Source organism: Candidatus Pelagibacter sp. (assembly GCF_052049835.1).
Taxonomy (GTDB): domain Bacteria; phylum Pseudomonadota; class Alphaproteobacteria; order Pelagibacterales; family Pelagibacteraceae; genus Pelagibacter.
In genome coordinates this window covers 111,147-167,317 of sequence record NZ_JBNGZF010000017.1, presented here as the reverse complement: position 1 = coordinate 167,317, position 56,171 = coordinate 111,147, and the positions used below count along the sequence as shown (strand labels likewise).

Below are 56,171 nucleotides of genomic sequence, written 5' to 3'. Positions count from 1 at the left end.
CAACTGGAATATGTTTTGAGGTTGCTTGACCTGCAAACCATTGATTTTTCTGTTGTGCTACATTTAACATCATCACTACAAATAAAAACAAAACCGCTACAGCTCCAACATAAACAATTAGCATTATCATTCCCAAGAATTCAGCACCAATCATTATGAAAAGACAAGAGATACTTATGAAATCAAGAATTAAGAAAAATACTGAATGAACAGTATTTTTAGAGGCTGTTACCATTATAGCTGAAACAACAGCAATTATTGAAAATGTATAAAAGAAAATAGCGTGTGCAATCATTTATCTATGGATATTATCAGCTTTAATATTAGCCTCCAAAACATTCTCCCATCTGTCGCCATTATCTAATAACTTTTCTTTAGTGTAATAAAGTTCTTCTCTTGTTTCTGTTGAAAATTCAAAATTTGGACCTTGTACGATTGCATCTACAGGGCACGATTCTTCACATAGACCACAGTAAATACATTTCATCATGTCAATATCGTAACGTGTAGTCTTTCTACTTCCATCTTCTCTCGCAGCTGACTCGATAGTTATTGCTTGAGCAGGACATACTGCTTCACATAATTTGCAAGCAATACATCTTTCTTCTCCGTTTGGATATCTTCTCAAAGCATGCTCACCTCTAAAACGAGGACTTATTTTACCTTTTTCAAAAGGGTAATTAATTGTTTTTTTTGGTTTAAATAATTCTTTAATAGCAATTAACAAACCGCCAATGAAATCTGTCATTAATATTGTTTTAAAAAATCTTGTAATCTTCATTATTAATTCACAGGTAAAAGGTTAAAATAAAATAAATAGCTAGCTGTTAATACCACCCAAGTTAAAGAAAGAGGAAGAAAAACTTTCCAACCAAGTCTCATTAATTGGTCATATCTATATCTTGGTACTATCGCCTTAACTAAAGCAAAAAGGATGAATAGAAGAAGAATTTTTAATATTAACCATATTGCACCTGGAACTAATGTAAATGGATAAACATCAATTGGGGACATCCAACCACCTAAAAATAATATTGCTCCCATTGCACACATCAATAAAATATTCGCATATTCACCTAACCAAAACATTGCATACATCATTCCTGAATATTCTGTTTGATAACCAGCAACCAACTCTGCTTCTGCCTCCGGTAAATCAAAAGGTGGTCTGTTAGTTTCAGCTAAAGCGGAAATAAAGAATATTACAAACATTGGAAATAATGGAATTACAAACCACATATTTTGTTGAGCAATAACGATGTCGTTTAAGTTTAATGAACCAACACAAAGTAAAACATTTATAATTATTACCCCAATTGAAACTTCATAAGATACCATTTGAGCAGCAGAACGAATTGCTCCTAGAAAAGGATATTTGGAGTTTGATGCCCACCCGCCCATGATTATTCCATAGACACCTAGTGAAGAAACGGCAAATAAATAAAGTATTCCAACATTAATATCAGCCAAAACCTGAGTTGCACTAAATGGGATTACAGCCCAAGCGATTAAAGCTAGAGTCATCGTGACTATTGGAGCCAATATAAAAATTACTTTGTTTGAGCTAGATGGAATAATGATTTCTTTAAATATATATTTTAAAGCATCTGCTAAAGATTGTAATAAGCCAAACGGACCAACAACGTTAGGTCCTTGTCTTTTTTGAACAAAAGCCCAAACTCTTCTATCTAGCCAAACAATCATTGCTACAGAAACAAGAACAGGAACTAATAAGAATAAAATCTTATAAACCTCTTGAAAAACTATGCTCAAGTATTCCATATTAACCTTCTGTACCTGTTGATTTTAGATTTAATTTAGAGTTATTACATTCAACCATTGTTTTTGATGATCTTGCAATAACATTCGAAAAATAATAATCTTTAACTTTGATTATTAAAGTTTCATTTTGAAACTCATTAGTAGAATTATTAATGTCATTTACCTGTTTTTCCTTTTGTAAATTTAAATAATTAAACATGCTGCTTTCTAATTCATCTTTATCATTAAATAATTTTCTATTATTCATAACTTCAACAAGTTCGTTTATTATTTGCCAATCTTCTTTTGCTTCGCCTGGTGGATATGATGCTTTGTAGGCTTTTTGAATTTTTCCCTCTAGATTGGTAAAGTATCCATCTTGTTCAGTATATGCAGAGCCTGGTAAAATAATATCAGCGGACTCAGCACCTTTGTCACCATGGCTACCTTGATAAATTATAAATTCATCTTTTTTATCAAATTCTAAATTGTCCTGACCTACAAGATAAACAATATCAAATTTATGTTCTTTTAAATCATTTATTAAGTTATTTTCATTATTAATTATTCCAAGATCAATATTTCCTACGGTTGCTGCATCAGTTGATAAAATATTTAAAGAATTCCATTCATCTGAAATTTTATTATTTTTTGATAAAAATTCTTTTGTTTTATTAAACAAAAATTCTGAAGACTTTAATCTAAGTAGAGACTCACCAATAATAATTATTGGTTTTTTTGAATTAATAATTTCTTTAGATACGTCATGATTTCCTTCAAGAATATTATTTAAAGTTTGTGTTTGACCATCTAAACTTTGATAGGGATAAGTTAAATCACCAACATCATTAAGTGAAATAATTTTTGTATTGTTGTTTAAGTAGGCTTTTCTAATTCTAGCATTTAAAATAGTTGCTTCATATCTCGGGTTTGCACCTACTATCAAAATTAAATCTGCTTCTTCAATGCCATTAATAGAGGAATTAAATAAATAATTTTCTCTTTTTGAAGTATTTATAAATCTGTTATCAGATCTTGTGTCGTAATTTTTATTATCAATTGTCCGATCAAAAAATTCTTTAAAAATATAACTGGTCTCCATATTAGTTAAATCACCAACAAAACCACATATTTTTTCTTTTGATGTGTTTTCAAATTTAGATTTAATTATTTTATACACTTCATCCCACGAGGCTTTTTCGAATTTGCTGTTGTATTTGATAAATGGAGTATCTAATCTTTGATGTAGAAGACCATCACAAGCATATCTTGTTTTGTCTGAGATCCATTCCTCATTGATATCTTCATTAATAATTGGAAGTACTCTTTTGACTTCCCAATCATATGTATCTACTCTTACATTTGATCCAATTGCATCCATTACATCAATTGTTTCGGTTTTCTTTAGTTCCCATGGTCTAGCTTCAAATACATAAGGTTTTGATGTTAGGGCTCCTACTGGACATAAATCTACAACGTTTGCAGACAATTCGGATTGCATTGATTGCTCTAGGTAAGTTGTAATTTGCATATCTTCACCTCTTCCAATAGCACCAAGCTCTGGAACTCCGGCAACTTCCGTTGCAAATCTTACACATCTCGTACAGTGGATACATCTTGTCATTTGAGTTTTAATCAATGGTCCCATATTTTTTTCAGGAACTGCTCTTTTGTTTTCTTTAAATCTTGATTTGTCTATGCCGTAGTACATTGATTGATCTTGAAGATCACATTCACCTCCTTGATCACATACTGGACAATCTAAGGGATGGTTAGCTAACAAAAATTCCATTACTCCCTTACGAGCTTTTTCAACAAGAGCAGTGTTTGTTTTAATATTCATACCCTCAGCAGCTGGCATAGCACATGAAGCAATTGGTTTAGGAGATTTTTCCATTTCAACTAAACACATTCTGCAATTACCTGCTATCGATAATTTTTCATGGTAACAAAATCTTGGAATTTCTACTCCAGCTTTTTCGCAAGCTTGAAGAACAGTTAAACCCTCTTCAACTTCAACTTCGATTTCATTTACTTTTAATTTAAGCATTTTTTTTATCCAATAAATGTTGATCAACTAAATATGGAATATTATTTTTCTTTTGAACAATAGGATCCAAATTGTTTCTTTTCTCAATTTCTTTTTTAAAGTGTCGAAGCAATCCTTGAACTGGCCATGATGAGCCTTCTCCAAAAGCACAAATAGTATGTCCTGCAATTTGATTTGTAACATCACCTAACATATCTACTTCATCCTTCGTTGCATCACCTTTTGCCATTCTCTCAAGCATTCTCCACATCCAACCAGAACCTTCTCTACAAGGTGTACATTGACCACAACTCTCATGTTTGTAAAATCTTGCAATCCTTGCCATACATTTAATAATGTCCTGATCTTTGTTAATAACTACAATACCAGCTGTACCAAGTCCGCTTTTTTCTTCAACACATGCATCAAAGTCCATTTTTAAAGTTTCACATCTTTCTTTCGGTATTAGTGGCATTGAAGAACCTCCAGGTATTACAGCCTGTAAATTTTCCCATCCACCAATTACACCTCCAGCATGAACTTCTATTAATTCTTTTAAAGGAATACTCATTTCTTCTTCAACATTGCAAGGATTGTTTACATTTCCAGAAATACAGAAAATCTTTGTCCCAGTATTTTTTTCTCTTCCTAAAGAGGCAAACCATTTGGCTCCTCTTCTTAAAATGGTTGGAACCACTGCAATTGTTTCAACGTTATTTATTATTGTAGGGCATCCATATAGGCCTATCAAAGCTGGGAAAGGTGGTTTTAATCTAGGTTGACCTTTTTTACCTTCTAAACTTTCAAGTAGTGCAGTCTCTTCACCACAAATATATGCACCAGCTCCGTAATGAATATAAATATCTAAATCCCATCCTGTACCAGCTGCATTTTTACCTAACAATTTTTTTTCATAAGCTTCATCTATTGCTGTTTGAAGTTTTTGCCCATCAACAAAATATTCTCCTCTTATGTAAATATAACAAACATGTGCTTGCACTGCATAAGATGCTATTAAACAACCTTCTATTAATTTGTGAGGTTCAAATCTTAAAATGTCTCTGTCTTTACAAGTTCCTGGTTCAGACTCATCGCCGTTAATAACTAAGTAATGTGGTCTAGATCCAACTTCTTTTGGCGCAAATGACCATTTTAAACCAGTAGGAAATCCTGCACCACCTCGACCTCTTAGTTGAGATTCTTTAATTTCATTAATTATCCAGTCTCTTCCTTTGTCAGTAATTTCTTTTGTATTTACCCAATCACCTCTCTCTTGTGATGAAGATACATCTGAGCCTTTGTCATTATATAAATTCTGAAAAATTCTATCTTGATCTTTAAGCATTTTTTAAATCCATTAAGGTTTTCCTATTATTTTCTGGTTCATTATTTACTCTTCCTCTATACGAACCAGGTTTTGGGGTTTCTCCATTTAAAATTTTATCTAAAATATCTAAAGTTTTTTGTTTATCTAAATCTTCATAATAGTCATCATTAATTTGCATCATTGGAGCATTGACACATGCCCCTAAACATTCAACTTCCATCCAAGAACAGATTTTATCATTTGATAATTCACATTCATTTTCAGAAATTTTTTCTTTACAAGCCTCAACTAATTGATTTGCACCTCTTATCATACATGGTGTTGTGGTGCATACTTGAACAAAGTATTTGCCTACAGGAGCTAAATTATACATTGTATAAAAAGTAGCTACCTCATAAACTTTAATGTAAGGCATGTCTAAAAACTTAGCGATGTACTTCATTGCAGCTAAAGGTATCCAATTATTATTTTGTTTTTGAGCTATATAAAGTAAGGCCATTACAGCACTTTGCTGTTTACCTCTAGGATATTTTGCAAGAATAACATTTGCTGCTTCTAATGATGAAGCATTAAATTCAAAACTTTCTGGCTGATCTTTAGCAGGTCTTCTTAAACTCATCTGTCTACCTCACCGAAAACAATATCTAAAGAACCTAATACCGCAGGAACATCAGCTAACATGTGGCCTTTAATTAGATAATCCATTGATTGCAAATGTGAAAATCCTGGTGCTCTTATTTTACATTTATATGGTTTACTTGAACCATCAGATATTAAGTAAACACCAAATTCTCCTTTTGGTGCCTCAACAGCTGTATAAATTTCATCTTTTGGAACTCTGTATCCCTCTGTAAAAAGTTTAAAATGATGTATTAAAGCCTCCATTGATTGTTTGATTTCTGCCTTAGGTGGTGGGCTAATCTTACCATCTAATGATTTAATTGGACCTTTTTCCATTTTTGCCAGACATTGTTTGATAATTGAAACACTTTCTTTCATTTCCTCAATTCTGCATAAATATCTGTCATAACAATCTCCATTTTTTCCAACTGGTATTTTAAAGTCTAAACTTTCATAGCAGTCATAAGGTTGGGATTTTCTTAAATCCCATGCAACACCTGAGCCTCTTATCATAACACCTGAAAAAGAATAATCTAAAGCATCTTCTTTTGTGACGACTCCTATATCGACATTTCTTTGTTTAAAAATTCTATTATCAGTTAACAAACTTTCTAAATCGTTAATTATTTTCGGAAACGTTTCACAAAATTTTGCAATATCTTCCTCTAAACCTTTTGGCAAATCTTGATGAACACCTCCTGCTCTAAAATAATTTGCATGAAGTCTTGATCCTGAGGCTCTTTCATAAAATGTCATTAGGGTTTCCCTTTCCTCAAAACCCCAAAGAGAAGGTGTTAACGCCCCAACATCAAGCGCTTGGGTTGTAACATTTAAAATATGACTTAAGATTCTGCCTATTTCACAAAAGATAACTCTTATGTATTGCCCTCTAATTGGTACATCTATTTTAAGCATTTTTTCGACAGCAAGTGCGAATGCATGCTCCTGATTCATTGGAGCGACATAATCTAAACGATCAAAATAGGGAACTGCCTGCATATAAGTTTTATTTTCGATAAGTTTTTCTGTTCCTCTATGAAGTAAACCGATGTGAGGATCTGCTTTTTCAACTACTTCACCATCTAACTCTAAAATTAATCTGAGAACACCATGAGCCGCAGGATGCTGAGGACCAAAATTTAAATTTAAATTTTTAATTTTTTTTGTCATTATTCTCAATTTCTTCTTTAATGTATTTTGTTCCTTCCCATGGACTTTCATAATCAAAATTTCTATAATTTTGCTCAAGTTTTACTGGTTCACTAATTACCTTCTTCTGATCTTCGCTATATCTGACCTCCGAGTGACCAGTTAATGGAAAATCTTTTCTTAATGGATGACCTTCAAATCCATAATCCGTTAGTATTCTTCTCAAATCTGGGTGATCCTTGAAAGATACTCCGTACATATCAAATACTTCTCTCTCCATCCAGTTTGCTGATGGAAAAATGCTAGTTAATGATGGAATAACTTCATTTTCGGCAATTGAATATTTTACAATCAATCTTTGATTAAATTCATGACTTAAAAACAAGTATACCACTTCAAACCTTTGATTTTGTTCTGGGTAATCAACAACCGTTATATCTATTAATTGCCTAAATTTAGTATCTTGATTTGTTTTTAAGAATATAGCAACATCAACAATATCTTCTTTATCTGTTTCAATATAAATTTGGTTATGTTTAATTTCTGTATTGTTAATTTTGGTAGTTAACTCAGAATTAATTTTTTTTTCTAGATCTTCTAAACTTTTCATAACTACCTAATAAAAGATCCTTTTTTTCTAATTTTTTTTTGTAATTGTAGTATGCCATATAGCAGTGCCTCTGCTGATGGAGGACATCCTGGTACATAAACATCTACAGGAACAATTCGATCACAACCTCTAACAACTGAATATGAATAATGATAATATCCTCCTCCATTTGCGCAACTACCCATTGAAATCACATATCTTGGTTCAGGCATTTGGTCATAAACCTTTCTTAAAGCCGGTGCCATTTTATTTGTTAAAGTGCCTGCAACTATCATAACATCGGATTGTCTTGGCGAACCTCTTGGAGCGGCACCAAATCTTTCTAAATCATATCTCGGCATAGCTGTTTGCATCATTTCAACAGCACAACAAGCTAAACCAAAGGTCATCCAATGTAGTGATCCTGATCTTGACCAGTTAATTAAATTATCAAGGGAGGTTGTTATAAAACCATTCTTGCTAAAATCTTCTGCAAGTTGTTTAAATTCCTCAGGAACTTGATCTATTTTATTATTCATTGTGGTTTATAATTTTTATTCCCAGTCTAAAGCACCTTTTTTCCATTCATAAATAAAACCTATTGTAAGTATGAACAAAAAAATCATCATTGATGAAAAACCCAATAATCCAATATTTCCAAGAGATATTGCCCATGGAAATAAAAATGCAATCTCTAAATCAAAAATAATAAATAGAATTGCAACTAAATAAAATCTCACATCAAATTCCATTCTTGAATCCTCGAAAGGTTCAAAACCACACTCATAAGCTGAAAGTTTTTCAGGATCAGGTTTTTTTGGTGATAGAATAAAGTTTACAACCACAAAAGCACAACTTAACCCCAGGGCTAATATTAAAAATATTATTATCGGTAAGTAATCTTTTAAAAAATCAGATAACATGGAAATCTATATATCAGTTTTTATCTGTTGTTGAAGGGCTGATACGTCACATTTTTATTAATATTAACATTAAAAATGCGAAAAAGTGGCGGGAGTGAAGGGACTCGAACCCTCGACCTATCGCGTGACAGGCGATCGCTCTAACCAACTGAGCTACACCCCCACTTTGAAGTTTTGGTGGGCAGTAAAGGACTCGAACCTTTGACCCCCTCGGTGTAAACGAGATGCTCTACCAACTGAGCTAACCGCCCAAAACAAGGCTACTTATTACATCAACACTTAAATAATGTAAATTAATTATTATTGAATACTAGCTTGAGATTTATCGTCTTTTTTAGATATATCAACCTCTACCCACTCAGTTGGTTTAAGTTCTTTTGTAAGGGCTATCTTTATAACCTGATCAGCATATTCAACTGGAGTGATCTTAATATCATCTATAATTTTCTTAGGCATATCTACCAGATCTTTTTCGTTTTCTTTGGGAATTAATACTTCTTTTATTCCAGCTCTATGAGCGGCTAATAATTTTTCTTTCAAACCACCAATTGGCAATACTTGACCTGTTAAAGTAACTTCACCAGTCATAGCAACATCTCTTCTTACAGGAATTTTGGTAATTGAAGAGATTATCGATGTTACCATTCCAATACCAGCAGATGGACCATCTTTTGGTGTAGCTCCTTCAGGAACATGAATATGAAAATCTTTTTTCTCAAAAATAGGAGGAATAATTCCATACTCTAAACATTTTGACCTCACAAAAGATTTTGCAGCTTTAACTGACTCTTGCATTACGTCACCTAATTTACCAGTAATTTGCATTCTTCCTTTTCCTGGCATTGTAACAGTCTCAATTTTTAAAATTTCTCCACCATACTCAGTCCAAGCAAGTCCTGTTACTATACCTACTCTATTCTCGGCCTCTAATTCTCCAAACTTAAACTTGGGAACACCTAAAAAATCAGATAAATTTTTATTATTTATTCCTACCTCTTTTTCTTCACCAGCTACAATTTTTTTTACAACTTTTCTTGCAAGTTTAGAAATTTCTCTTTCAAGATTTCTTACACCAGACTCTTTTGTATAGCCTCTAATAACTTCTTTTATAATATCATCATCCAGCTTCATTTCTTTTTCTTTAACGCCGTTATCTTTAATTTGTTTTGGTAACAAATACTTATTTGCGATGCTGATTTTTTCATCCTCAGTATAACCTGCTAATCTGATTACTTCCATTCTGTCTAATAAAGGAGGTAGAATATTCAAAGTGTTAGCAGTTGTCACAAACATCACATCAGATAAATCATAATCAACCTCTAAATAATGATCATTAAATGTTGTGTTCTGCTCAGGATCTAAAGCTTCTAATAATGCTGAAGAAGGGTCTCCTCGATAATCATTTCCAATTTTATCTATTTCGTCTAATAAAATTAATGGATTTTTTGTGCCAGCTTTTTTCATCATCTGAATAATTTTTCCTGGTAAAGAACCAATATAAGTTCTTCTATGACCACGTATTTCAGCTTCATCTCTCATTCCACCAACTGACATTCTAACAAATTCCCTATTTGTAGCTTTTGCAATTGATTTTCCTAATGAGGTTTTTCCAACGCCTGGGGGTCCAACTAAACATAAAATTGGGCCTTTAATTTTTTCCATTCTTTTTTGAACAGCTAAAAATTCTATTATTCTTTCTTTAACTTTTTCTAATCCAAAATGATCTTTATCAAGAATATCTAAAGCTTTCTTTAAATCTATATCTACCTCACTTTTTTTATGCCAAGGAAGTTCTGTCATCCAATCTAAATAATTTCTCACAACTGTTGCCTCAGCTGACATTGGACTCATATTTTTTAATTTTTTTAACTCTTGTAAGCATTTCTTCTCTACCTCTTTTGGCATCTTTGCTTTTGTTATCGCTTTATTCAAGCTGGTTGTTTCATCTTTACCGTCTTCGATTTCGCCAAGTTCTTTTTGAATAGCTTTTAATTGTTCATTTAGATAATACTCTCTTTGAGTTTTTTCCATCTGGGTTTTAACTCTGCCCCTAATTCTTTTTTCAACACCAATAATACTTGTTTCATTTTCCATTATTTTAATTATGGCGTTTAATCTTTTCTTTACATCTACAGTTTCAAAAATTTGTTGTTTTTCAGAAATCGTAGCAGTTATATGAGATGCAATGTTGTCAGCAATCTGAGAAGGGTCTTTTAATTGCTTGATTGTATTAATTGTTTCACTAGATATTTTTTTATTTATTGAGGTTAATTTTTCTAATCTTCTTAAAGCTGTAGCAGCTAAAGGAAATAAGTCCTCATCTTTGGGTGAAACATCGTTATAGTGTGTGTAATCACATGTTATAAACTTTTCATTATCCTTAAAGTCTAAAATTTTTACTCTTCTAGTTCCTTCAACTAAAACTTTAACTGTGCCATCTGGTAATTTTAATAACTGTAAAATACTTCCTTCACAACCATACATAAATACATCTGTTTTCTTAGGATCATCAATTTCTGAATTTTTTTGAGTTACTAAAATAATTTTCTTATCTTTCTTCATCACTTCATTAAGTGCTGAAATAGACTTATCTCTTCCTACAAATAAAGGTATTACCATACTTGGAAAGACTACAATGTCTCTCAAAGGAAGTAAGGGCAGTGAAATTTTGACGTCCATATGTACAATATGGATATTATATTTTATAATGCAATAGGTATTTATTACTTATTAAGGATATTAAGCCGCTGTAGTCTTATTAGACTTAGATTTATTGTCACCTTTAGCATGAACTAAAATTGGTTGTGACTGTCCTTTTGCTGCACCAGCATCAACAATAACTTCTTCAATGTTATCTTGGCTTGGAAGATCGTACATTGTTTTCAACAAAATATTTTCTAGAATTGATCTCAAGCCTCTTGCTCCAGTTTTTTTGTTAATTGCTTTTTGCGCTATTTCTTTTAATGCATTTTCTTTAAAAGTTAGTTTGGCACCATCTAATTTAAACAGTTCTTGATATTGTTTTGTTAATGAATTTTTTGGTTCTTGTAATATTTTTATTAATGATTTTTCATCTAAATCTTCAAGTGTTGCTATCATTGGAAGTCTTCCAATAAATTCTGGGATTAATCCAAATTTTAATAAATCCTCTGGCTCTAAACCTTTCATCCATTCACCAGTTTTCTTATCTTGAGTATTTTTAACATCTGCACCAAAACCAATCGAAGTTCCCTTATCTCTTTGAGAAATTATTTTATCAAGTCCTGCAAACGCACCACCACAAATAAACAATATATTTGTAGTGTCTACTTGTAAAAATTCTTGCTGAGGATGTTTTCTTCCACCTTGAGGCGGAACACTTGCAACTGTACCTTCCATTATTTTAAGAAGAGCTTGCTGAACACCTTCACCAGATACATCTCTTGTAATTGATGGATTTTCAGATTTTCTACTAATTTTATCAACTTCATCAATATAAACTATTCCTCTTTGAGCTTTTTCAACATTGTAATCTGAAGCTTGTAACAATTTTAAAATAATATTTTCAACATCCTCTCCAACATAACCTGCTTCTGTTAATGTAGTTGCATCAGCCATTGTAAATGGAACGTCTAGAATTCTAGCAAGAGTTTGTGCAAGCAATGTTTTTCCACAACCTGTAGGACCTACTAAAAGTATATTAGATTTTGATAACTCAACATTTTTACTTGTTTTGCTTTCGTAGTTTAATCTTTTGTAATGATTGTGTACTGCAACAGACAATACTTTCTTCGCATGAGCTTGACCGATTACATAATCATCTAATACTGAACAGATTTCCTTTGGAGATGGAAGACCATCTTGATGTTTTACAAAAGTATCTTTGCTCTCTTCTTTAATAATGTCCATACATAGTTCAACACATTCATCACATATGAAAACAGTTGGACCAGCAATCAACTTTCTTACTTCATGCTGGCTCTTGCCACAGAAAGAACAGTAAAGAATATTTTTATTATTTGTTGTCATTTTAATTTTTATAACGAATCAATATAATCACTTTATTATACAAAACTCACACTAATCAAGTTTCGATTAATAATGTCTCAATATATTGTGTATTAAGATCTGTTTTCTACAACTTCGTCAATTAGACCAAAAGATTGTGCGACATCTGCGGTCATAAAATTATCTCTTTCAAGAGCAGATTTTATTTCTTCAACACTTTTTCCAGTATGCTTTGAATAAATTTCATTAAGTCTTTTCTTTAAAGACAAAACTTCATTAGCATGAATTTCAATATCAGTTGCCTGACCTTGAAAACCTGCAGATGGTTGATGAACCATTATTCTAGAATTTGGTAATGAAAATCTCTTTCCTTTAGTGCCAGCTGCGAGCAAAAAAGAGCCCATAGAGGCAGCTTGACCAATACATAAAGTTGAAATATCTGGTTTCACATATTGCATTGTATCATAAATACCAAGTCCTGCTGTAACCAAACCTCCTGGGCTATTAATGTATAAATAAATTTCTTTTTTTGGATCTTCAGCTTCTAAAAATAATAATTGAGCTGTAACTAATGATGCAACGTTGTCATTGATTTGACCTGTTAAAAAAATAATTCTTTCTTTTAATAATCTTGAATAAATATCGTAAGCTCTTTCACCTTTGCTAGATTGTTCAACAACCATTGGTACAAGATTGCTCATATGCTTTGATAATTTTGTTGTCATAAGTTGATTCGTTCTACTTATACAACTTGAGATTACTTTTTGCTAACTTTTTTTGACTTTTTATCTGCTGGCATTGATTTTGCCTTTTTAGTTGCAGGTTTTTTTTCTTTCGCAGATGTTGTGGATGATTTTTTCTTAGTTTCTTTTTTTTCTTTACCATGGCTATGGTCATGATCATGGTCGTGCTTATGAGCTTCTTTTAAAATCTTTTCAGCTTCTTCTTTTGAAATTTCTTTTTTATTTGCTTTACCTTTTTCTTTGATTAAATTTAAAATTTTTTCTTCATATACGGTTCCTCTTAAACTCGCTAATGCAGATGGGTTTTTTTGATAAAAATCCATAACCATTTTTTCTTGTCCAGGCATCATTCTTAATTGTTTTTGAACTTCAGCTTGAATTTCTTGTTCTGAAACTTTGATTTGATTTTTTTCACCAAACTCATTTAAAATTAATCCAGTTTTAATTCTTGTTTTTGCTTTTTCTTCAAAATTTTTTTTATTTTTCTTTGCTTCTTCTCCAGAAATACCTTGTGAAAGAACTTTAACCTCTTCCTCAACTAAATTTTCTGGAATTTCATCTACCTTAATTTTTTCTATTTCCTTTAGAATTTGGTTTTTAGATAATTGATCTAGAGAATTTTTATATTCATCATTTATTTGTTTTGAAATTAATATTTTTAAATCTTTTAAATCTTTTGCTCCTAAATTTTTTGCAAAATCATCATCAATTTTTACCTCTTCTGGTTGTTTGACACTTAAAATTTTACAATTAAATATAGCTTTTTTATTTACTAATTCTTTTTCAGGGAAATTTTCTGGCAAAGTTGCTTCTACAATTTTTTCATCATCTTTCTTAACTCCAATCAATTGATCGTCGAAACCTTTTAAGAATAAATCTTTACCTAAAGTTAGCTGGGTATTTTTTCCTTCACTTCCTTTAAAATCCTTACCGTCAACAGTTGCTTTGTAATCTAAGGATACTAAATCACCTTTTTTAGCTTTTGTATCAGCGCTAACCTCTTTAAAATTTGGTTGATTTTTTGCTATTTCTTTTATTCTTTTGTCTGTTTCACTATCTTCAATTTTTACTGTGTATTCATCAAATTTAATATTTTCTAAAGATTTGATTTCCACTTTTGGTAACTCAGTGACTGATAGAACATACTCAAGATCTTTATCTTCACCGTATGTTTTTAAGTCAAGCTTTGGTTGACCAGCTGGTTTAATTTTATTTTCCTCTAATGCTTTTGTAGATGTTTCTTTTAAAACTTTATCTAAAACTTCTCCGAAAACTGCTTTACCAAATTGTCTTTTTAAAATTTCTTTTGGAACTTTGCCTGGTCTAAATCCTTTAAGATTTACACTACCTTTTATCTCTTCATATTTTTCATCCATATAAGAGTTCATTGTCTCTTTATCGACAAAAACTTTAAGGTTTTTATTTAAACCTTTTTTATTTTCTACTGTAACTTTCATAATATTTTAATGGTAGGGCGAAAAGGACTCGAACCTTCACATGTTGCCATATTGGTTCCTAAGACCAACGCGTCTACCAATTCCGCCATCGCCCCACAAATTACGAGGTTTTATATATTATTGAAACTATTTGTCCAATGACAATTGTTAAAAAATTATCTATTTATCTAATAAAATTTATACTAATTTATTAAAAATGATTATTTCACCTTGTATAAGTATTTGTAAAACTGATCCATCAACAGGCTATTGTTATGGTTGTGGAAGAAGTAATGAGGAAAAACGACTTTGGAAGCTTGAAGAAACAACTGATGATTGGAAAAAAGAAAATATAATTCAAATTGAAAAAAGGCTGACTGGTTGGCAGCTTGAGAGTTTTAAAGAATCTTACTCTTATAAAATCAAGAATGGTATGTCTCTTTTCAAGAAAAACTTAATCAAAGAATAATATAAAATATGAGTAAAGTTAAAATTGTAAGTATTATCTACGCTATAGGTATAATTATTGGTGCTTTATTCTTTGATGTTTGGGGAGCAGATACCACCCCTTTTAAAACATTGTCTGTATTTGCATGGACTGTAATATTTATTATAGCTTTATTTTTTGTAGATAAGAATGAGAGAAAATAAGTTTTTAATATTTTTTTTATCAATTTTTTTTATATCCTTTAATTCTCACTCAGAAATAATTGTGTTAAGCAAATGTGATCATAAAGAGGACGGTTTTTTAAAAAATGAATACATTTTAAATCTTAATGAATTAATTATGACACGCAATTACGTTTATAATGAAAAAACTTATCAAAAATATAAGGTCACTGATTTAAGCGTTAAAAAGAAAAACTCCTATGTGAGAAATATTTATGAGGAAAATGGAAAAATACTTACACTTAAGCATGGATATCCACAATTTTATACACAAATATTATTTGAAAAAGATAAACCAAATATTTATATCAAAGCTGTTTTAAACGACGTTGAAAGTTTATCAAAAATGTCAACTTGTAAAAAAATAGAAAAATTTGATCAACAAAGTTAATCTTTATTTTTTTTTACTTCTTTATTTTTTGTTAAAAACTTTTTTTTGAGTTCAAATCTACTATTTGTAATGTTTGAACGATGCTTTGCGTATGCCTGTTTTTGTGCTTGTCTCATTGCTCTTTTAGATGACATGATGATTTAGTTTAATATTCAATTTCTAAAGTATCAATAACTTTTAAACTTTTATCTGAAACAACAATCTCTCCAGATGATGGTGCGTAATTTAAAATTTCAGAAATCACCACATAATGAGTGACGAAAACTAAGTTTTGATCTTTATCCCAAGTACTAAGAAATTTATTAAAATCAATTATTTGCTTTTCTCTATTATTTGCAAATTTTGTACTAAAAAAAGAGTTTAGAAAATTTTTAGTTTCATATTCTTTAAATGCAATAAATGCCGTTTCTTTACATCGACACCATTCACTAGAATAAACTTTTCCAATTGATATTTTATTTTTCTTAAAAAAATTACCAATTTTTTTTGATTGAACTCTACCACTATCACTTAAATTTCTTTGAGTTGTACAATCGTTAATATCGAAATTATCTGGATCGCCGCCACCAGGGGCATAAGCATGTCTTATGAAAATTAATTTTCCACCCTTTTGGAATTCATCTATTAAAATTTTTTTTGAATCTGCTTTAACTGAAGGATTAATGCATATAAATATTATGACTAAATAATTTAAAATTTTCATTTATGAATAATAAAATTAATAGTTTAAATAAAATAATTCTTAAATGTAAAAAATGTCCAAGGCTTGTTAATTTTGTAAAAAAAATTTCAACAGAAAAAAGAAAACAAAATATGAATGAAACCTACTGGGGAAAACCAGTTACAGGTTTTGGAGAGGTAGATGCAAAAATTTTAATAATTGGATTAGCTCCAGCAGCCCATGGTGGTACACGAACAGGAAGAGCGTTCACAGGAGATAAATCTGGAGATTTTTTATTTAAATGTTTATTTAAAGCTAAAATTTCAAATCAACCAAATTCAGAAAATCTAAATGATGGTCTTAAATTAAAATCAACATATATAACTAATATTTTAAAATGTGTTCCTCCAGGTGATAAACCCAAAATAAACGAGCTTAATAATTGTTCAAAATACTTTGATATTGAGATTTATAATTTGAAAAAATTAAAAACTATTATTGCATTAGGAAAAGTGGCATTTGATAATTGTGTTAAATTTTATAAAAAAAAATATAATTTAAAAGAAAAGATAAAATTTATTCATGGAAAATCCTATCTACTACCAGGAAATATTAAACTAATTGCCTGTTATCACCCTAGCCCTAGAAATGTAAATACTAAACTTTTATCTGAAAAAATGGTTGTAGATTTATTTAAAAAAGTTAAAAAAATATCTATGAGCTAGAAGTGTAGGGTTTAAAGTCCGATAAGATTTTTTCTGGAATTTTAACTGGCTTAAATTTTTCATTTATAAATACTAGATGAATTTTAGCTTCTACGATCAATTCTTCATCTTTAAATATTGATTGATTCATTATAAAAGAAGTTTTTGAAGTAGAGTCTACAAAAGATTTAACATGTAAATCATCTTCTAAATATGCAGATTTTTTATATTCAATATTACACGATTTAACAATTATAAGAGCACCAAAATCTTTTTTTATTTTTGTATTGCTTAATCCAATAGTTGATAAAGCTTCAGTTCTGGCTCTTTCTAAATATTTTAAATAGTTAGCATAGTACACGACTCCACCAGCGTCTGTGTCCTCATAATACACTTTTACATTATGAGTAAAGTTTTTATGCATAAATTAATAATATCAAATAAATAAAAATTTAATAGAAACTAAGATATAATATCTAAGATGAAAATTTATATAATTTGGTTAATCGGAGTAATTTTATGGAACTTTGGATTTCCAAATGCAATTCCAATCGCTGATGTTATCGCAGCTATTTTATTATCGTTTTTAAGTATTGGATTAAAAAAGTATCTAAAATATTAATTAATCTGATGAAAAATAAATATTTTGAAAATAAGCAATTGATTTCATTTTAGAATTATCAGTATCAGCCATTATAGCTAGGCCATCTAATTCATTCACATCTAAATCATGAAATTTTTTAAAATCTTCTTTAACATTGGCTTTAACTGTTACCCATTCATTTAAGTTGTCTTTAGTAGTTGCTAATACATTGTCTATTGATTTTTTTGTATATGGACTGGGTCTATTTTCACCAACTTCACTATTACTTGAAAAAACATAATTAATTGCTCTATTTGACAAAGGTGTGGCTCCAGTTTTTTTAATAGCAAAAACACGGGCGGCATAATCATGTCCTTTTTTCGTATTCTCTTTAATTCCATGAAGGTTTTTCTCAATTTTCCATGTAATATTGATAAAAGGCGTTTTATTTAGGTCAATTTTGATCTCTTTTCCTAGGCCAGAAGCAGCATTATCAGCTACTGCTTTTAAAAAATTACCATTCTCATTTGATCCAATAGAATAAACTGTTTTGTTATCTGCTCCTCTTACTTTACGTATTTCGAGTGCTGACAATTCTTTTTCAGTAAATTCAAAAACTTTTACAATTTCTGCATTTGCAGAGTTAAGAAAGAATAAAGATGTAATTAAAATATAAAAAATTTTTAACATGTTCTTCTTATAGATAGATTATTTATAAATTCAATATTCAGTCACAATTTCAACATTCTAAGTTCAAAATTGATTGTTAGATAGAAAATGTGAAAATAATTTCTGTATTTATACTTCTGATATATTGGTCAATAATGATTACAGCACCAGTTATGGGTAAAAATTCAGTTAAAAATCAAAATAAAAATCATAAAATAGTTTCAAATTTTTGAGACTAATATGTAGATCTACCACCACTTATATCAAATACCGCAGCTGTAGAAAAAGTGTTCTCTTGAGAAGAAAGCCAGCAAACTAATGAAGTAAACTCATGTATTTCAAGAAATCTTCCTCTCGGGACCTTAGATAACATTCTTTGTACGTGTTCCTTACTCATCTGATCTAAAATTCTAGTTTTGGCACCAGCTGGGGTAACAGCGTTTACTGCTATGTCTTTGTCAGCTAATTCTTTACCCAAAGCTTTAGTCAACCCAATTGTACCAGCTTTTCCAGAGCTATATGCGCTTGCATTTGCATTACCATCTTTACCTGCAACAGAAGCTACATTAACAATTCTTCCATAGTTGTTTTTAATCATATTTGGGACAATTGCTCGACAGCAGTTAAAAGTACCCATTAAATTTATCTGTACTATTTTATTCCACATTTCGACATCATACTCCCACAAAGGACCTGTAGGACCTGTTATCCCAGCATTATTGATTAAAATATCTATATTTGATTTTGAGGTTATGTCTGCAACATTTTTCTCTACATCGTGATAATTTGATATATCAACGACACTATAAAATAAGTTAGGGTTTTTTACTTCATCAACTGCTGATTTAAGAAGCTTTTCATCGATATCCCATATAAATACTTTAGCACCGGACTCTAAAAATCTTTTTGCAACATCTAAACCAAACCCTTGGGCTCCACCAGTAACTACAGCTGTTCTATTTTTAAAATCAAATGTGTGCATTAAAAACTATTTTTTTGCTAACAAGTAGTATGTTATCCAGGCAACAAATGCACCTATTATCCAAGCGTAAGACTGTAAAAACATTAAATTAGTGTTCCAAATTGTAGACGCTGAAAATATAAATCCAATGATTAAAGAATAAATACCTTTTATATGCCAACCACCTGAATAATAATAAGCGCTCTCTTTATCTATAGAATATAAATCTTTATTGCTTAATTCTTTATTTTTAATTAAATAATAATCAGCTGCCATAACTCCAAATAAAGGACCAAAGAAAGCACCAAAAGTATCAACAAATGATAAAATTCCTATTTGGCTCAATATAGTCAGCCAGAATATTGCGATCATCAAACCAAAAAAAGCAATTAAATAACTTGCGCTTTTTAAACTTAATATTGAAGGAGCAAAGTTTATTAGAGAGTATTGAGATGGGATGAAATTCGCAACTAAATTTGTAGAAGCTGAAGCAATTATAATAAAAAATAGAACGACTATTGTTATTTGTATATTATCAAACTTTCCCACTATATCTGTTGGATTGGTAAAAATTCTGTCTATATCTGAAAATTTTTGATTAAGAAAAACATCGGACCCTATAACAATGAAAACAGATAAAAATGAAAAAATAATTAAATTCAAAATTAAACTTAAGTTTCCTTTTTTTAATTCTTGCTCATTTTTTACATATCTAGAAAAATCACCAAAACTAATTATTAAAATTGAAAAATAGGCAAATATTGTTCCAGCAACAGTCATTAAAGGCGCTAAATTATTAACATCTAAAAAATTATTTAAATTAAAAATATTTGAAAAAGCTTCGGTAGTTATTTTTACATCACTTAATAAAACAACAAAGAAAAAAATAAGCATACCTGAGTAGACTGTCATTGCAGAGAAATTAATTATTTTCTTATTGTACTGCATCCCAACAGTAAAAAACAAAGTCTGTAAAATAATTGTTATTACTATTGCAAACCAGTCAATAATATTTAAACCAAAATAAAAAATAATGAAAATTTCTTGCTCCAATAAAGAATTATCAATTGAAAAAATTATTATCCTTATCAGGTAAACTAATATTTTAGATAAAAAATAAGTTTGGATACCAAATAAAAAAATCCCAACCAAACTTCTGATTAATCCAAATAATTTAGCACCATTAAATCCTAACGAAGATCTTAATAATACTGCAAAAGGTAAACCAAATTTTTGGGAAGGTTTTCCGATAATATTTGAAAATAAATATACAAAAAAAGATCCTAATATGATGCCAAAAAAAACTACAAAAATATTTAAACTATATATTAAGTATAAAGAGGATATTAAAGAGAAACCGATTACGCTTTGTACATTGGCGCCCCAAAAACAAAATAAATCTTTCCAATTCCAAGTTTTATAATTTGGATTTACTGTGACTAAATCCCAATTAGAAAGAGAGTATTTTACTTTTGGCTGATTCACTAAATTTATTTTAAACTAATAAATTCTACTGTCCATATAAGAGAGTTGGTAACCATAGAGCAATCTGAGGAAATATAATTATTAAAATTAAACCTATTACTTGTAGAACCATAAATTGCATCATTCCGTAATAAATATCTTTTAAATCCCACTCTGGAACTACACCTTTTAAAAAATATGCTGAGAGTGCAACAGGTGGAGATAGCCAGGCAGTCTGGAGATTAACAGCTACTAGTATTGCAAACCAAGTTAAATTAAATCCTAACGCTTCTACTAATGGCAAAATGATTGGAACAATAATCATAACTATCGGTACCCATTCTAATGGCCAACCTAGCAAAAATATCATGACCATAATCATTCCTAAGATCAGATATTTATTCATTTCTAAACCTAATAAAAATTCTGTTAATAAAGTTGGTGTTCCCAATCTGGCAAATACTGCTCCAAAAAAATTTGAGGCAGCAACTAAAACCATAATCAAAGCTGTGATTTCTAAAGTTTTAACTAAAGCTTCTTGAAGTTTTGATAATGTTAATTTTTTATATGCTAATGAAAGTAGCAATGCACCCATTGCACCACACCCAGCAGCCTCTGTCGGTGTAGCAAAACCAAATAAAATACTTCCTAATGCTGCAAAAACTAATGCTGCGGGTGGAACTAAACCTAAAAAAAACTCAATCCAAACTTCTTTCATGCTACTAGCTCGCATTTCTTCTGGGAGAACGGGCCCAAGTTTTGGGTTTATCATACATCTAATTGTGGTGTAGCCTGCATATAAACTTGCAAGAAGAATTCCTGGAATAATTGCAGCAGCAAATAAATCTATTACTGGAATTTCCATTATTGGCCCCATAACTACAAGCATGATACTTGGTGGAATTAATATTCCCAAAGTTCCGCCAGCTGTAATTGTACCTGCAGCAAGTTTTACATCGTAATTTGATCTGTTCATTGATTTTGCAGCCATAATTCCCAAGATAGTAACTGAGGCACCAACTATTCCGGTTGCAGCTGCAAAAATAACCGAAACAAATAATACTGCGTAGTATAGTGAGCCCTTAACTCTAGCTAACATCATTTGAAAAGCTGAAAATAACCTTTCCATTAAACCTGCTTGTTCCATCATTATTCCCATAAATACAAAGAGTGGAACGGCAGCGAGAGTTTGTTCAGTCATCACCATCGAAAATTGGAGCGTCATTAAATAAAAAACTAATTTTCCAAATCCTAAATAACCAAATACAAAACCTAAAAAAATTAATGTGAAAGAAATTGGAAATCCAACAAAAATTGCAAAAAGCATTACTCCAACTAAAATAAAACCTAAAATAGCTGGATCAATTAATTCTGCTATCATTTATCTTCTCCTGGCCACTCACCCTTTTTGGCTGCCCAGTAACTCTTAAGTAATTCTGAAAATCCCTGGATAAGTAAAAATATAATTCCAATTAACAAGCACGTTTTAATTGGCCACATATATGGCATCCAGGTAGTATCCATTCCTCTTTCACCTCTTTGGATAGACTCCACAACAAATCCAAAAGTCATATATAAAAAGACAATAAGACCTGGGAAATAAAATAGTAGATACAGCCAAAAATCAATTAATCCTTGATTTTTAATTTTAAAATTTCTGTACAAAAAATCTGCTCTAATATGAACTCCTCTTGAAAGTGCATAACCTGCACCCAGCATAAAAAGAGCTCCATATAAAAATCTGCTTATATCATAAGCCCATATTGTTGGTGCTAAAAATAATTTTCTTGCTAGTACCTCATAGGTCATAGCAAAAATAAGTGGCATTAATATCCAACAAACCACATTACCAATCCACTTACTAAATTTATCTATGCTAATTATGGACTTTGCCATCCAAGTAGGCATATCCTCTGGCATTTTTCCTGAACCACCTCGCCTTTCGGCAATCATTTCATCTGATATATCTAATTTACCTGGTTCGTCTGCCATAAAATTTCATATAAAAAATTAGAGCGGACTATTAAGTCCGCTCTAACGTAAAGATTATTTAATGATTACTTTAATGTTGCTGCGTGAGCCATTCCTAGCTTCGCATTAGACATTTGAGCACCACTCCAGAAAGGAACTGCTTTATCAGCAAATACTTTCATGGAGTCATAAACTTCTTTGAAAAATGCATTTTTTTCAGCATTTTTATTCAAAGTTGCTTTAGCAGCTGCCATATACTCAGTGAAGTAGTCAGATGGAGTATCTTCTAAAATCACTCCATGTTTTGTTGTAAGTTCTTGCAAAGCTTCACCATTTGATAAAATTCTATAACTTAAAGATTTTATCAAAGACGCATCCGCAGCAACTTCAAGAGACTTCTTCTCATGTGCAGTCATAGCATCATATGTTTTTCCAGTAATATAAAAGTCAGCATTTACGACTACTTGGTGTAAACCTTGTAAGTAGTAGTGCTTTAATACTTTTTGGAAACCAAACGTTAAGTCTGGTTTTGGACAACACCATTCAGCAGCATCAATAGTTCCTGCTTCTAAAGCTGGTAGAATATCTCCACCACCCATAGCGACAGATGCTATACCGATGTCTTTATAAGTTTGTCCCGGAATACCTGGAGGCGTTCTAAATTTATACTTTCTAAAGTCAGCCATATCTTTAATTGGTTTTGGAAACCAACCTAAAGCTTCCGGTCCAACAGGTTGAAGCATAAATCCTTTAATGTCTCTGTTCATCTCTTTCCATAATTGATCATAAAGTGCTTTTCCACCACCATATTGGAACCAAGATAGAAACGCTAAGTTGTCTATACCTATTCCGCCACCAGCTACTGGAGAACCAAATAGCATTGCAGCAGGGTGTTCACCTGACCAATAGTGAGTCCATGCAAATCCACAGTCAATCAAACCTTTGTCAACAGCATCTAGAGTTTCCTTAACTCCAACAACTGCTCCAGCAGGCAAGATTTCAAATTTAAGAGATCCACCAGTTAATTCAGTTACTGTATCAGTAAAGTCCTTTAACATTTTAACTTCATCAGCTTTAGTGTTTAGAACTGTCTGACATTTTAGTGTTTTTGCAGCATTTGCATTTGAAATAAATCCAAATACCATAGCAACTGCAAATAACATTGAAATGATTTTTTTCATATCGTTTTTCCCTCTCTATATTTTTAAAAATAAAAGCTTGTCAAAGAATGAAATCTAAAACAAGTGCTAATATTGGATTATTTGGATATTATTGTGTACAGAAATATAATAAATAAAAAAAATTTAATTTATAAGAGTTCTAATATGGATAATTTCGATTTTATAATTCTTGGAGCAGGATCTGCAGGGTGTGTGCTTGCTAACAGGTTGTCTGAAAATCCCACAAATAAAGTGTTATTAATTGAAGCTGGTGGCAAGGATAATTACCCTTGGATACATATTCCTGTTGGTTACTTCAAAACAATGCACAACCCAAAGACTGATTGGTGCTACAAAACAGAGCCTGATGAGAGCATGAACAATATTTCTATTAGGTATCCTAGAGGAAAAACATTAGGAGGCAGTTCTTCTATCAATGGTCTGCTTTATATTAGAGGTCAACACAGAGATTATGATATTTGGAGACAATTAGGTAATACTGGCTGGGGATGGGATGATGTTTTGCCTTATTTTATCAAAGCAGAAAACCAAGAAAGAGGAAAAAATGAGTTCCATGGTATTGGAGGTCCTTTATCTGTTTCAGATCAAAGAATACATCTACCTCTTTTAGATGAATTTCAAAATGCTGCCGAAGAATTTGGTATTCCAAAAACAAAAGATTTTAATACTGGTGATAATCATGGCTGTGGTTATTTCCAAGTAACTGAAAAGAATGGCTTTAGATGTAGCACAGCAGTTGGATATTTAAACCCAGTCAAGAGCAGGAAAAATTTAAAAATTTTAACTCATTCACATGTCAAAAAAATAAATTTTGAAAATAAAACTGCTAAAGAAATTGAGTATTGGGAAGGAAATGAATTAAAAAAAGTACAAGCAAATAAAGAAATTATAATTTCATCAGGGGCTATTGGATCTCCTCAAATTTTACAAGTTTCTGGAATAGGAAATTCTGAAAAATTAAAAAATCTTGGGATTGATATGGTGCAAAATTTAAATGGGGTTGGAGAAAACTTACATGATCATTTAATGCTTAGACCAATTTATAAAATTAATGGATTAAAATCCTTAAATAAAAAAGTAAATAGTTTATTTGGAAATTTAATGATTGGCCTAGAATACATTTTTAAAAGAAGCGGCCCGATGACTATGGGTGCTAGTCAACTATGTATGTTTGCTAAAAGCGATCCATCTTTAGAGCTACCAGATTTACAATGGCATGTTCAACCCATGAGTATGGATACGTTGGGAGCAACAAAAAATCATGATTTTCATGCATTCACCCCTACTGTTTCAAATATCAGACCAACAAGTAGAGGGCATGTTAGCATTGTTGATAAAGACTCAAGAACTTATGCAAAAATAAAGCAAAACTATCTATCAACTGATCACGATAGAATGATTGCAGCTAAAGGGCTTAAATTAACCAGAAAAATTATAATGGAGTCTGAAACTTTCAAAAAATATACCCCAGAAGAATACAGACCTGGTATTCATTTAAATGACGATGAGGAGTTAGTTAAAGAAGCCTCTAATTATGCACAAACTATTTTTCACCCAGTGGGAACCTGTAAAATGGGTCAAGATGAAATGTCTGTAGTAGATGAAAAACTTAAGGTTAGAGGTGTTAATAATTTAAGAGTTATAGATGCATCAATAATGCCAAACATCACTTCAGGTAATACAAATGCCCCAACAATAATGATTGCAGAAAAAGGTGCAGACATGATACTAGAACAATAATGTTTGCAGAATTTTTTACACCTGAGCAAATTGCAATATTAACTCAAATTATTCTCATTGATTTAGTTTTAGCTGGAGACAATGCAATTATAATTGGAATGGTTGCATCTAAATTTCCACCAGAACAAAGAAAAAAAGTTATTTTCTGGGGAATTGGTGGTGCAGTTATTTTAAGAATTATTTTAACATTGCTTACCGCATATCTTTTACAAATTACAGGTTTGAGATTAATAGGAGGATTGCTGCTCCTTTATATTGTTTACAAACTTTATGTGGATGTAATAAAAGGCTCGGAGACCGAAGAAGACATTAAAGTAGATAGCTCTAGTTTTTTAAAGGCTATTTGGACCGTTCTATTAGCTGATTTTACAATGAGTTTGGATAATGTCCTGGGTGTAGCAGGTGCAGCTGGTGAACATTATGGACTTCTTGTTTTTGGGTTAGTTTTATCAATTGTTTTAATGGCAACTGCAGCAACTTTAATTTCTGGATGGATTAAAAAATATAGATGGATAGCTTGGCTTGGATTATTAGCCATTTTAATCGTAGCAGTTGAGTTGATTTACACAGATATTAAAATATTATTCTTTTAATGTATCTTCAAAAAATAAATCTTAAAAATAAATATGCTTTAGTTACTGGTGCAGGAAAGGGATTGGGAAGAGCGTGTTCAATAGCGTTAGCTGAGGCGGGTGCAACGGTTATAGCTTTAAGTAGAACATCTTCGGATCTTAATAAATTAGAAAAGGATATCAAAAAAGTTAAAGGGAAGATTATTAAGGTTTCATGCGATGTAATGAACTATGAAGATTTAAAACAAAAATTAGATAAAATTAAAATTATTGATGTGTTGATAAATAATGCTGGAACTAACATTCCTGAACCCTTTGAAAAAATAAAACAACAAAGTATGAATTATCTTGTAGATTTAAATCTTAAGGCAGCATTTAACGTAGCTCAAATTGTGGTAAAAAAGATGCTTAAAAATAACAAAAGACCTGGTTCAATTATAAATATGTCATCACAGCTTGGTCATGTTGGTATGGGTGGAAGAAATGTATATAATATGACTAAATTTGGAATTGAGGGATTGACTAAAGGTATGGGTGTTGAATTAGCTAAAAAAAATATCAGAGTTAATACAGTGGCACCTACTTTTGTTGAAACACCGATGGTTAAAAAATTTTTTAAAAACAAAAAGTTTAAAAAATTAGCTCTTGGAAATATTCCTATGGGTAAAGCAGCTACTGAAAGTGATGTTGCCACTACTGTTTGTTTTTTGGCATCATCAGCATCTTCAATGATTACAGGAACATCAATAATTATAGATGGTGGATGGACAGCTCAATAATTTATAGATTTTTTTTTGTTTTTTTAATTTTTATATCGCCTGCAAAAGCTATTGAATTTCAAGGTAAATTTCTCCAAGGTCATTTTATATTAGGTAAAACTGATCCCAGCGCTAAAATTTTGGTTGGAAAAAAAGAAGTAAAAGTTTCAAAAGATGGTTTTTTTGTTTTTGGTATAGATCGAGATCAAAAATACGACTTAACATTTACAAAAATTATTGATGGAAAAAAATCAATAACTATAAAAAAAGTTTTAAAGAGGAAATATAATATACAAAGAATAGATGGTTTGGCAGAAAGTAAAGTAACCCCTCCTGAGTCTGTTTATAAAAGAATTAAAAAAGAAAATAATGCAATTGGGGAAGCAAGAGCAATAAATTCTAATCTGCAATTTTTTAAAGAAAAATTTATTATGCCAGTTGAAGGTATAATTAGCGGTGTTTATGGTAGTCAAAGAATTTTAAATGGTAAGCCAAGATGGCCTCACTACGGAATAGATATTGCAGCTAAACAAGGAACGATGATTAAATCTTCTGGTTCGGGTGTAGTTACTATGGCTGAAGATGATTTATACTATACTGGTGGCACAGTTATAATGGATCATGGTCATGGGATATCCACAATATATTCTCATTTAGAAAATGTTTTGGTCTCAGTTGGTGATCAAATTAATCAAGGTGATGTAATAGGAACTGTAGGATCAACAGGAAGATCAACAGGACCACATTTGGATTTTAGAGTGAATTGGTTTCAAACACGACTTGATCCCATGTCTGTCTTAAACTAGATCTCAGATTTTGCTCTGAAACGTTCGTAAATCAACCTAGCTCTAACTCCATAACTTAAAATTGGATCAGGAGGAAGCCAAGTGGGTTTATTTCTTGCCTCAATAATTTCTATCTCTTTTGTATTTTCATTACTTGCTTTAATCGCAATTTGCTCTCCAAATAAAGTGCCAACTCCAATACCAGAGCCATTATAACAACCTGCAACAAATATATTATCATCTATTTTTTCAAAAATTTGAGAACTATTTCTCGTTCTTGAAACAACACCTGACCAAGAAAATTGGATAATATCATCTGGTAATTCTGGAAATCTTTTTTTAATTCCAATCTTTTGTTTTAATGACCTTTTAGTTAATTCAGATTTAGACATCTGATAAGGATTATAAACTTCTGCAGTATTTCTAATTAAAATTCTTCTATCCTTAGTCATTCTTATAGTGGCCCCCATTGGTCTTACAGGTAAAACTCCCCACTCTTTAGGCTCACCAAGAGATATAAACTCTTCATCTGATAAAGATCTTGTCATACTAGCTGTCAAAGTAATTGGAAAATTATAATTTGATTTTATTCCTAAAGACTTCAGAAATCCATTTGTAGCAAAAATAATTTTTTTGGTTTTAATTAAACCATTTTTAAATTTACAAACAACTGTGTCTTTAACCTTCTCCCATTTTAATAATAAAGAATTTTCATAAAGATTTATATTTTTAGGCAAGGTGTCAATCATAGCTCTAACTAATTTACCTGGATGTAGTAAAATACCTCCTTTGGTATGAAGAGCAATTTTATAAAAATTAGTACCAAATCTTTTTTTAAGCTCCTCGTGAAAAAATAAATTATGTTCAAAACCTAATTTAGATAGGGTGTTAGAAAAATTTTCTAATATTTTTTTATCCCCTAAATTTGAAGAAGCAAAATATTTTCCACACTCATTCCAATCACAATCTACTTGATATTCTTTAATAAATCTTTTGACGCTCTCTATTCCTAATTTATAAATGTCTGCCTTTTTTTTATTATTATCTAATTCTTTATTAGAAGTAAAACCATCATTAAGTGTTGTATCGACTAAGTAGCCTGAGTTTCTTGAACTAGCACCCTCTCCTGCTCGCTGAGCATCAACTAATAATATTTTTTGATTTGGGTGAAGTTGACCTAATTTTCTTGCTGCAGATAATCCTGTATAACCTGCTCCAATAATAATCCAGTCACATTCTTCATTTTTATTTAGAACTTTTATATTTGATCTTGGGTTTAAATCATTAATCCAACTACATCCTTTATCGTTAACAATTTGCATGTTAATGAATTTAATCTAATTCAAATTCTTTTGTATAGTCTTTTTTAAGTTTAGGGTTCTGTTTTAATTTATCTAAAATACAGTCTCCAATAACTAAATAATCTAATTCTGTTCCCATGAAGCAATTAAAGGCATCTGTTGGTGTATTTACAATCGGTTCACCTCTTACATTAAAAGAAGTATTCACAATAACAGGACAGCCAGTTTTTTCCTTAAATTTAGAAATTAGATCATAATAACGATTGTTTGTATTTTTTGTGACAGTTTGAATTCTAGCAGAATAGTCTACATGAGTTACAGCTGGAATTTCTGATCTCTTTATATTTAATTTATCTATACCAAAAAGTTTTTTTTGTTCATCATTCATTTCAATTTTTTTATTAGGATTTATATTTGCAACTAATAGCATGTAAGGGCTATCAATATTCATCTCGAACCATTCTGACAAATCTTCCTTAAGAACTGAAGGTGCAAAAGGTCTAAAGCTTTCTCTATATTTTACTTTAAGATTTAAATTTTTTTGCGTTTTATCAGATCTAGGATCTCCTAAAATAGATCTGCCTCCTAAAGCTCTTGGACCAAATTCCATCCTTCCTTGAAACCATCCAATAGCTTTTTCATTTGATAAAAATTCAGACGTTTTATCAATTAAATCCTCGTACTTTAAAGTTTCAAAATTAGCTCCTGCAGCTTTCAATTCTCTTTCAATTTCTTCTTGATTGTATTCAGTTCCTAAATATGAACCTTTCATATCATCATTTAAATTTACTGATCTTTTATTACCTTGATCAATATACCATAGCGCTAATGCTGCACCTAAAGAACCTCCTGCATCACCAGCAGCAGGTTGTATCCAAATATTATCAAAGATTTTTTCTTTAAGAATTTTTCCATTTGCAACACAATTTAATGCTACACCTCCAGCTAAACATAAGTTTCTAATCCCATATTCTTCACGAATAGATTTTGCCAACTTAATCATAATTTCCTCGGTAACTTTTTGAATTGATGCCGCTATATCCATATGAAATTGAGTTATTTTTTCATTTTGAGGATTACGAGGTTTTGAACCAAATAAACTGTTAAATTTTTTATTTGTCATTGTAAGTCCAGTTGCATAATTAAAGTATTTTTGATCTAGTCTAAAAGTTCCATCTTCCTTTAAATCAAATAATTGTTTAACTTTATCTTCATAAATAGGATTTCCGTAAGGAGCCAAACCCATTAATTTATATTCACCGCTGTTTACTTTAAAACCAGTGTAATACGTAAAAGCTGAATAGAGTAAACCAAGTGAATGAGGAAAATGAATCTCTTTTTTGATTTCTAATTTTTCATTTTTTCCAATAGCAACAGTTGTTGTTGCCCACTCACCTACACCATCTGCAGTTAAAATAACTGCTTCACTGAAAGGGGATGGAAAAAAAGCACTAGCTGCGTGACTTAGATGGTGATCTGAAAAAAATATATTTTCATCTGATTTATAATTTTCATCGTGTTGCTTAAGTTTATTAAATAAAAGATTTTTTTGAAAAAGCTTTTCTTTAATCCATATAGGCATAGCTTTTGCAAAAGAAACAAAGCCTTTGGGCGCAAATCCTACATATGTTTCTAACAATCTTTCAAATTTTAAAAATGGTTTTTCAAAAAAAACTATTTGATCAACTTCGCTTAATTTTAAACTTGCATATTTTAACACAAACTCAATTGCGTTATGAGGATAATTTGGATCATGTTTTTTTCTAGTAAATCTCTCTTCTTGTGCTGCAGCAATAATTTTACCATTTATTAAAATGCATGCGGCGCTGTCGTGATAAAATGCTGAAATACCTAAAATTGAACTCACTTTAAAAAATTGTATATATAAATGGAGCTACTGCTGAACCTTGTGATAATATAATTAGACTGCCAAATAAAACTAAAACAATTATAATTGGTAATAGCCAATACTTTTTTCTTACTTTTAAAAATTCCCAAAACTCTTTTATAAAACTCATATTAAAATTGATTTTTCATTTTACTTTTTGGACCATTTTTTTCAATCCAATAAGATTGGCTCTTATTATACTTTAAATTCAATACATCTTTTCCAAATAATCTCATTATTAAACCTATAGGAGTTACAACTAAGAAAAATATTATTCCCATAATCAGTGGAGAAATTATTTTACCCAATAACATCCCAAACTTAAACCAAAGCTTATTTAAAGGAGTTAAGATTTTAGAGTTAAGTAAGCCTAGAATTAAGAAGGATAAAGAAATTATTGACGACCAGATTCTTATCTCTTCACTATAGGTTAAGGGATATAAAGATATAAGCAAAAAAACTATAAAAAAAACAATACCAAAACTTCGATTTGAACTTATCTTAATATCATCCATTTAAAGATTTTTGAGGCTTCATATCTTTTTTATTAATACCAGCAACTCTAACAGGTTTTTTCATAGCATCTCTTCTAAAAGGTTCACCAAGTTCTTGATTTAGAATTACTTCTATAAAAGTTGTAATTCCTTTTTTTTGATCCTCACAAGATTGTTTGATTGCATTAGTCGTTTCTTCCATTGTTTTAACTGTAACGCCTTTTAAGCCACATGCATCTGCAACTTTAGCGTAACTCAACTCTGGATCTAGCTCTGTGCCAACAAAGTTATTATCAAACCAAAGTGTCGTATTTCTTTTTTCAGCACCCCATTGATAATTTCTGAAAATAACCATTGTGATTGCAGGCCACTCTTCTCTTGCACATGAACTCATTTCATTCATGCTTATTCCAAAAGCACCATCGCCAGCAAATCCGATAACAGGAGTATCCGGACAACCAATTTTTGCTCCCAATATTGATGGAAAACCATAACCACAAGGACCAAATAAACCTGGTGCTAAATATTTTCTTGGCTTTTCGAATGTAGGGTATGCATTACCTATCGCACAATTATTTCCAATATCACTTGATATAATCACATCATCAGGCATTCCAGCTTGAATTGCTCTCCAAGCTTGTCTTGGTGACATTCTATCTGCATCTCTTTCTCTAGCTTCTTTATTCCAAACTGTTCCTTCATCATCATCTTCATGATCTAAACTTGATAGTTTTTGTAGCCAAGCTGATTTAGTTTGATGAATTAAATCTTTTCGAGCTTCTCTATCAGTATCACCAGCGTTTGAGGGTAATCTTTCTAAAATTTGTTCAGCAACTAATTTTGCATCACCACTTATTCCAACTGTAACTTTTTTAGTTAAACCTATTCTGTCTGGATTAATATCAACTTGAATAATGTTTGCATTCTTTGGCCAATAATCAATTCCATAACCAGGTAAAGTAGAAAATGGATTCAATCTAGTTCCTAAAGCTAACACTACATCAGCTTTTGAAATTAATTCCATTGCAGCTTTTGATCCATTGTATCCTAGAGGACCAACGGCTAAAGGATGGCTTCCTGGGAAACTATCATTATGTTGATAACCTGAACAAACAGGTGAATCTAATTTTTCTGCAAGTTTTTTTGTAGCCTCGATAGCTCCTCCAATAACAACACCTGCGCCAGATAATATTACTGGAAACTTTGATTTTGATAATAAGTCAGCTGCTTTAGCTACAGCATCATTACCTCCCCCTTGTCTTTCAAGTCTTACAATTGGAGGAAGATCGATATCAATTACTTGACACCAATAATCTCTTGGAACATTAATTTGTGCTGGTGCTGATCCTCTTATAGCTTTTTCTATAACTCTATTTAGTACCTCAGCCATTCTTGATGGATCTCTTACTTCTTCTTGATAACAAACCATATCTTTGAATAAATTCATTTGCTCTACTTCTTGAAATCCACCTTGCCCCATTGTTTTGTTCGCTGCTTGCGGTGTAACTAATAAAAGAGGAGTATGATTCCAATAAGCTGTTTTGATTGGTGTTACTAATCCAGTAATTCCAGGTCCGTTCTGAGCAATGACCATTGACATTTTACCGGTAGCTCTTGTGTAACCATCAGCAATTAAACCACCATTTGTTTCATGAGCGACATCCCAGAAAGTAATACCTGCATCTGGAAAAATATCTGAAATTGGCATAAAGGCTGAACCGATAATTCCAAACGCATGTTCAATACCGTGCATTTGTAAAACTTTTACAAAAGCTTCTTCTGTTGTCATTTTTGTCATAAAACTAGAACCTCTCTAAAGTGTAATTATTCTATTTATAAAATTCGTTTGTTAATTTGTGCGATTAATATATAAGTTTTTACGAATTTCAAACAAACAAATCGACACGATATGGCAACTGATATAATCATACATGATAAAAAAGACAACGTAGGAGTAGTTGTTATTGAAAAAATCACTCCTAAACAAGACTGTGCTTGCTGGATAATGGAAGACGACAGTTCAACAAATATTCAATCCGTAGATGAAATACCTTTAGGCCATAAAATTGCAATGGTTGACCTTAAAGAGGGCGATACTATTTTAAAGTATGGTCACGATATTGGTAAAGTTGTTAAATCAATTAAAAAAGGTGAGCATGTACATGTTCACAATGTAAAAACAAAGAAGTGGTAATAGTATGGAAATCCCAAAGAGCTTTTTAGGTTATAAAAGAGAAAACGGCAGAGCTGGAACAAGGAATCATGTAATTATTTTGCCAGTTGACGACATTTCTAACGCATGTGCAGAGGCAGTTGCAAATAATATTAAAGGTACAATCGCTCTTCCTCATTCTTATGGAAGACTTCAGTTTGGTGCAGATTTGGAGCTTCATTTTAGAACAATGATAGGAACTGGATGTAACCCAAATGTTGCAGCGGTAATTGTTATTGGTATTGAGCCAAAATGGACAAAAAAAATTGTAGATGGAATTGCTAAAACTGGAAAACCAGTTGAAGGATTTCATATTGAACGTACAGGAGATATTGGTACAACAATGAAAGCATCAAAAAAAGCACAAGAATTTGTGATGTGGGCTTCAGAAAAACAAAGAGAAGAGTGCCCTTTAAGTGATTTATGGATTTCAGTTAAGTGTGGAGAGTCTGATACTACTTCAGGGCTAGCTGCAAACCCAACTGTTGGAAACTTAATGGACAAACTTGAACCATTAGGTGTTCATTTGTGTTTTGGTGAAACATCCGAATTAACTGGTGCAGAACAAGTTTGTGCAACTAGAGGAGCTACAAAAGAAGCGTCTGAAAAATTTATGAAAACATGGAGCTCTTATAATGACTTTATTTTAAAAGAAGCGACGGATGATCTTTCAGAAAGTCAACCGACAGCTGGAAATATAGCTGGAGGACTTACAACAATTGAAGAAAAAGCTTTTGGTAATTTTCAAAAAATTGGAAATTGTAAATTTATTGATGTTCTTGAACCAGCAGAAGAACCAACTAAAGGAAAAGGATTGTATTTTATGGATACATCCTCTGCTGCTGCAGAATGTGTGACACTTCAAGCTGCTGCTGGTTTTAATATTCATTTATTTCCAACTGGACAAGGTAATATCGTAGGAAATCCAATTGAACCTGTTGTTAAATTAACAGCTAATCCATTAACTGTAAAAGGTATGGGAGAGCATATTGATTGTGATGTTTCAAAAATTCTTTCAAGAGAAATGAATTTGTCTGAAGCAGGTGATGAATTAATTAAAACTACACTAAGAGTAGCAAACGGTAGATTAACTTGCGCTGAAGCTTTAGGTCATAGAGAATTTGTTATGACTAAACTTTACAGAAGTGCTTAATTAATTTTAGTCTTTCATGAAATTTAAAAAATACCTAGTTGTATTACCAGGTATTATATTGGCATTCGTTCTTTACACTTTATCTCAAGGTTTCAATAATATTCTTGGTATTGAGTTATTAGGCTATGAAAAAAGCCCAATATCTACTGCAATGATTGCTATTTTATTAGGGATGTTTTTCGGAAATATTTTTCAAATAAGAGAAAGTTTTTTAATAGGACTAGATTTTACACAAAAATATATTCTAAAACTAGGTATTATTTGTTTAGGTATTCAATTGAAGCCATTTGAATTTTTAGAATTCGGAACAATAGCGATTCCATTAATTATAATCTGTATAATCAGTGTGTTAATAGTAATTAAACTTCTTATTAAAAAATTAAAAATACCAACAAGAATGGCTTACTTAATATCTATAGGCAGCACTGTCTGTGGTACTACTGCAATAATGGCTACTGCTCCTGTTATTGGTGCAAAAAAAAACGAGGTTTCGTATGCAATTGCTAATATTACATTGTTTGGAATACTTTCGATGTTTATTTATCCTTATTTTGCTAACTTTTATTTTGAAAGTGAGCCATTATTAATAGGATTATTTCTGGGAACATCTATCCATGAAACCTCTCAAGTTGCAGCCGCAGGATTAATTTATGACCAGCAGTTTAATAGTCCTGAAACTTTAAATATCGCAACAGTAACGAAATTAATAAGGAATACCTTTTTGATTATCATGATCCCTTTATTTGCATTTCTTTATAATCGGGGAAAAACTACTGAAAAGAAATACTCAATAATAGATATTTTTCCTTACTTTGTATTAGGTTTTGTGGCCATGATAATAATTAGAAATTTAGGTGATCTAATGTACTTAAATAATTACAAATGGGTGGTTACAATTGAGGGTATTCAATTGTTCTCAAAAATATTTTTAACAATGGCGATGGCAGCAATAGGTCTTTCCACTAACTTAAAAGAAATTAAAAATATGGGTTATAAACCGTTTGTTGTTGGTTTTATAAGTATGGCAACTGTTGGTTTAGTTTGTATTACAACTATCGAATTATATCTAAATTATTTTAATTAAGATTTAACTAATAATTTTTTTCTAAAATTTGAAATAAATCGTCTTATAAAAGCAGCTCCAACACCTAAAATAATTGCAAACATAATTGTAAATAGTCCGTAAAAGAAAGGCATCTCTTTAGAAAAATCAATTATAAATTCAGAAAAGAAGTTTAAATCTGAACTAGTGGCTTTAGCAGTTCCATTTATAATTTTTTCTGCAAAAAAGGTATCGTATGCTATTGCTATACCCACTATCAGTAGTAAAATTGCTAATAAAGCTCTTAAACCAGAACTATCGATTCTTTCTCCTAATTTTTGCCCAACTTGAACTCCTATTATAGATCCTACAACTAACATAAGAACCAGAAATAAATCTATAGATCCATAATTAAATGAATGAAGAAAAGTAACAACCACACTTACAAAAATAGTTACAAACAAAGACGTTCCAGGAACTAATTTAGTAGGCATTTTAATTATATAAATCATTGCAGGAACTAAAATAAAAGCACCTCCGATTCCCATAATAGCTGCAATAAATCCAACTAATAGACCAATTATAATTGGTGTAAAAATACTCTCATATAATTTTGACTTTGGAAATCTCATTCTTAATGGAAGACCATGTATCCAATAATGAACATGTAATTTTTTTTTAACTACAACATTTCTTTTTGCTTTATCTATTTCACCTAAACTTTCAACTAACATCAAAGTTCCGATTATTGCTAATATATACATATATGCAAGAGAGATAACTGTATCAATTTTTCCAATACCTTTAAAATAAGTAAAAGTGTAAATTCCTAAAGAAGTTCCAACTACACCTCCAATCACGATCATTGAACCCATTTTATAATCTAAAGTATTTTTTAAATAATGCGTGGTAGATCCAGAAACTGAAGTAGCTAAAATATTATTTGCTTCATTAGCAACAGCGTATGCAGGAGGTATTCCTAAAAAAATTAGAAAAGGTGTCATCAAAAACCCACCACCAACACCAAATAAACCTGAAAGCACTCCAACAATTGCACTTAATAAAAGTATCTCGATAGGGTTAACAAAAACTTGAGCTATCGGTAAAAATACTTCCATAAAAAATTTAAAAGTTGTTAAAAAACAACTTAGTTAAAAGTAATAAAAGTTCCAACTAAAATCACTCCCCAGTAAGCTGTTAAGCTTGCTATAATTCCTGCTTTAATAAATGTAGTTTTAAAATTTGAGAGTTTGTTTATAATTTTTACGTTAGAAAGTAACATTTAATTCGTCAATACACCCACAACGAAATTTGTCAAACAATTATTTAAAAACTTGATAATCTTTTTTCTAATAGATCGTGGCTCCAAAAACCTTAACCGTATCGTCTTCTACACCTAAGACCAATCTCCCAAGAAACTCTCCTGGGATCTCTTTATTTGTTTGTTTGATCAGAACAGTTATGTGATCACCTCTTCTAAGGCAACCGAAAGGTTCAAAAGTCTCTTTAAGATTAGTAATTAGCTTATTATTAGCCCACTGTTTTCCAAGCTCTACTTCATTAGCGCCAAAAAGCATTTGAGTAGAGAAATCTCTAGTAAACCCCCCATAATCTTTGAGATTAGATGATTTAACTAAATTATCCCAAATAGGTTTGGCTAATTCATATATTTCATCATCTGATTTAGATAAAATATCCATTTCATTTAATTAAATTATTTATTACGAGGCTTTTTTCTTCTCGTTCTCATCCACTATATGGTAGACAGGAACTTTCTCCATACTAAATTTACCAGTTTTAGGATCTCTTCTAGAAACTGTTAAACAATGCCAATTTTCGTCATCAAGTTTCATATGATCACCTCTATAATAATAGCCTGGCCATCTAGTCTCTTCCCTAAATAATGTATGTTCTGTTACACACTGAGAAGTCAAAGCTCTGTGTTTTAATTCCCAAGCTCTCATAAGCTGGTGATAATCTTCAGCTCCAACATGCTCCAAATCCTCTTGAAGCCAATCTAACAACTCAAGTCCTCTTTTCAGCATATTACCATTGGTCATATAATTTGAAGTAATTCCACCAACATATTCATCCATAATTTTCTGTAACCTTTGAAGACCTTGGATTGGAGATATATAACTAGGAGAAACTGTTCCACCAGTGATCTCATTTCTTGCAACTGTGTAGTTTTCTAGTGGTTTATAAACTGCAGTTTTGAAATCCTCACACTGTTTATCTGAAACTTTAACCCCTTCGGCTTTTTTGTCTTCAATGTATTTAACAGCAGCTTTTGCAGCTAATCTACCTTCTGTAAAAGATCCAGACGAAAATTTATGGGCACTTCCACCTACTGTATCTCCTGCACCAAATAAACCGTCAATGGTTAGCATTCTGTTATAACCCCAGAAATATTCTGGTGGTGATAAATCTTCAGGGCCACTTACCCATGCACCAGAACAAGTAGCATGTGAACCCATTACATAAGGTTCAGATGTGGTCAACTCTGGATTTGTATATTTTGGATCAATGTTTTGAGATGCCCAAACAACAGCTTGACCCACAGTCATTCCTAAGAAATTTTCCCAGCCTACTGTTTCTAAATGTGGGTCTTGGAAAGCCTCAGTAGTTACCATATGGATTGGTCCACCACCTGCAGCCACTTCTTGAATAAATGCATGGTTTCTCAAGCAAGTTGGCGTTGGATGATGATCAATATATTCTCCAACTAACTCTTTAGTTTGGTCATACCATTTTTTTTCATAATTTTCGCCATTAGCATTTTGTGTGTATGTTTTTAAATGAAGAAAATACGCTCCAACTGGACCATATCCATCTTTAAATCTACATAATACAATTCTGTTTTCCATTTGAGTCATCTTCGCACCTGCTGCAATAGGCAATGCATATGCAGATCCATTACTCCATGGTGCATACCAAGTTCTGCCCATTCCTTCTCCAACTGCTCTTGGTTTAAAGATGTGTGAAGCTCCACCAGCTGCAACAATTACTGCTTTTGCTCTAAATACATGAAAATCACCTGTTCTCATATTAAATCCAACTGCTCCACCAATTCTATTATCTTGAGACTCGTCCATTAAAAGATGAGTAATCATTATTCTGTTATAAATTTTATCTGCAGATTTTTTTGCTGCCTCAGCAACAATCGGTTTGTAACTTTCGCCATGGATCATTATCTGCCATTTACCTTCTCTTAGGTATCTACCGGTTTCTTCATTCTTCATCATAGGCAAACCCCATTCATCAAACATATGAACTGTAGAGTCTACGTGACGAGCCATGTCATAACCTAAATCCTCTCTTACCATTCCCATCAAATCATTTCTCGCATATCTAACGTGATCTTCTGGTTGGTTTTCACCCCACTGCATTCCCATATAGCAGTTAATCGCATAAAGTCCTTGAGCAACAGCCCCACTTCTATCAATGTTAGCTTTTTCAACACAAACAATTTTCATGTCTCTGCCCCAGTGTCTTGCCTCAAAGGTAGCACCAGTTCCAGCCATACCTCCGCCAACAACTAATATATCGCAATCTTCGTAATGAGTTTTATGACTAGCCATTAATAGTAAACTCCTTTTTTGAAAGACTCTTTGGGTACAGTTGGAAGCTCTCCATCTATATTTAACCCCTCTGGTTCAGTGTATAATCTTTGTGAATTTATCTCTCCTTGGTTAGGTTTATCTCCATCAGCTAATTTAGGAATAAATTTTCCCCAAGGCTTAGTTGTAATTGGTGATACGAAATTTTTCTCAGTTCCATTTCTGAATTTAATTTTCCAAGAGATTGTCCCTTTTTCTTCTTCCCTTCTTACTCTAACGCTGTGTCCCATTGGAGCAAAGTCTGCATATCCTCTAACATCAATAGCGTGGTTAGGACAAGCTTTGACACAAGAATAACATTCCCAACAAAAGTTAGGTTCAATATTTTTTGCACGTCTAATGTTTTCATCGATATGCATTATATCTGATGGGCAAATATCTACGCAATGACCACAGCCATCACATCTTGTCATATAAACAAATGTTGACATATTATTCTCTCTCCTTTTTCAATTTTATCATAATTAATAATGTTTAGGTTGTTCTCTTTTAATACCTAAACCAAATTGTTCAGGTGCATCTGCAGGTGGTGGTAAATTATCTCTAGAACCATCTGCTTCAGCTAAATTCTTTTGTATTGCTGCACCAGGTTTATAAAACATGTGTGCAAACTTAGACCAATAAACTCCTCCAAATAAAACTAAGTTTGAAACTATAAATAAAACTAAAAATAAATTCGCATCCCATCTTCCCTCTAAATTTAAGCTTTGAAGATATGACCATATAAATCCTGTTAATGAAGTTGCAATTAATGCTAATACAAATAAATCTGCTTTAATAATTCTGTACCAAGGTTGCGCTTCAGAATAAACATCAACTCTTAAGAAGAACCAAAACCACGATCCACCCAAGATAGTCATTAAAGCACCTATGTGCCAGATCATTGGCCAAATAGTTGGCGTTTCCGCATTTGCTGATGAATAATAAAATATCATCACAACAGAGCCAACCCAAAACAATATAGTACCGTACATACCAAGAACATGTGCTACTCTTCTTTTGCCCGCCCCTAGTTCTGATGTAGTTCCGATGTCGTATGCAATTGTTTTTGAAACAACTGCAATTCTTTCACCAGTCGACAGTTCTTTAGTTGCATTTTTTTTTGCTTTCTTAGCGTTTTCAAAAAAATATTTCACATTCTTTTTATGAATAATGTCTAAAAGAGTGCCTGCAACAATTAATAAAACCATTAACACCACAAAACCTTGCATGACTATAGATGGAACTGTTTCAGCTAGAATTGAAAAAGGATTTGTTGCAAACATTTTTAATACCCTTGTAAAATAAAATTGAATTAATTTAAGGTTTTCTATTCTAGATATTTATAGAGTTCAACCAAAAGTATTGGTCAATTTGTCTTTAATAACAACTCAGAGTTTACGTTTGTAGTGTTGTTTGTTAGGAATCACTGATCTAACTCCGCCCTGAGGATTCTCCACATCTCCTTCTCTTCTGGGAATTAGATGAATATGACAATGCATAATTGATTGACCTGCAGATTTTCCAGCATTAGTGCCTATATTAAAACCTTTAACATTAGAATCTTGTTTTAAAATTTTTTCTTTAGTTTTTAAAATTAACTCATTGCATGCCTGAATTTCTTCTTTAGTAAGATCAAAGTATGTCTCTACATGTCTTTTGGGAACTATAAGACTATGAAATTCTGAGACAGGATAGCTATCTGTTGATGAATAAGCTAATTGATTTTCAAACTGGAGCTCTTCTTTTCTGATTTTGCAAAATATACATGGGTTATTTGGATCTTTCATTTTTAAACAAGAGAATTATATATTTTATTTAACTTAGTGTAGCAATTATTCTTTCTTCTCTTCCAATTAAGTTCGTTTATTTTTGAAACTGATTTTACTCCTTTACCAGATCCAATAAGAATTATTTCTTCATAATCATCAATTGATTTAATAAAAATATCTTTAAAATTAATTTTAATTTTCTTGCTTATAAATTTAAGTGTATTTCCAAAATAACAATTTTTTTTAGGTGAAAAAATTTTTCCATTTTTCACAAAAACTAAATTTGAAGTACCAGTTTCTAAAATCTTATCCTTTGCTACTAGAGCAATATCGAATTTAGTTGAGTCAACTTTACTTAATTTAGCTAATATTTTTTTATAATATAGATTTTTATAATGTGGCTCTACTCTTTTATATTTAAACAATAACAGATTAAAATTACTTTTTGGTTTTGGTCTTTTTCTAATTGAGACTGATATCAGTTTTTTATTTAACGCTATACGAAATAAATTATCAGGACCTTTGTATAGAGTATTTTTGTTAATTAAATCTTTAATTATGTTTTTTAAATTTTTTTTTCTTATTCCATATTTTTTTGTAGATTTTATTAAGTTCTCTATATGCGGTTGTAAAAGTATTAGCTTAGGAGGTTTTCCAACCATTCGCATTGTGGTGAATACACCTCTAGATCCCCAAAGATCTTTGAAAGTAACTTCTTTAAGATTACTAAGCTGATAAGATTTTTTTAATAATAGTATTGCCATTTTCTGTTAAAAAAGATTCTGGATGAAATTGAAATCCATATATTTTATTTTGATTATCCTCAAGGCCCATAGGTATTTTTGTTTTACTACATCTCATAGTTATTTTAATTGAATTCGATTTAAATGGCTCCATTAATTTTAATGAATGATATCTTCCAACTTTAAACTTTTGATTGCTTTTAAAGATTTTACTTTGATTATTTGTTTTTATTTTAGATTGAAATCCATGATAAATTTTTTTTTGCTGTATTATTTTGCCTCCTTCATTATATAAAATCATTTGATAACCAAGACAAATGCCAATAATTTTTTTCTTTCCTTTGTATTTTTTATAAATATTTGAAGTAGTAGGATAATCCTTTGGTGCTCCAGGTCCTGGTGATAAAACGATCACATCACTTTTATCAAGCAATTTATCATTTACTTCATAATAATTTGAACAAAAAACTTTATCAAATTTAGAAAATTGATGAACAACATTCCAAGTAAAAGAATCTTGATGATCTATAATGTAAATCATTTAAATAACTCCAATAAAGATTTTGCTTTAATATAATTTTCATTAAATTCTTTCCTAGAGGAACTATCTAATACTACTCCAGATGCAGCAGAGATCTCTGATTGATTTTTATAATTTAATATAGATCTAATTATAATATTAAACTTCATATCTTGATTAAATTTAATAAGTCCAAAACTTCCTGTAAAAATATTTCTACTTTCTTTTTCCTGATTATTTAAAAGTTCTAATGTTCTTATCTTAGGACAGCCAATTACAGATCCTCCCGGCATCATGGCTTTAATAATTTCGATAATTTTTGTATTTTTGTTTAATATTCCACCAATTGAGGTCACATAATGAAAAAGGTGCTTGTATTCCTCTACATATTTTTTTTTGAGTATTTTGACACTTCCGGGTTTACAAATTTTGGATAAATCGCTTCTTTCCATATCAACTATCATGTTGTGTTCTTTAGTTTCCTTCTCGTTATTTTTAAAATATTTTAGAGCTATATTTTTATTGGATAGTAATTTTTTCTTAAATGTGCCCGCTATTGGTTTTGTTATAATTTTATTTTTTTTCTTATCAATTAATGTTTCAGGAGAACAACTTACTATAGAATAATCCTTATCTTTTATCATAAATGACTCGGGAGATGAGTTAACACGCATTAATTTCCAAAAAAAATTAATAGGATTTATTAATGATTTATTCTTATATTTTGTACAAATTTTAATTTGATAAGTCTCACCCTCTCTTATTTTTTTTGAAAATAATTCAAATATTTTTTTATATTTTGCATAAGAAATATTTACCTTAAAAGGACTTAATATTTGAGTTTTGTTAAATTGATAATTGAATTTATGTTTTTTTTTATTTGATATAACTTTAATATCTTTTCTAATTTTAATTATAGTCTCGGGTTTATAAAAAATTCCTTTATAAAAGTTTATCCTTTTTTTATATTTTAAATTAATACCAATCAAATTACATAAAATTTCATAACCAAAAAATCCAAGATATAAATCTGTTTCTTTTTTATATTTTTTTTTCTCTAACGAATTAAGAAATTTATGTACATTTTTTTTTGTTAAAATAATTTTTTTTGAAAAATCTGTATAAATATTATAGCCATCATCTACTTTATAAATAATTAAAGGTTTATCCGATTGATACAGATCCTCTAGATAAGGGTTAAATTTAAACTTATGCTGGTTGAGTTCTTTCAATTGCTTTCTCTATTATAGGTAAATGTATCAGACCTGCAAAAATTGATAATGCGATAGATCCGTACCATGCATAATCAAAATTTCCATTTAACTCATAAAATACACCACCTAGATATGCACCTAGAAAAGAACCAATTTGATGGCTTACAAAAACTATTCCATATAACATTCCAACATATTTTGTACCAAATATGTGTGCAACAATTCCATTTGTTGGAGGAACTGTGGATAACCATAAAAAACCAAAAGTAACTCCAAAAACTATCGAGTTAAATATACTTGGTGGTAAGAAAATAAAATAAATTATAGAAACTCCTCTTAATAGATAAATGACACTTAAAATTTTTTTCTTACTATACCTTGTTGCTAAATAACCGCTGGTAATCGTACCAGCCATATTAAATACGCCAATCAAAGCTAAAACCATTGCAGGTGTCCAGTCAGGTAAACCTTTGTCTGCCATATAAGTAGGAATGTGTGTTGCTACTAAAGCAATATGCCAACCACAAACAAAAAAACCTAAAGTGAGATAAATAAAACTTTTGTTTGCAAATGCTTCTTTTAGAGCTTCTCTTGCTGTTTGATTATGATATTGATTAACACCTACAGGTATTTTTGGAGTACTAACAAACAAAGCTACCAATAATCCTAATCCTAAAAGAAGAGAAAAATATAAAAGAGTATTTTCCCAGCCTGTTTCAACTAAGGAATATCTTACAAGTAATGGTGATACAAAATACCCAAATGAACCTGCACACGTAACAATTCCTGTTGCAATAGTTCTATTAGATGCCGGAAAATGTTTGGCTACTACTGATACTGGGATACCTATTGCAGTAGAGCCTAAGCCTATTCCAATCATCACTCCTATAGTTAAAGTAAAATAACCTCCAGTATTATAGCCAGAATAAAAAAGCAAAACCCCAACTAGATAAAAAATAAAGCCAATAAATATTGCAACTGCTCCTCCATATTTATCAGTAATTATACCAAACAAAGGACTAAATACTCCCCAAAGTAATAACTGCAATCCCATAACAAAACCAAAATGAGAAATGGAAATATCTAAATCCGTATTAAAATCAAAATAAAATAAACCAAATGTCTGTCTTATTCCTAAGGAAATAATTACAACTATAGAAGCGGCAATTAAAGTGATTAATGCTTTTTTGCTAATAATAAAACTTTCTGAACTCATATTATAAATTTTAATGCCTGTTTTATATCATTTATTATATCTTTAGGATCTTCAAGTCCAATATGCATCCTTATTATATGTTCATCTTTGTTTACATGTGTAAATTGTCTCTTACCAAGTGCTTGGTGTGTTTGATAAAGTGCTAAGCTTTCAAAACCTCCCCAACTAAATCCATACCCAAAAAGTTTTAATGAATTTACAAATTTTAATACTGAGTTTTTATTTTTTGATTTAATTTTAAATCCTAATAAGCCCGAAGCTCCAGAATAATATTTTTTCCACAATTTATAATTTTGACTACCTTTTTTATATGGATAGAAAACTTTCGTTATTTTTTTTTGTTTTGATAAAAACTTTGAAACTTTTAAAGCATTTTCTTGATGTTTATCTAACCTTACATCTAAAGTTCTAATTCCTCTGAGAATTAAATATGCATCATCAGGACCTAGTCTTAACCCAGAAACTTTATTTGTTGCTTCGACTAATTTAAAAACTCTTTTACTTATTGCTAAACTACCTCCCATTACATCTGAATGCCCAGAATAATATTTTGTTGCAGAAACAATTGACATATCAAAACCTAACTTTATTGGTTTTAAAAAATAAGGTGTTCCCCAAGTGTTATCTATTGCTGTATAAATTTTATTTTTTCTTGCTAATTCAACTATTTTTGATAAATCTTGGAATTCAAAAGTGTTACTTCCAGGATTTTCAACTAAAATAAGTTTTGTTTTTTTTGTAATCTTGCTTTTAAGGTCGTTAATATCATTTGGATTATAAAATATAGCCCTAATATTAAATTTTTTTAGATATGTTTCTGTTAATAGTCTTGAAGGAGAATAGACAGAGTCTGTAACAAGTATTTCATCATCTGGTTTAACAACACTTAATACTCCAAGGAATATTGCACCAAAACCAGTGGGAGTTAGATAAACCTTATAACATTCTTCAATTTTTCTTAAAATTTGTTGTAAAGCATATGTTGTGGATGTTCCCTGTCGACCATAATCAAAATTTCCACTTACTGGATTTTTCAAATATTTATTTTGTGTTTTTTTAATATCCTGCATAGATTTAAAAATAATAGTAGAAGCTCTAACTACAGGCGGGTTTACTGACTGATTGTGAAAATCTTTAGCTGTATGCTTGAGAAATGTCTTAAAAGAATCACTCATAATTAAATTTGATATGTTGAAAAGACAATGCTATATCCGACCATTAATTTCAATTAAATTATATGAGGGAAAAAAATGGGGTATCCAAAAAAACATAGAGGCCGTAGAAAGCAAGGCTCAAAAAAAAGAAGAGCAAAGAGAAAAAATAAAAAGAAATAATCTCAAATGGAGCAGATAAATAGAGTAAAATCTATCAGTGTATGGATTTTTATCATACCGTTTGTAGCTGTAAATGCTTGCTTAATTCTCATAACTCAATTTCATGAATTGTTTCCAAATCAACAAGATATAATACATAACACTTTTCCCTACTTTGATGGTGGAGCATCAATTAGCAGAACTGCTAGACCCTATCCAAGCTGGTTAATTTTTAAACCAGCAATGTTTTTAACCTCATATATTCTAGTAAAGTATTGGATTTATAATAAACAAATAATTGATTTTTTTGACCCAAATAACAAATATACAAAAAAAATATTATTTTTTGGAATAGCATCAGCAGTAGCTCTAACAGTTCATTCTATTTTTCTTGGTATTAAATTTGACAACGATATCTATAAATTATTTAGGAGAGTAGTTATGCTCGCATTCATAATATTTGAAATTGTTGCTCAAGCCTATTTGGTAAAAACCCTATATTCATTTAAAAATAAGTTAAATAAATATATAAATATTTTATTTCTCAAATTAAAATTACTATTAGTTGGAACACTAATAATTGTTGCAATAATTTCTATACCTTTAATAAGTTTACCAGGTGATTATGTTTTAGGTTTTAATGTAAAATTTTTTAAACACGCTTTGGAATGGGATTACTTTATTGGTGTAATTTCTTTTTATCTTTTAACTTTCTTAATGTGGAAGAAAAAAAATTAAATTAATGCATTTTCATTCATGTCTATAAATGAATTTACATATTTTGAATATTTTTGATTTCTGTTTTTAAGAAAATTATTTTTAACAAAATTATTAACATAAGTGGAATTTTGTACGCTATATTTCAATTCAATAATTAATTTATCATTCTCTATAAATTTATTTGGAAACTTTTGAAAAATTTTTATGTTTTTATCTACCGTAACTCTAAGTTTTTTATTGTATAATTCAAAATAATTCCTCTCATACTGGACAATTAAAGCTTTCTTTATATTAATTTTTTTATTTTTGAATAAACAATTTTTTTGATAATCTTCTTTTTTTATAAATAAAGTTAAATCACTATAGTTTTTAAAGTTTCCTAAGTTTTCAATTTTTTTTTGAGTGACAAAACCTATCTTTTTTTTTTCCTCAATAAATACTGAGGAATTATTTAACTCATTATACCATCTTATTCTTATTTTTTTTCTATTACCAAATCCGTTTATGTTATCCCAAACATCCTGAAAAATATCTGAATCAAAATATATAGAGTTAACGACTCTTTTTGGATATGTTTCTTTAAACATTCCTGATATTAAAAAATATTTATAAGATTCGTCACCATTATTATAAATAAATTTTTTTTCTAATCTGTTGTTCATATGTTAAAAAAGTATGACTTAATAAATTTTAGAGTTTATGTAATCATCTTTGAAATTGCCTTTATATTGTTTATCATTAATAAATAACTTTGTATCAACTGACTGAAGAATTTTATTTTCATTCAGAATATTTATATTTTTTACACTTAGTTTGGGTTTTGAAAATTCTTGTTTTTTATTGAATAAAATAATATCAAAATTATTTTTTTCTAAATAAACATTATCAAAATAAGCATCTGATCCATCTTTGACTGCCAAAGCAACATAGCTATCTATTATTTTGATTTTTTTAATTTTTACTGTTGATTTCTCTCCAACACTAATACCTTTATCAAATACGTTTTTAGTTGTGAGTGTTTCGCCTTCTACTTTGGCTCCTGAAATATCTAAACAATCATTTTTTACATTTAGGCAATTTAAATTTGTAAACTTTAATTCCCCAAAATCTATATCAAATGCATCAGCTTGAATATCTTCAAAGTAAATATCTTTTATATAAGTTTTTGAATCAATAATATTAATACCATCTTCGTTTTTTGAATTTTTTAAAATTATATTATCTAAATTAATATTTGAATTAATAAAATTTACTCCACCATACAAAATGTGACTTGAAAGATTGGGTTTTGATAAATTATTAAAAATAATATTTTTTAGATTGAAGTTATTATTAACAAATATTAAAGAACCTGTTCCATCCTCAGAAAATATTTTACTAAGATTTTTTTCATCATTAACAAAATCAATTTCACCCTCAATATAAAGAGTTGAATTATTAAATATGTTTATGGAAATATTCTTACCTACAGTAAATTTTTCATTAGCATTTATAATTGTATCTTGATTTATAATTAGATCATTAATAGCTTCATAATAACCATTTGATATCTTTCTAACACCGTTATTTACATTTAAATTATTAAAATTATTTCTGTTAAAAATATTTTTACTAGGACTAATTTTTATATTCTCTTTTAATTCGAAAATTTTATTTTGACCATTTAATGATAAAAGTTTTATTTTTTTACACGAAGATTTTAAATTCATTGATACATGTTCTGAAATATAAAATTTTTTTTCCTCTGATTTGTCTTTACATTCAAATATATTTGCTAAAACAGGAAAGTTTGTTTTTTTGTTATCTTGAAAAATAAGAGTTTTATCTAATTTTGAAATTTCAATATTTTCCAAATTAATTGAGTTAATTCTTTTTCTAATAAATTGTGCTCTATTCTGTAAATAATCATCATCATATACAAAAAATCCAGCTCCTGACCACCTTACTATATCTGTGCTAGAGGAATCTTTGTAAATTGCTTTGTTATATTCTGATAATTCATTTTTATATTTCGATATAAAATTCTGAACGAAATCTTTTGTACTATATTTAAATAAATAGTTAATATATTTTTCTACAAATTTACTATTTATATCTCCGTTGTTAAGTTTTAAAAATTTAAGATACCAATCAACGTGAAGACAAATAAAACTACACGCCTCAATATTTGTTGCTGTATCCTTTTTAAGAAAATCAACCAATAAAAAATTACCATAAATACCTGCTCCTTTATGTAAATCATATCCAATTGGTTCAAATAAAGCTGTTGTTGGATTATAAAATAATTTCACACTTTTTAACAACGAACCATGATAAGCACCTGTTAAATCCATAATTGCGAAATATTTTGCCCATTTGTCTATATCAAAATGATCATTAATTTCGGTTTCATTATTTTTTAAATTATTCAAAATTGTGAATGCATTTTGAATTAATTTTGGATTTTGATTTATCCAATAATTTTCAGAATATAATTCATAAGTCACATTTGGAAAATATTCACCCAACTCATCTTTCAAAGAAAAAATTGGTCCATTTCTTCGTTTTTGTCTCTCAATTACCTCTTTAGAAAAACTTTCTTCAACTGCATAAACACCTAAATTTTGATCATTTAAATATAAGTTTACAAAAAAATATTTAATATTCAGTAATTTAACGTGTCCTAATAATTTATGAAATAAATATTCATAGGTGTAATTTCTTGTAATAGGCTTTTGGAAAGAGAACTCTTCCATGCCCCATAATCTTTTATCACCTATCATATCGATCTTATAAGAAGTAGAGTGGTTTTCTCTCCAATGGATGGCCCTTACACCTTTGGTTCTTATTTTTATTTTGTAATTTTGGCCTTTGAAACTGATATCTGCAGGTAAAAAAATTTTTTGTTTATCAGAAATTTCTCCACCCTGTTCAGATCTTAATTTTCTTTGCAGCTCTATTCCTAAAATTGATTCTTGACCGATCTCAAGATAAACTTTATCAAGGTTTGTGGGTGTAATCCTGCTAATTAAGTTATATTTTACAATTTTTAAATAATTATTAATATTCCTTATATCAAAACCAATATATTTATTAATTACTTTATCATTAACTCTTAATATAAAATCTTTAGGAGGATAAGCCTTTGAAAGACCACTAGTATAGTAATAAATGCAAATTAAAATCAAAAAAATTAATGTCAAAGACCCAATAAAAAATATTAACCTATTGAACCAATTAATCAGAAATGAAAGTGTTTTGAAATTTAATATTTTTTTTTTAAAAATCAATTTTTTACCAATTTTTATTCGTAAATACCTGATCTTGAAAAAATTTGTATTTTTATAGATTTATTTTCAGATGTAATTTTTTCAATATCCTTTAAAAATATATCTAGTTTTTTTTTATCTATATCAAACCAAAAATTAAATTGTTTGAATTCATTTTCAGATGAAAAAGATTTTAAGTTTAAGTAATTTACATTTTTTTTAATTTTATTCAAAATCTCATCGCTATTCTGATCTTTCCCTTCAACTTGCATTTGAAGTATATTTGTAGAAGCTTCTGTTAAATTATCTTTATTAGTTTTGTCATTATAAACTTTTCTAAAGTAAAGAATTAAAATAGTTATAAATGTTGCAACAATAGCAATAAAAAATTGGTTAGCTCCTGTTGCAAGACCAATACCTATTACAAAAAATAAATAAACTAATTCCTCTGGTTCCTTTATAGCCGCTCTAAACCTTACAATAGACAACGCGCCAACTAATCCTAATGACAAAGCTAAAGAAAATTTTACTACGGTGATTACAAGAGTTGTAATTATTGCTAATGGTACAAATGTATCGGAAAAATGCTCTTTATCATTTAAGCTTTTTGAAATTTTTATATAAGTTATCTTTATTACAAAAGCTAAGATTGCAGAAATTAAAATTGCAAAAATAAAATTTGCTATACTTATTTCTACATTAGAGTTTAAAAAAAAACTTTCTATCTGTTGTTTGCTAAAGTTTGATACAATATTGTTTTCCATAATAACTAATTTAACAAAAGTATTTTAAGGATTTCTAACATAAACATAAAAATTAAAAAGAAATTTATTTTAATAAAAGTCTTAATAATTACTTATCCATCCACCTCCAAGAACCTTATATCCCAAGCTATCTCTTTGATAGAAGACACATGCTTGACCGGGTGATATCCCATCCTCAGAAATTTTTAATTTTACTTCTGCTTTGTTTTCATTTTGTAAATTTACTTTTGCATCTAAAAGCTTACCTGTAGATCTAACTTTAACAAATATATCTTTCTGTAAATCTTCTTTATTAGTTAATAAATTTATATCCTTTAGAGATATCACTTTCTTTCCAAGGTTTTCTTTAGGACCTACAATTATTTCATTTTTATCAGGATTAATCTTTAAAACATAAAGTGCCTCTTTATTAGAAACTTTAATTCCTTTTCTTTGTCCAATAGTAAAATTTATAATTCCATCATGTACACCTATAACTTCGTCATTTAGATTTTTTATATTTCCCTTTTGAAATGAGTCTGGTCTGAACTTTTGTATTACAGATGCATAGTCGCCATTCGGGACAAAACAAATATCCTGACTATCAGGTTTATCAGCAACGTTCAAATCTAAATTTTTTGCAATTTCTCTAGTTTGGTTTTTAAGCATACTTCCTAAAGGAAATCTCAAGTAGTCTAATTGTTCTCTTGTGGTATTAAATAAAAAATAACTTTGGTCTCTATTTTCATCTATAGCTCTATACATGTTAGTGGTTTTATTTTCTGTAATACTTTTTACATAATGACCAGTAACTAATGCATCAGCTTTGAATTCTTTTGAAACTTCAAATAAATCTTTAAATTTTACAGTTTGATTACACTGAACACATGGAATTGGAGTTTCACCTTTTAAATAACTCTCAACAAAATTATCTATAACACCTTGTTTAAACTTATCTTGATAATATAAAATTTTGTGTTCTATACCTAACTTTTGTGCAACACGTTTAGCATCCATTATATCTTGACCCGAACAACACTGTTTAGACGCAGCTACTTCTTTACCATCATCATAAAGTTTTAGCGTTATACCAATTACATTATAACCTTCCTTTTTCATAATTCCTGCAACAGTGGAGGAATCTACTCCACCCGACATTGCAACAACTACGGTAGTATCTGAAGGTTTTTTATCTAAACCAATAGAATTCAAATCTTTATTCATAAGGTGTTATTTACACTTATTTACAATATAAGTTAAATTAAATGATTTTAGATTATGAACCAGGTGACAAAGTCACTAATCCTCAAAAAAAAGAATGGGGAATTGGGCAAGTGCAATCTATAATTAACGATAAAGTGACAGTTAATTTTGAAAATGCTGGAAAAAAAGTGATTAACGCAAAAAACGTTGAATTAAAAAAATTAGGAAAATGAAGGTGAACTTAAAAGAGATTGTTGAAAATTTAATTGATAATTTTTTAGAGGCTGGAGATTTAGCTATACAATTAAGAAATAAGGGTTTGATAAAAAAAATAAAATCGGACAATACACCGGTGAGTAATGGTGATTTAGAAGTAAATAAATTTATATCAAAAAAAATTTCTGAGGTTACTCCAAATTTACCTATCATTTCAGAGGAGACCTCAGAAAATAAAGATAACCTAAATTTAAAAGATTTCTGGCTTGTTGATCCTATTGATGGAACTTATGATTATATTAATAATCTGGAAGAATTTACCATCAACGCTGGTTTAATTATCAACAACAAGCCAGTTGCAGGATTAATAAATGCTCCAGCGAAAAAAAGAATGTTTTATTCGTATGGAAAAAAAAATGCTTTTGAGCTTAGCAACGGTAAAAAAATAAACTTAAGTAATTTACCTGCTAACAAAAAAGAAAATTTAAAGTTTATTTCATACTCAACTAAAATAAAGCCTGAAATTCAAAAAATTTATGATGATTTAGGGGTAAAAGAAAATATTAGAATGAAAAGTTCTTTGAAATTCTGTGTCGTTGCTGCTGGTGAATATGATGGTTATGTTGCTGAACCCAGAGCATATGAGTGGGATATTGCTGCTGGTCATGCAATTTTAGAACATTCGGGTGGAACTGTTACTGATTTTAAAGGAAATGAAATTTTGTATGGTAAGAAAAATTTAAAAAATCCAAGTATTATTTTGAAAAATAAAAACATTTTATAATGGATGAACAATTAAGAATAATATTGATAATTATTGTTTCAGTATCAATTTTTGGATTATTAGTATTTGTTTTCGTAAAAAATTATATAAGAAATAAAATAAATCAGCTTGTTAAAGAAGAAAAAGATAAAAATTCAAAGTAGATTTATTATTTTTAGATATTCATCTTTTTCTATGTCCATTACCTTTTTTGATGTTTCAAAATCAAATCCATTTCTTGCAAGTAGAGATATATCTTTTTTATAAAATAAAGTTCTATTATCCTCTGCTCTTGCTGGACCAATTCTTTTTTTTTTACATAATTTTATTGCTGAAAAAAAATCCTGATCAGAATTATCTTCCTTTATTTTATAAACTGTATCTTTGATAAATGTTTCATTAATCCCTTTTCCAATTAAATAATTTCTTATCTTATTAATTGAGTTTCCTCTTTGAATCATACTTTTAGCTTTACTTTCAGAATAAAATTGATCATTTATAAATCTGTTTTTTTCTAGGTCAGACAAAACAATATCAATCAATTTATTTACATCTTTTTTTCTTACATCAGATGCTGATAGTTTCATGTATTTTTTTAGTAAATAAGTTTTGAGTTGTTGTTTTGAAGGAGCATACTTTTCAACATAAGCAAAGGCAAAATTACGCATCTCATCAACAGTTACTTGAAGCGTTTTTTTTCTATTTCTTATAGGAATCATTGTTAGATTTAATATAATATATTTAAATGATTGAACAAATTTATACTTATTTCACAATTGAGACACTTTATATGTGGATCAACCTTGGTGTTCTACCTTTTTGGTTTATCTTGATAGTGTTTCCTCAATCACATTTAAGTAGAATTTTTGTAACATCAATTTTTCCTTTTTTCATATTAAGTGGCGTTTATATCTTCATTTTATATAAATCTTATTTAATTGGTTATGATTTTGATGGAAATTTTTCTCTTTATCTTGGTCTTAGTGAGCTATCTATATTGTTTGAAGACTATTTATACATAATGATATTTTGGACACATTTCATAGCAATAAACTTATTTATTGGTGGCTGGATTGTTAAAGATTCTCAAAAGTTTCCTATAAACAAAGTTTTGATGGCTGTGCCATTAATTGTGACTTACTTAATTGGTCCAATAGGTTTATTTTTATATTGGATAATTAGAATTTTTTACGCAAAAAGAATTAGTTTATATGAGTAATCATATAGATTTTTATTTCGATATAATTAGCCCATATGCATATATCGCACACAAGAAAATTCTTAAACATAAGAATATCATATTTAATTACAAACCAGTCTATTTAGGTGGTCTTCATAAGCTAGCTGGAATTGATTCTCCTGCATTTAATAAATACAAATTGAAAAATAATATAAACGATTGCAATTTGGTATCTGAAAAAAATAATATTGAATTCAAATGGAATTCTAATTTTCCAATTAATTCTTTAAATATAATGAGAGGATATATTTGTGTTAGTAAGGATAAGCAAAACGATTACATAAATTGTTTTTTTGATGCTTATTGGAAAGATAATCATGACTTATCAAATATTGAGAATATTACTAAATTAATAAGGGATTTAAATATTGATAGTGAAAAATTTTTTCAATCTATAAAAGAACAATCAGTTAAAGATAAATTAATTAAATTAACTACTGATGCTTTTCAAAAAGAAGTTTTTGGAACTCCAACCTTTATAGTCAATGATAAAATTTTTTGGGGACAAGATAGACTTGAATATGCTTTAGAAGAGTATAGTGTTAATTAAATTATTTTAAATTTGCTACTAGCTATAGAACCAAACCCACCATCAATGTGTGATACTTTTTGATATCCCATATCTTTTAAAGATTTTACAGCTAAAGCTGATCTTACACCTCCCGCACAAAATAAAACAAATTCTTTATTTTGGTCTATTTGTCCATTTTGAAATACTGGGCTATTAGGATCTAAATATACTTCAAGCATTCCTCTTGGTATATGACTTGCACCTTCAACACTACCTGTGTTTTCTAACTCATTACTTTCTCTTATATCTATTAAATTACAATTTTTATTTTGGACCATTTGATAAGCTTCATCTGCATTAATTGTTTTAATCTCTTTTAAAGTTTCACTAACTAGAGTTTGTAATGATTTAATGACCATAATATTATAAAACCTATAACACATTATGAAAAAATTTTTTATCAAAATCTGTAAATTTTTAGGTTATGAAATTTTAGATCAAAATCATTTTTCATCACCAACATTAGGAAAGGAATTAAATGAAGAACTCTCGATTTTGAATGAAAAATCTATAGTTTTACCTTTGGGTGAAGTTAAAATTACAAAAAAAGTAAATTCAATACTAATTATTCTAAGGATGAATACAGATATTGAAATTTGGGATCAAAATAGAAGAAGATTATTTGAGTATCCAAAAATTGAATATACTAAAAGATCATTAAACTCGCTTATTAGATCAATTAATTTTTTAAAAAATAAACACCCCACCATAAATGTTAAAACAATAATTGTTGATGATAATTCAAGCAGTGAAAACCTTAATATAGTTAAAAAAGTAATTGATGGATATAATATAGAGATAATCAATTTAGATTACTCAAAATATGAAAAGAAAATATCAGAACAAAAAAATAAAGAAACTTTTGCAAATCTTGCAAGTTTACTTAAAAGTTTTGAGATTGGAAAAGATACTGGTGAGGATTTAATTTTCTTTGTTGAGGATGATTATTTACATTTTGAACCAATGTTGGAAGAAATGGTGGCTTCTTATGAAAGAATCGCATCACAACTAAATAAGGATATTTTTATGTGTCCATCTGATTATCCTTATCTTTACATGAATAATGAAAAAACAAATGTTTTGATTGGAAATAAACGTCATTGGAGAACTGTAGATAAAACACTATGTACCTTCCTTACAAATAAAAACTTATTAAATAAATATTGGGATAACTTTTATAAAAATTGTCTAGACAGACATGATCCATTTGAAAAATACTTAAATGAAATTTATTCAAAAGAAATTTGTATTTCTCCCTTAAAAAGTTTATCACTACATCTAACAAATATTAACTCAAGTTACGGCTTGTCACCATTAATTGATTAC

66 protein-coding genes and 3 tRNA genes (2 of these 69 cut by a window edge) are annotated in these 56,171 nt (G+C 29.8%); 20 read left to right on the top strand and 49 right to left on the bottom strand.

Annotated features, from left to right (window positions below; translation table 11 throughout):
* The 17 genes from ACTT9R_RS07220 to ACTT9R_RS07140 form a co-directional block, all read right to left on the bottom strand.
* Window positions 1–295 carry the 5' portion of an NADH-quinone oxidoreductase subunit J gene (locus ACTT9R_RS07220; protein WP_440908616.1) on the bottom strand. Its footprint begins 338 nt before the window's first position, so the window shows 295 of its 633 coding nt (coding positions 1–295); it begins with the start codon at window positions 293–295; the stop codon falls past the left edge of the window.
* Complete coding sequence (nuoI, locus tag ACTT9R_RS07215; protein ID WP_440927316.1) at window positions 296–781, bottom strand: NADH-quinone oxidoreductase subunit NuoI; 486 nt, start codon at window positions 779–781, stop codon at window positions 296–298. It lies immediately after the preceding gene.
* Between the two features lie 2 nt (window positions 782–783).
* Window positions 784–1,782: an NADH-quinone oxidoreductase subunit NuoH gene (gene nuoH / locus ACTT9R_RS07210; RefSeq protein WP_072090495.1), complete on the bottom strand. Its 999-nt coding sequence runs from the start codon at window positions 1,780–1,782 to the stop codon at window positions 784–786.
* A gap of 1 nt (window position 1,783) precedes the next feature.
* Window positions 1,784–3,811: an NADH-quinone oxidoreductase subunit NuoG gene (nuoG, locus tag ACTT9R_RS07205; protein ID WP_440927315.1), complete on the bottom strand. Its 2,028-nt coding sequence runs from the start codon at window positions 3,809–3,811 to the stop codon at window positions 1,784–1,786.
* Window positions 3,804–5,135, bottom strand: coding sequence for an NADH-quinone oxidoreductase subunit NuoF (nuoF, locus tag ACTT9R_RS07200; protein ID WP_440927314.1), 1,332 nt, complete (start codon window positions 5,133–5,135; stop codon window positions 3,804–3,806). Before nuoF ends, nuoG begins: the two co-directional genes overlap by 8 nt.
* Window positions 5,128–5,736 carry an NADH-quinone oxidoreductase subunit NuoE gene (nuoE, locus tag ACTT9R_RS07195; protein WP_440927313.1) on the bottom strand — a complete coding sequence of 203 codons (609 nt, stop codon included), beginning with the start codon at window positions 5,734–5,736 and terminating at the stop codon, window positions 5,128–5,130. The genes nuoF and nuoE overlap by 8 nt, the downstream gene beginning before the upstream one ends.
* Complete coding sequence (locus tag ACTT9R_RS07190; RefSeq protein WP_440927312.1) at window positions 5,733–6,908, bottom strand: NADH-quinone oxidoreductase subunit D; 1,176 nt, start codon at window positions 6,906–6,908, stop codon at window positions 5,733–5,735. Before ACTT9R_RS07190 ends, nuoE begins: the two co-directional genes overlap by 4 nt.
* Entirely contained in the window at window positions 6,892–7,497 is a 606-nt protein-coding gene (locus ACTT9R_RS07185) for an NADH-quinone oxidoreductase subunit C (RefSeq protein ID WP_440927311.1), read from the bottom strand. Before ACTT9R_RS07185 ends, ACTT9R_RS07190 begins: the two co-directional genes overlap by 17 nt.
* 2 nt (window positions 7,498–7,499) lie before the next feature.
* On the bottom strand, window positions 7,500–8,015 hold the full coding sequence (locus ACTT9R_RS07180; protein ID WP_023853927.1) for a NuoB/complex I 20 kDa subunit family protein: 516 nt from the start codon (window positions 8,013–8,015) through the stop codon (window positions 7,500–7,502).
* A 15-nt stretch (window positions 8,016–8,030) separates the two neighbouring features.
* Window positions 8,031–8,399, bottom strand: a complete 369-nt coding sequence (locus ACTT9R_RS07175; RefSeq protein WP_440927310.1) for an NADH-quinone oxidoreductase subunit A — start codon at window positions 8,397–8,399, stop codon at window positions 8,031–8,033.
* Window positions 8,400–8,485: 86 nt separating this feature from the next.
* Window positions 8,486–8,562 (bottom strand) — tRNA-Asp (locus ACTT9R_RS07170).
* Between the two features lie 12 nt (window positions 8,563–8,574).
* Window positions 8,575–8,650, bottom strand: a tRNA-Val gene (locus ACTT9R_RS07165).
* 49 nt (window positions 8,651–8,699) lie between these two features.
* A complete protein-coding gene (gene lon / locus ACTT9R_RS07160; protein WP_440927309.1) occupies window positions 8,700–11,078 on the bottom strand; it encodes an endopeptidase La in 2,379 nt (792 codons plus the stop codon).
* 60 nt (window positions 11,079–11,138) lie between these two features.
* A complete protein-coding gene (gene clpX / locus ACTT9R_RS07155) occupies window positions 11,139–12,407 on the bottom strand; it encodes an ATP-dependent Clp protease ATP-binding subunit ClpX (protein WP_440927308.1) in 1,269 nt (422 codons plus the stop codon).
* Window positions 12,408–12,499: 92 nt separating this feature from the next.
* On the bottom strand, window positions 12,500–13,111 hold the full coding sequence (gene clpP, locus ACTT9R_RS07150) for an ATP-dependent Clp endopeptidase proteolytic subunit ClpP (RefSeq protein WP_440927307.1): 612 nt from the start codon (window positions 13,109–13,111) through the stop codon (window positions 12,500–12,502).
* Between the two features lie 32 nt (window positions 13,112–13,143).
* Window positions 13,144–14,586 carry a trigger factor gene (gene tig, locus ACTT9R_RS07145; protein WP_440927306.1) on the bottom strand — a complete coding sequence of 481 codons (1,443 nt, stop codon included), beginning with the start codon at window positions 14,584–14,586 and terminating at the stop codon, window positions 13,144–13,146.
* A gap of 10 nt (window positions 14,587–14,596) precedes the next feature.
* A tRNA-Leu gene (locus tag ACTT9R_RS07140) sits at window positions 14,597–14,681 on the bottom strand.
* A 101-nt stretch (window positions 14,682–14,782) separates the two neighbouring features.
* On the opposite strand from ACTT9R_RS07140, the gene ACTT9R_RS07135 reads away from it, so the two are divergent.
* Genes ACTT9R_RS07135 through ACTT9R_RS07125 form a run of 3 tightly spaced genes read left to right on the top strand, consistent with a single transcriptional unit; the run spans window position 14,783 to window position 15,625 of the window.
* The gene (locus tag ACTT9R_RS07135) at window positions 14,783–15,034 is read left to right on the top strand and encodes a DUF1289 domain-containing protein (RefSeq protein WP_440927305.1); all 252 of its coding nucleotides are present in this window, start codon (window positions 14,783–14,785) and stop codon (window positions 15,032–15,034) included.
* Between the two features lie 8 nt (window positions 15,035–15,042).
* Window positions 15,043–15,216: a hypothetical protein gene (locus ACTT9R_RS07130; RefSeq protein ID WP_440927304.1), complete on the top strand. Its 174-nt coding sequence runs from the start codon at window positions 15,043–15,045 to the stop codon at window positions 15,214–15,216.
* Window positions 15,203–15,625, top strand: coding sequence for a hypothetical protein (locus ACTT9R_RS07125; protein WP_440927303.1), 423 nt, complete (start codon window positions 15,203–15,205; stop codon window positions 15,623–15,625). Before ACTT9R_RS07130 ends, ACTT9R_RS07125 begins: the two co-directional genes overlap by 14 nt.
* Here ACTT9R_RS07125 and ACTT9R_RS07120 read toward each other — a convergent pair.
* The gene (locus ACTT9R_RS07120) at window positions 15,622–15,759 is read right to left on the bottom strand and encodes a hypothetical protein (protein ID WP_440927302.1); all 138 of its coding nucleotides are present in this window, start codon (window positions 15,757–15,759) and stop codon (window positions 15,622–15,624) included. The two genes, ACTT9R_RS07125 and ACTT9R_RS07120, sit on opposite strands and share 4 nt — an antisense overlap.
* 11 nt (window positions 15,760–15,770) lie before the next feature.
* A complete protein-coding gene (locus tag ACTT9R_RS07115; protein ID WP_440927301.1) occupies window positions 15,771–16,328 on the bottom strand; it encodes a histidine phosphatase family protein in 558 nt (185 codons plus the stop codon).
* A gap of 2 nt (window positions 16,329–16,330) precedes the next feature.
* Between ACTT9R_RS07115 and ACTT9R_RS07110 the strand changes: the two genes are divergently transcribed.
* Window positions 16,331–17,011 carry a uracil-DNA glycosylase gene (locus ACTT9R_RS07110; protein ID WP_440927300.1) on the top strand — a complete coding sequence of 227 codons (681 nt, stop codon included), beginning with the start codon at window positions 16,331–16,333 and terminating at the stop codon, window positions 17,009–17,011.
* On the opposite strand, the gene ACTT9R_RS07105 is transcribed toward ACTT9R_RS07110, so the two are convergent.
* Window positions 17,001–17,414, bottom strand: a complete 414-nt coding sequence (locus ACTT9R_RS07105; protein ID WP_440927299.1) for a YbgC/FadM family acyl-CoA thioesterase — start codon at window positions 17,412–17,414, stop codon at window positions 17,001–17,003. The two genes, ACTT9R_RS07110 and ACTT9R_RS07105, sit on opposite strands and share 11 nt — an antisense overlap.
* A 57-nt stretch (window positions 17,415–17,471) precedes the next feature.
* Between ACTT9R_RS07105 and ACTT9R_RS07100 the strand changes: the two genes are divergently transcribed.
* Window positions 17,472–17,612, top strand: coding sequence for a hypothetical protein (locus tag ACTT9R_RS07100; RefSeq protein ID WP_440927298.1), 141 nt, complete (start codon window positions 17,472–17,474; stop codon window positions 17,610–17,612).
* Here the strand turns inward: ACTT9R_RS07100 and ACTT9R_RS07095 are convergent, their stop codons facing one another.
* From ACTT9R_RS07095 to ACTT9R_RS07070, 6 genes are all read right to left on the bottom strand, one after another.
* Complete coding sequence (locus ACTT9R_RS07095; RefSeq protein ID WP_440927297.1) at window positions 17,613–18,263, bottom strand: DUF3047 domain-containing protein; 651 nt, start codon at window positions 18,261–18,263, stop codon at window positions 17,613–17,615.
* Window positions 18,264–18,477: 214 nt separating this feature from the next.
* Complete coding sequence (locus tag ACTT9R_RS07090; RefSeq protein ID WP_440927296.1) at window positions 18,478–19,224, bottom strand: SDR family NAD(P)-dependent oxidoreductase; 747 nt, start codon at window positions 19,222–19,224, stop codon at window positions 18,478–18,480.
* A gap of 6 nt (window positions 19,225–19,230) precedes the next feature.
* Window positions 19,231–20,688: a cytosine permease gene (locus ACTT9R_RS07085; protein ID WP_440927295.1), complete on the bottom strand. Its 1,458-nt coding sequence runs from the start codon at window positions 20,686–20,688 to the stop codon at window positions 19,231–19,233.
* 25 nt (window positions 20,689–20,713) lie between these two features.
* A complete protein-coding gene (locus tag ACTT9R_RS07080) occupies window positions 20,714–22,048 on the bottom strand; it encodes a TRAP transporter large permease (protein WP_440927294.1) in 1,335 nt (444 codons plus the stop codon).
* A complete protein-coding gene (locus tag ACTT9R_RS07075; RefSeq protein WP_440927293.1) occupies window positions 22,045–22,659 on the bottom strand; it encodes a TRAP transporter small permease subunit in 615 nt (204 codons plus the stop codon). Before ACTT9R_RS07075 ends, ACTT9R_RS07080 begins: the two co-directional genes overlap by 4 nt.
* Before the next feature lie 65 nt (window positions 22,660–22,724).
* Window positions 22,725–23,819 carry a TRAP transporter substrate-binding protein gene (locus tag ACTT9R_RS07070; RefSeq protein WP_075485551.1) on the bottom strand — a complete coding sequence of 365 codons (1,095 nt, stop codon included), beginning with the start codon at window positions 23,817–23,819 and terminating at the stop codon, window positions 22,725–22,727.
* A gap of 144 nt (window positions 23,820–23,963) precedes the next feature.
* Here ACTT9R_RS07070 and ACTT9R_RS07065 point away from each other — a divergent pair, with 144 nt between their 5' ends.
* Genes ACTT9R_RS07065 through ACTT9R_RS07050 form a run of 4 tightly spaced genes read left to right on the top strand, consistent with a single transcriptional unit; the run spans window position 23,964 to window position 27,695 of the window.
* Window positions 23,964–25,559: a GMC family oxidoreductase gene (locus ACTT9R_RS07065; RefSeq protein ID WP_440927292.1), complete on the top strand. Its 1,596-nt coding sequence runs from the start codon at window positions 23,964–23,966 to the stop codon at window positions 25,557–25,559.
* A complete protein-coding gene (locus tag ACTT9R_RS07060) occupies window positions 25,559–26,152 on the top strand; it encodes a TerC family protein (RefSeq protein ID WP_075485547.1) in 594 nt (197 codons plus the stop codon). The genes ACTT9R_RS07065 and ACTT9R_RS07060 overlap by 1 nt, the downstream gene beginning before the upstream one ends.
* On the top strand, window positions 26,152–26,910 hold the full coding sequence (locus tag ACTT9R_RS07055) for an SDR family NAD(P)-dependent oxidoreductase (protein ID WP_440927291.1): 759 nt from the start codon (window positions 26,152–26,154) through the stop codon (window positions 26,908–26,910). The genes ACTT9R_RS07060 and ACTT9R_RS07055 overlap by 1 nt, the downstream gene beginning before the upstream one ends.
* The gene (locus ACTT9R_RS07050) at window positions 26,895–27,695 is read left to right on the top strand and encodes a M23 family metallopeptidase (RefSeq protein ID WP_440927290.1); all 801 of its coding nucleotides are present in this window, start codon (window positions 26,895–26,897) and stop codon (window positions 27,693–27,695) included. The genes ACTT9R_RS07055 and ACTT9R_RS07050 overlap by 16 nt, the downstream gene beginning before the upstream one ends.
* Here the strand turns inward: ACTT9R_RS07050 and ACTT9R_RS07045 are convergent.
* From ACTT9R_RS07045 to xsc, 5 genes are read right to left on the bottom strand one after another with little or no spacing between them, the layout of a single operon-like run.
* Entirely contained in the window at window positions 27,692–28,996 is a 1,305-nt protein-coding gene (locus ACTT9R_RS07045) for an NAD(P)/FAD-dependent oxidoreductase (RefSeq protein WP_440927289.1), read from the bottom strand. The two genes, ACTT9R_RS07050 and ACTT9R_RS07045, sit on opposite strands and share 4 nt — an antisense overlap.
* Before the next feature lie 10 nt (window positions 28,997–29,006).
* On the bottom strand, window positions 29,007–30,842 hold the full coding sequence (locus ACTT9R_RS07040) for a carbamoyltransferase family protein (protein ID WP_440927288.1): 1,836 nt from the start codon (window positions 30,840–30,842) through the stop codon (window positions 29,007–29,009).
* Between the two features lies 1 nt (window position 30,843).
* Window positions 30,844–30,993 carry a DUF5989 family protein gene (locus ACTT9R_RS07035; RefSeq protein WP_440927287.1) on the bottom strand — a complete coding sequence of 50 codons (150 nt, stop codon included), beginning with the start codon at window positions 30,991–30,993 and terminating at the stop codon, window positions 30,844–30,846.
* 1 nt (window position 30,994) lies between these two features.
* Window positions 30,995–31,378 carry an SxtJ family membrane protein gene (locus tag ACTT9R_RS07030; protein WP_440927286.1) on the bottom strand — a complete coding sequence of 128 codons (384 nt, stop codon included), beginning with the start codon at window positions 31,376–31,378 and terminating at the stop codon, window positions 30,995–30,997.
* Entirely contained in the window at window positions 31,371–33,155 is a 1,785-nt protein-coding gene (gene xsc / locus ACTT9R_RS07025; protein ID WP_440927285.1) for a sulfoacetaldehyde acetyltransferase, read from the bottom strand. Before xsc ends, ACTT9R_RS07030 begins: the two co-directional genes overlap by 8 nt.
* 111 nt (window positions 33,156–33,266) lie before the next feature.
* Between xsc and ACTT9R_RS07020 the strand changes: the two genes are divergently transcribed.
* The 3 genes from ACTT9R_RS07020 to ACTT9R_RS07010 are packed head-to-tail and all read left to right on the top strand — an operon-like array spanning window position 33,267 to window position 35,806.
* Window positions 33,267–33,551, top strand: a complete 285-nt coding sequence (locus ACTT9R_RS07020; protein ID WP_075504801.1) for a UxaA family hydrolase — start codon at window positions 33,267–33,269, stop codon at window positions 33,549–33,551.
* 4 nt (window positions 33,552–33,555) lie between these two features.
* Complete coding sequence (locus tag ACTT9R_RS07015; protein ID WP_075485535.1) at window positions 33,556–34,722, top strand: UxaA family hydrolase; 1,167 nt, start codon at window positions 33,556–33,558, stop codon at window positions 34,720–34,722.
* A 16-nt stretch (window positions 34,723–34,738) separates the two neighbouring features.
* Window positions 34,739–35,806, top strand: a complete 1,068-nt coding sequence (locus ACTT9R_RS07010; RefSeq protein ID WP_440927284.1) for a YeiH family protein — start codon at window positions 34,739–34,741, stop codon at window positions 35,804–35,806.
* Here the strand turns inward: ACTT9R_RS07010 and ACTT9R_RS07005 are convergent.
* The 12 genes from ACTT9R_RS07005 to ACTT9R_RS06950 form a co-directional block, all read right to left on the bottom strand.
* Entirely contained in the window at window positions 35,803–36,882 is a 1,080-nt protein-coding gene (locus tag ACTT9R_RS07005) for a TSUP family transporter (protein ID WP_440927283.1), read from the bottom strand. The genes ACTT9R_RS07010 and ACTT9R_RS07005 overlap by 4 nt on opposite strands.
* Before the next feature lie 29 nt (window positions 36,883–36,911).
* Window positions 36,912–37,046, bottom strand: a complete 135-nt coding sequence (locus tag ACTT9R_RS07000; RefSeq protein ID WP_440927282.1) for a hypothetical protein — start codon at window positions 37,044–37,046, stop codon at window positions 36,912–36,914.
* Between the two features lie 67 nt (window positions 37,047–37,113).
* Window positions 37,114–37,464 (bottom strand): hypothetical protein, encoded by a 351-nt coding sequence (locus tag ACTT9R_RS06995; protein WP_145597456.1) that lies wholly within the window; start codon window positions 37,462–37,464, stop codon window positions 37,114–37,116.
* Between the two features lie 21 nt (window positions 37,465–37,485).
* A complete protein-coding gene (gene aprA, locus ACTT9R_RS06990; RefSeq protein WP_075504797.1) occupies window positions 37,486–39,345 on the bottom strand; it encodes an adenylyl-sulfate reductase subunit alpha in 1,860 nt (619 codons plus the stop codon).
* Window positions 39,345–39,815 carry an adenylyl-sulfate reductase subunit beta gene (aprB, locus tag ACTT9R_RS06985; protein WP_023853969.1) on the bottom strand — a complete coding sequence of 157 codons (471 nt, stop codon included), beginning with the start codon at window positions 39,813–39,815 and terminating at the stop codon, window positions 39,345–39,347. Before aprB ends, aprA begins: the two co-directional genes overlap by 1 nt.
* A 33-nt stretch (window positions 39,816–39,848) precedes the next feature.
* A complete protein-coding gene (locus ACTT9R_RS06980) occupies window positions 39,849–40,649 on the bottom strand; it encodes an adenylyl-sulfate reductase (protein WP_440927281.1) in 801 nt (266 codons plus the stop codon).
* Between the two features lie 105 nt (window positions 40,650–40,754).
* Window positions 40,755–41,153 carry an HIT family protein gene (locus ACTT9R_RS06975; protein WP_440927280.1) on the bottom strand — a complete coding sequence of 133 codons (399 nt, stop codon included), beginning with the start codon at window positions 41,151–41,153 and terminating at the stop codon, window positions 40,755–40,757.
* A gap of 2 nt (window positions 41,154–41,155) precedes the next feature.
* The gene (locus ACTT9R_RS06970) at window positions 41,156–41,899 is read right to left on the bottom strand and encodes an aminotransferase class IV (protein WP_440927279.1); all 744 of its coding nucleotides are present in this window, start codon (window positions 41,897–41,899) and stop codon (window positions 41,156–41,158) included.
* Window positions 41,862–42,419 (bottom strand): aminodeoxychorismate/anthranilate synthase component II, encoded by a 558-nt coding sequence (locus tag ACTT9R_RS06965; protein ID WP_440927278.1) that lies wholly within the window; start codon window positions 42,417–42,419, stop codon window positions 41,862–41,864. Before ACTT9R_RS06965 ends, ACTT9R_RS06970 begins: the two co-directional genes overlap by 38 nt.
* Window positions 42,416–43,630 (bottom strand): chorismate-binding protein, encoded by a 1,215-nt coding sequence (locus ACTT9R_RS06960; protein WP_440927277.1) that lies wholly within the window; start codon window positions 43,628–43,630, stop codon window positions 42,416–42,418. The genes ACTT9R_RS06965 and ACTT9R_RS06960 overlap by 4 nt, the downstream gene beginning before the upstream one ends.
* The gene (locus tag ACTT9R_RS06955) at window positions 43,608–44,828 is read right to left on the bottom strand and encodes an MFS transporter (protein WP_440927276.1); all 1,221 of its coding nucleotides are present in this window, start codon (window positions 44,826–44,828) and stop codon (window positions 43,608–43,610) included. The genes ACTT9R_RS06960 and ACTT9R_RS06955 overlap by 23 nt, the downstream gene beginning before the upstream one ends.
* On the bottom strand, window positions 44,825–46,003 hold the full coding sequence (locus tag ACTT9R_RS06950) for a trans-sulfuration enzyme family protein (protein ID WP_440927275.1): 1,179 nt from the start codon (window positions 46,001–46,003) through the stop codon (window positions 44,825–44,827). The genes ACTT9R_RS06955 and ACTT9R_RS06950 overlap by 4 nt, the downstream gene beginning before the upstream one ends.
* A 13-nt stretch (window positions 46,004–46,016) precedes the next feature.
* Between ACTT9R_RS06950 and ACTT9R_RS06945 the strand changes: the two genes are divergently transcribed.
* Window positions 46,017–46,181, top strand: a complete 165-nt coding sequence (locus ACTT9R_RS06945; RefSeq protein WP_440927274.1) for a hypothetical protein — start codon at window positions 46,017–46,019, stop codon at window positions 46,179–46,181.
* Window positions 46,169–46,879 carry a hypothetical protein gene (locus ACTT9R_RS06940; protein ID WP_440927273.1) on the top strand — a complete coding sequence of 237 codons (711 nt, stop codon included), beginning with the start codon at window positions 46,169–46,171 and terminating at the stop codon, window positions 46,877–46,879. The genes ACTT9R_RS06945 and ACTT9R_RS06940 overlap by 13 nt, the downstream gene beginning before the upstream one ends.
* Here ACTT9R_RS06940 and ACTT9R_RS06935 read toward each other — a convergent pair.
* The 4 genes from ACTT9R_RS06935 to mnmA form a co-directional block, all read right to left on the bottom strand.
* Window positions 46,876–47,523, bottom strand: a complete 648-nt coding sequence (locus ACTT9R_RS06935) for a VTC domain-containing protein (RefSeq protein ID WP_440927272.1) — start codon at window positions 47,521–47,523, stop codon at window positions 46,876–46,878. The genes ACTT9R_RS06940 and ACTT9R_RS06935 overlap by 4 nt on opposite strands.
* Window positions 47,524–47,541: 18 nt before the next feature.
* The gene (locus ACTT9R_RS06930; RefSeq protein ID WP_440927271.1) at window positions 47,542–50,028 is read right to left on the bottom strand and encodes a CotH kinase family protein; all 2,487 of its coding nucleotides are present in this window, start codon (window positions 50,026–50,028) and stop codon (window positions 47,542–47,544) included.
* Between the two features lie 116 nt (window positions 50,029–50,144).
* On the bottom strand, window positions 50,145–50,873 hold the full coding sequence (locus ACTT9R_RS06925; protein WP_440927270.1) for a DUF4956 domain-containing protein: 729 nt from the start codon (window positions 50,871–50,873) through the stop codon (window positions 50,145–50,147).
* A gap of 81 nt (window positions 50,874–50,954) precedes the next feature.
* On the bottom strand, window positions 50,955–52,076 hold the full coding sequence (gene mnmA / locus ACTT9R_RS06920) for a tRNA 2-thiouridine(34) synthase MnmA (protein ID WP_440927269.1): 1,122 nt from the start codon (window positions 52,074–52,076) through the stop codon (window positions 50,955–50,957).
* A 41-nt stretch (window positions 52,077–52,117) separates the two neighbouring features.
* On the opposite strand from mnmA, the gene ACTT9R_RS06915 reads away from it, so the two are divergent.
* From ACTT9R_RS06915 to ACTT9R_RS06905, 3 genes are read left to right on the top strand one after another with little or no spacing between them, the layout of a single operon-like run.
* Window positions 52,118–52,288 (top strand): DUF3553 domain-containing protein, encoded by a 171-nt coding sequence (locus ACTT9R_RS06915; RefSeq protein ID WP_075484623.1) that lies wholly within the window; start codon window positions 52,118–52,120, stop codon window positions 52,286–52,288.
* Window positions 52,285–53,055, top strand: a complete 771-nt coding sequence (locus ACTT9R_RS06910) for a 3'(2'),5'-bisphosphate nucleotidase CysQ family protein (RefSeq protein ID WP_440927268.1) — start codon at window positions 52,285–52,287, stop codon at window positions 53,053–53,055. The genes ACTT9R_RS06915 and ACTT9R_RS06910 overlap by 4 nt, the downstream gene beginning before the upstream one ends.
* A complete protein-coding gene (locus tag ACTT9R_RS06905) occupies window positions 53,055–53,198 on the top strand; it encodes a hypothetical protein (RefSeq protein ID WP_179850730.1) in 144 nt (47 codons plus the stop codon). The genes ACTT9R_RS06910 and ACTT9R_RS06905 overlap by 1 nt, the downstream gene beginning before the upstream one ends.
* Here the strand turns inward: ACTT9R_RS06905 and ACTT9R_RS06900 are convergent.
* Complete coding sequence (locus ACTT9R_RS06900; protein ID WP_440927267.1) at window positions 53,190–53,753, bottom strand: regulatory protein RecX; 564 nt, start codon at window positions 53,751–53,753, stop codon at window positions 53,190–53,192. The genes ACTT9R_RS06905 and ACTT9R_RS06900 overlap by 9 nt on opposite strands.
* A 26-nt stretch (window positions 53,754–53,779) precedes the next feature.
* Between ACTT9R_RS06900 and ACTT9R_RS06895 the strand changes: the two genes are divergently transcribed.
* Both ACTT9R_RS06895 and ACTT9R_RS06890 read left to right on the top strand, forming a co-directional pair.
* Window positions 53,780–54,253 carry an ABA4-like family protein gene (locus ACTT9R_RS06895; protein ID WP_440927266.1) on the top strand — a complete coding sequence of 158 codons (474 nt, stop codon included), beginning with the start codon at window positions 53,780–53,782 and terminating at the stop codon, window positions 54,251–54,253.
* Window positions 54,246–54,824, top strand: coding sequence for a 2-hydroxychromene-2-carboxylate isomerase (locus tag ACTT9R_RS06890; RefSeq protein WP_440927265.1), 579 nt, complete (start codon window positions 54,246–54,248; stop codon window positions 54,822–54,824). Before ACTT9R_RS06895 ends, ACTT9R_RS06890 begins: the two co-directional genes overlap by 8 nt.
* On the opposite strand, the gene ACTT9R_RS06885 is transcribed toward ACTT9R_RS06890, so the two are convergent.
* A complete protein-coding gene (locus ACTT9R_RS06885) occupies window positions 54,821–55,204 on the bottom strand; it encodes a rhodanese-like domain-containing protein (protein WP_440927264.1) in 384 nt (127 codons plus the stop codon). The genes ACTT9R_RS06890 and ACTT9R_RS06885 overlap by 4 nt on opposite strands.
* Window positions 55,205–55,229: 25 nt before the next feature.
* On the opposite strand from ACTT9R_RS06885, the gene ACTT9R_RS06880 reads away from it, so the two are divergent.
* Window positions 55,230–56,171 carry the 5' portion of a glycosyltransferase family 2 protein gene (locus ACTT9R_RS06880; protein WP_440927263.1) on the top strand. It continues 36 nt past the right edge of the window, so the window shows 942 of its 978 coding nt (coding positions 1–942); it begins with the start codon at window positions 55,230–55,232; the stop codon falls past the right edge of the window.

Bases quoted from the DNA above. Each gene is read 5' to 3' on its own strand.
- ACTT9R_RS06970 (WP_440927279.1), bottom strand. From the start codon at position 41,899: ATGGCAATACTATTATTAAAAAAATCTTATCAGCTTAGTAATCTTAAA.
- ACTT9R_RS07010 (WP_440927284.1), top strand. From the start codon at position 34,739: ATGAAATTTAAAAAATACCTAGTTGTATTACCAGGTATTATATTGGCA.
- ACTT9R_RS06965 (WP_440927278.1), bottom strand. From the start codon at position 42,419: ATGATTTACATTATAGATCATCAAGATTCTTTTACTTGGAATGTTGTT.
- ACTT9R_RS07105 (WP_440927299.1), bottom strand. From the start codon at position 17,414: ATGCATAAAAACTTTACTCATAATGTAAAAGTGTATTATGAGGACACA.
- clpP (WP_440927307.1), bottom strand. From the start codon at position 13,111: ATGACAACAAAATTATCAAAGCATATGAGCAATCTTGTACCAATGGTT.
- ACTT9R_RS06895 (WP_440927266.1), top strand. From the start codon at position 53,780: ATGATTGAACAAATTTATACTTATTTCACAATTGAGACACTTTATATG.
- ACTT9R_RS06910 (WP_440927268.1), top strand. From the start codon at position 52,285: ATGAAGGTGAACTTAAAAGAGATTGTTGAAAATTTAATTGATAATTTT.
- nuoE (WP_440927313.1), bottom strand. From the start codon at position 5,736: ATGAGTTTAAGAAGACCTGCTAAAGATCAGCCAGAAAGTTTTGAATTT.
- ACTT9R_RS07115 (WP_440927301.1), bottom strand. From the start codon at position 16,328: ATGAAAATTTTAAATTATTTAGTCATAATATTTATATGCATTAATCCT.
- ACTT9R_RS07125 (WP_440927303.1), top strand. From the start codon at position 15,203: ATGAGAGAAAATAAGTTTTTAATATTTTTTTTATCAATTTTTTTTATA.
- ACTT9R_RS06935 (WP_440927272.1), bottom strand. From the start codon at position 47,523: ATGAACAACAGATTAGAAAAAAAATTTATTTATAATAATGGTGACGAA.
- ACTT9R_RS07055 (WP_440927291.1), top strand. From the start codon at position 26,152: ATGTATCTTCAAAAAATAAATCTTAAAAATAAATATGCTTTAGTTACT.
- ACTT9R_RS07045 (WP_440927289.1), bottom strand. From the start codon at position 28,996: ATGCAAATTGTTAACGATAAAGGATGTAGTTGGATTAATGATTTAAAC.
- nuoG (WP_440927315.1), bottom strand. From the start codon at position 3,811: ATGCTTAAATTAAAAGTAAATGAAATCGAAGTTGAAGTTGAAGAGGGT.
- aprB (WP_023853969.1), bottom strand. From the start codon at position 39,815: ATGTCAACATTTGTTTATATGACAAGATGTGATGGCTGTGGTCATTGC.
- ACTT9R_RS07000 (WP_440927282.1), bottom strand. From the start codon at position 37,046: ATGTTACTTTCTAACGTAAAAATTATAAACAAACTCTCAAATTTTAAA.
- ACTT9R_RS07175 (WP_440927310.1), bottom strand. From the start codon at position 8,399: ATGTTATCTGATTTTTTAAAAGATTACTTACCGATAATAATATTTTTA.
- nuoI (WP_440927316.1), bottom strand. From the start codon at position 781: ATGAAGATTACAAGATTTTTTAAAACAATATTAATGACAGATTTCATT.
- tig (WP_440927306.1), bottom strand. From the start codon at position 14,586: ATGAAAGTTACAGTAGAAAATAAAAAAGGTTTAAATAAAAACCTTAAA.
- ACTT9R_RS06915 (WP_075484623.1), top strand. From the start codon at position 52,118: ATGATTTTAGATTATGAACCAGGTGACAAAGTCACTAATCCTCAAAAA.
- ACTT9R_RS06925 (WP_440927270.1), bottom strand. From the start codon at position 50,873: ATGGAAAACAATATTGTATCAAACTTTAGCAAACAACAGATAGAAAGT.
- ACTT9R_RS07015 (WP_075485535.1), top strand. From the start codon at position 33,556: ATGGAAATCCCAAAGAGCTTTTTAGGTTATAAAAGAGAAAACGGCAGA.
- ACTT9R_RS07005 (WP_440927283.1), bottom strand. From the start codon at position 36,882: ATGGAAGTATTTTTACCGATAGCTCAAGTTTTTGTTAACCCTATCGAG.
- xsc (WP_440927285.1), bottom strand. From the start codon at position 33,155: ATGACAAAAATGACAACAGAAGAAGCTTTTGTAAAAGTTTTACAAATG.
- ACTT9R_RS06905 (WP_179850730.1), top strand. From the start codon at position 53,055: ATGGATGAACAATTAAGAATAATATTGATAATTATTGTTTCAGTATCA.
- ACTT9R_RS07090 (WP_440927296.1), bottom strand. From the start codon at position 19,224: ATGCACACATTTGATTTTAAAAATAGAACAGCTGTAGTTACTGGTGGA.
- ACTT9R_RS07190 (WP_440927312.1), bottom strand. From the start codon at position 6,908: ATGACAAAAAAAATTAAAAATTTAAATTTAAATTTTGGTCCTCAGCAT.
- ACTT9R_RS06890 (WP_440927265.1), top strand. From the start codon at position 54,246: ATGAGTAATCATATAGATTTTTATTTCGATATAATTAGCCCATATGCA.
- ACTT9R_RS06995 (WP_145597456.1), bottom strand. From the start codon at position 37,464: ATGGATATTTTATCTAAATCAGATGATGAAATATATGAATTAGCCAAA.
- ACTT9R_RS07075 (WP_440927293.1), bottom strand. From the start codon at position 22,659: ATGGCAGACGAACCAGGTAAATTAGATATATCAGATGAAATGATTGCC.
- ACTT9R_RS06945 (WP_440927274.1), top strand. From the start codon at position 46,017: ATGTTGAAAAGACAATGCTATATCCGACCATTAATTTCAATTAAATTA.
- ACTT9R_RS06885 (WP_440927264.1), bottom strand. From the start codon at position 55,204: ATGGTCATTAAATCATTACAAACTCTAGTTAGTGAAACTTTAAAAGAG.
- ACTT9R_RS07050 (WP_440927290.1), top strand. From the start codon at position 26,895: ATGGACAGCTCAATAATTTATAGATTTTTTTTTGTTTTTTTAATTTTT.
- ACTT9R_RS06940 (WP_440927273.1), top strand. From the start codon at position 46,169: ATGGAGCAGATAAATAGAGTAAAATCTATCAGTGTATGGATTTTTATC.
- ACTT9R_RS06900 (WP_440927267.1), bottom strand. From the start codon at position 53,753: ATGATTCCTATAAGAAATAGAAAAAAAACGCTTCAAGTAACTGTTGAT.
- aprA (WP_075504797.1), bottom strand. From the start codon at position 39,345: ATGGCTAGTCATAAAACTCATTACGAAGATTGCGATATATTAGTTGTT.
- ACTT9R_RS07020 (WP_075504801.1), top strand. From the start codon at position 33,267: ATGGCAACTGATATAATCATACATGATAAAAAAGACAACGTAGGAGTA.
- ACTT9R_RS07060 (WP_075485547.1), top strand. From the start codon at position 25,559: ATGTTTGCAGAATTTTTTACACCTGAGCAAATTGCAATATTAACTCAA.
- ACTT9R_RS06950 (WP_440927275.1), bottom strand. From the start codon at position 46,003: ATGAGTGATTCTTTTAAGACATTTCTCAAGCATACAGCTAAAGATTTT.
- ACTT9R_RS07100 (WP_440927298.1), top strand. From the start codon at position 17,472: ATGAAAATTTATATAATTTGGTTAATCGGAGTAATTTTATGGAACTTT.
- nuoF (WP_440927314.1), bottom strand. From the start codon at position 5,135: ATGCTTAAAGATCAAGATAGAATTTTTCAGAATTTATATAATGACAAA.
- mnmA (WP_440927269.1), bottom strand. From the start codon at position 52,076: ATGAATAAAGATTTGAATTCTATTGGTTTAGATAAAAAACCTTCAGAT.
- ACTT9R_RS07080 (WP_440927294.1), bottom strand. From the start codon at position 22,048: ATGATAGCAGAATTAATTGATCCAGCTATTTTAGGTTTTATTTTAGTT.
- ACTT9R_RS07130 (WP_440927304.1), top strand. From the start codon at position 15,043: ATGAGTAAAGTTAAAATTGTAAGTATTATCTACGCTATAGGTATAATT.
- lon (WP_440927309.1), bottom strand. From the start codon at position 11,078: ATGGACGTCAAAATTTCACTGCCCTTACTTCCTTTGAGAGACATTGTA.
- ACTT9R_RS07095 (WP_440927297.1), bottom strand. From the start codon at position 18,263: ATGTTAAAAATTTTTTATATTTTAATTACATCTTTATTCTTTCTTAAC.
- ACTT9R_RS07180 (WP_023853927.1), bottom strand. From the start codon at position 8,015: ATGAATAATAAAATAGATCAAGTTCCTGAGGAATTTAAACAACTTGCA.
- ACTT9R_RS06955 (WP_440927276.1), bottom strand. From the start codon at position 44,828: ATGAGTTCAGAAAGTTTTATTATTAGCAAAAAAGCATTAATCACTTTA.
- ACTT9R_RS07035 (WP_440927287.1), bottom strand. From the start codon at position 30,993: ATGAGTTTTATAAAAGAGTTTTGGGAATTTTTAAAAGTAAGAAAAAAG.
- clpX (WP_440927308.1), bottom strand. From the start codon at position 12,407: ATGACAACAAATAATAAAAATATTCTTTACTGTTCTTTCTGTGGCAAG.
- ACTT9R_RS07110 (WP_440927300.1), top strand. From the start codon at position 16,331: ATGAATAATAAAATTAATAGTTTAAATAAAATAATTCTTAAATGTAAA.
- ACTT9R_RS07065 (WP_440927292.1), top strand. From the start codon at position 23,964: ATGGATAATTTCGATTTTATAATTCTTGGAGCAGGATCTGCAGGGTGT.
- ACTT9R_RS06975 (WP_440927280.1), bottom strand. From the start codon at position 41,153: ATGAAAGATCCAAATAACCCATGTATATTTTGCAAAATCAGAAAAGAA.
- ACTT9R_RS07135 (WP_440927305.1), top strand. From the start codon at position 14,783: ATGATTATTTCACCTTGTATAAGTATTTGTAAAACTGATCCATCAACA.
- ACTT9R_RS07185 (WP_440927311.1), bottom strand. From the start codon at position 7,497: ATGAAAAGTTTAGAAGATCTAGAAAAAAAAATTAATTCTGAGTTAACT.
- ACTT9R_RS07120 (WP_440927302.1), bottom strand. From the start codon at position 15,759: ATGTCATCTAAAAGAGCAATGAGACAAGCACAAAAACAGGCATACGCA.
- ACTT9R_RS07070 (WP_075485551.1), bottom strand. From the start codon at position 23,819: ATGAAAAAAATCATTTCAATGTTATTTGCAGTTGCTATGGTATTTGGA.
- ACTT9R_RS07030 (WP_440927286.1), bottom strand. From the start codon at position 31,378: ATGGATGATATTAAGATAAGTTCAAATCGAAGTTTTGGTATTGTTTTT.
- ACTT9R_RS06980 (WP_440927281.1), bottom strand. From the start codon at position 40,649: ATGTTTGCAACAAATCCTTTTTCAATTCTAGCTGAAACAGTTCCATCT.
- nuoH (WP_072090495.1), bottom strand. From the start codon at position 1,782: ATGGAATACTTGAGCATAGTTTTTCAAGAGGTTTATAAGATTTTATTC.